The sequence below is a fragment of the Micromonospora sp. SD19 genome (assembly GCF_054462275.1).
Genome location: NZ_JBTLMN010000004.1, coordinates 1 through 56,916 on the forward strand (window position 1 = coordinate 1; position 56,916 = coordinate 56,916).

Below are 56,916 nucleotides of genomic sequence, written 5' to 3' on the forward strand. Positions count from 1 at the left end.
CACCCCCCACCCCCCACCCCCCACCCCGCGATCTTGCAGTTTCTGCGGCGACATTAAGGATGCCGAAGGGCAAATCGCCAACCAAAAGTGCAAGATCGGCGGGTGGCGGGGTGGGGCGGGGGTGAGGGCTAGGGGAGGGGCCAGGGGAGGGTCAGCTCGCCCTGACGCCAGCGGGTGCTGTTGTCGAGGACGGGCCAGCCCGTTTCCCGCAGGCGGGTCACCGCTCGCAGCCAGCGTTGGCGGGGGCCGAAGGTGGCGTACGGGGCGGCGGCCTGCCAGGCGTCGTCCAGGGCGCGGATCAGCGCGTGCACCGGCTCACCGGGCACGTTGCGGTGGATCAACGCCTTGGGCAGCCGCTCGGCCAGCTCGGCGGGGCTGCCCAGCGTGGTGAGCTTCGCGGCCAGGGTCAGCGTCCGTGGGCCGTCGGCGTCGATCAGCAGCCAGCTGGCGAGCCGCCCCAACTCGTCACACGTGCCCTCGACGAGCACTCCACCGGGGGCGAGCGCGGCGGTCATCGTCCGCCAGGCTTCGGCCACCTCGCTCTCGTCGTACTGTCGCAGCACGTTGAACGCGCGGACCAGCACCGGCCGGAGCCCGGCCAGCTCGAAACCGCCCCGGGCGAACGTCAGCCCGGGTGGATCGGCGGCCGGTGCCGCGGCTGCCACCCGGGCCGCGTCGATCTCCAACCCGACCAGCCGGACGTCCGGGCGCACCCCGGCCGCCAGCCGAGCGCGCAGCTCCACGGCGGTCACCGGGGTGGCGCCGTAACCGAGGTCGACCACCAGCGGGTCGTCCGCCGCCAGCAGCCGGTCGGCGCAGGTGGCGACGATCCAGTTGTCCACCCGGCGGAGCCGGTTCGGGTTCGTCGTGCCGCGCGTGACCACCCCGACCGGTCGCCGCCGCGCTGTAGGGCTCATGTCGACCTCAGGGCCAATCTCCGTTCGCGGCTGTGGGCTCGCAAACCCGGCTCAGTCCTCGCGCTTCACTGCGTGGTCTCCGTTCGCGGCTGCGGGGCTCGCAAACCCGGCTCACTCCTCGCGCTTCACTGGCCCACTCGGTGCACCTTGTGCTGGGCGGCCTGCGCCCGTGGCCGGACCACCAGCCGGTCGACGTTGACGTGCTCGGGGCGGGTGGCGCACCAGGCGATGCAGTCGGCGACGTCCTCGGCGACCAGTGGCCCCGGCACCCCGGCGTAGACGGCGGCTGCCCGTTCCGCGTCGCCCTCGAAGCGGACCAGCCCGAACTCGTCGGTCTTCACCATGCCCGGGTCGATCTCGATGACCCGCAGCGGCCGGCCACACAGCTCCAGGCGGAGCGTGCCGGCGATCGCGGTCTGCGCGTGCTTCGCGGCGGTGTAGCCGCCCCCGCCCTCGTACACGGTCAGGCCGGCGGTGGACGAGACCACCACGATGGTGCCGGAACCGGAGGCTTCCAGCGCCGGCAGCAGCGCCTGGGTGACCCGCAGGGTGCCGAGCACGTTCACGTCGTACATCCACTGCCAGTCGGCGACCGAGCCGGACTCCACCGGGTCCAGCCCGCGCGCCCCGCCAGCGTTGTTGACCAGGAGGGTGACCGGCCCGGGTGCCTGCGCGGCGGCCTCGGCCAGCCGGGCCACCGACTCGTCCGAGGTGACGTCGCAGGTCACCGCGGTGGCCTGCCCGCCGGCGGCGGTGATCTCGGCGACCAGGTCGGTGAGCCGTTCGGCGCGGCGGGCGGCGGCGAGCACGTGGAATCCCTCGGCGGCGAGCCGGCGGGCGGTGGCCGCGCCGATCCCGCTGGACGCTCCCGTGACGATGGCGACTGAGGTCATCCCGACATTGTCACAGTGGGCGTGCCACCGGCCCCGACCGGGCGTGCGGCAGGCATCGGCGGGCGTCCGCGTGATGAGGTCCGTCACCCCGGGGGGCCGCGCCCGGGAATTTCCGGAGGCCGATGGGGAAGATGGCACCGCGCGTACAGGTTGACCGAGAAGCGCCGGTCGTGCGAGACGGCATCAACCGTGACGAAGGAGCGGATGTGGCGGAAATGCACACCGGTGTCGGACGTCAGCGAGGTGCCCAGCCGTGGCCCCGGCCTCGCCGCATCGCCACCCTGTCGGTACACACCTCGCCCCTGCACCAACCCGGCACGGGTGACGCCGGCGGCATGAACGTCTACATCCTCGAAGTCGCCCGGCGTCTCGCCGAGGCCAACGTGGAGGTGGAGATCTTCACCCGGGCCACCTCCGGTGACCTTCCCCCGGTGGTCGAGATGGCACCCGGGGTGCAGGTCCGGCACATCACCTCCGGCCCCCTGGAAGGGCTCACCAAGGAGGAGTTGCCCGGTCAGCTCTGCGCCTTCACCGCCGGTGTGCTGCGCGCGGAGGCATCCCGCCCGCCCGGCCACTACGACCTGATCCACTCGCACTACTGGCTCTCCGGCCAGGTCGGCTGGCTGGCCAAGGAGCGTTGGGGTGTGCCGCTGGTGCACACCGCGCACACCCTCGCCAAGGTCAAGAACGCCCAGCTCGCGGCCGGTGACCGCCCAGAGCCCAAGGCCCGGGTCATCGGCGAGGAGCAGGTCGTCGCCGAGGCCGACCGGCTGGTCGCCAACACCCGGGTCGAGGCCAGCGACCTGCTCGACCGCTACGACGCCGACCCGACCCGGGTTGCCGTCGTGCAACCGGGCGTCGACCTGCACAGGTTCCGGCCCGCGTCGGGCGATCGGTCCGCGGCCGCCCGCAAGGCCCGTCGTCGGCTGGGGCTCCCGGTCGACGGGTACGTGGTCGCCTTCGTCGGCCGGATCCAGCCGCTCAAGGCCCCCGACGTGTTGATCCGCGCGGTGGCTGCCCTGCGGGAGCGCGATCCGGCAGTGGCCGACCAGGTGACAGTGGTGATCTGTGGTGGGCCCAGCGGCAGTGGGCTGGACCGGCCGACCGCCCTGATCGAGTTGGCAGCCAAGCTGGGGGTCACCGACGGGGTGCGGTTCCTGCCACCGCTCACCGGCGACGACCTTCCCGCCCTGTACCGGGCGGCGGATCTGGTCGCGGTCCCGTCGCACAACGAATCGTTCGGGCTGGTCGCCCTGGAGGCGCAGGCCTGCGGTACGCCGGTGCTGGCCGCCGCCGTCGGCGGGCTGGTCACCGCCGTACGGAACCAGGTCAGCGGGGTGCTGATCGACGGGCACGACCCCGTCGACTGGGCGCGTGCGCTGGGCAGCCTGCTGCCGAACCGGGCCCTCCGGTCGGTGCTGGCCCGAGGTGCCGAGCAGCACGCCCGGCATTTCTCCTGGGACCGTACGGTCGCGGGTCTGCTCGGGGTCTACGGCGAGGCGATCGCCGCGCACCGTGCCCGGCTCGCTGCCGACCTGGCATGCGACCCGGCGCTCTCCTGCTCCTGGTGACCGGGGGCGTCGGTCGCCACCCGGTGCGCGGGCCGGGTCGGTCGTAGAGTGGGTCCGGTGAGCCCGAAGAGCGATCTTGCGACCCTGATCGAGTCGGTCTGTGCCGAGCGTGACCTGGCCTGGGAGTCGACCGGCCCCAACTCGTACGCGGTGACGCTGCCGGGCACCCACAAGCTCAAGACGGTCTGCAACCTGATCGTCGGCGAGCACGCGCTGCGGATCGAGGCGTTCGTGATGCGTCAGCCGGACGAGCGCCGCGAGGAGTTGTGGGCCTGGCTGTTGCAGCGCAACGCCCGGATGTACGGCGTCTCCTTTTCCACCGACGCGGTCGGCGACGTGTACCTGACCGGTCGGGTCAACCCGGCCGGCGTGGACGCCGACGAGTTGGATCGGCTGCTCGGCGCTGTCCTCACGTACGCCGACGAGTCGTTCGACACGATGCTGGAGATCGGCTTCGGCAGTTCGATCCGGCGCGAGTACGAGTGGCGGGTCAAGCGGGGCGAGTCGACAGCCAACCTGGCCGCCTTCGCGCACCTCTTCGAGCCCTCCGGCGCCGGCCCCGACCCAACCTGACCCGGGCGCCCGCGTGCCCCGGGCGCCCGCGTGCCCGCGCGCCCCACGCCCGGCGCGCCCGGCGCGCCCCGCGCCGCCCGCGCTGCGCCCGGCGGGCACCCCTGCAAGATCGTGCTGGAACCAGGAAGTAGTGGTGTCGTTGACGCCGCGATGCCACTCGATCCTGGATCGAGCACGATCATGGCGAACTGTCGGTGGTTCGGAGTGCTCCTGACGGGTATGCCGCACCGCGCGGTGCGGCAAGGGACCCCCGCGCGCCGATGACGGAGTGCCAAGGAGCGGAGCGTCCCATGGCTCAGCGGAACAGCTCAGGTCGCGGCGCGACTGCGACCAGGACAAAGCGACAGGCCGGCAACCAGACGCCGGGTACGCCAGGAGTCTCCGAGTCGGAGATCTCCCGGATGCGGGTGGACGACATCCGCGGGCAGCTGCGCAAACGCGGGGTCTCCGGGATCTCCGCACTGCGCAAGCCCGACCTGGTGAAACAGCTGGTGCGCTCGATGCGCGCCGGCGCGGGTCGGAGCAGCACCGGCCCGTCGGGCCGGGCCACCGGCACCCGGGCGTCTGCCGGTCGCGCCGCCACCACCAAGAAGTCGGCGGCCAGGCCGGCATCGAGCCGGGCGAAGGCCGCGCCGGCGAACAAGAGCGCGCCCGCGAAGCGGGCCGCCGCAACGAAGGCGACCGCCGCGCGGAAGTCGACGGCGGCCGCGAAGAGGGCACCGGCGAAGAAGGCGACCGCGAGGAAGACGACGACGGCGGCGACGTCGACCGCCGCGCGTAAGACCGCGACCGCGAGCAGGACGACCGCCGCCCGTAAGACCGCGGCGGCCCGCAAGACCGCGGCAGCGCGGAAGACCACGGCGGCCCGTAAGACAGCGACGGCGCGTACGGCGCCCGCGCGGAAGGCGCCGGCGAAAAAGGCACCGGCGCGGCCGGCGGCGAAGCGTGCGGCGCCGGCCAAGAGCGCGGCGGCGAAGCGTGCGGCGCCGGCCAAGAGCGCGACCAAGCGCACGGCAGCGGCCAAGAGCACGGCGGCCAAGCGCACGGCGCCGGCCAGGAGCACGGCGGCCAAGCGCACGTTCACGCAGTCGACCGGTGGCGGCACGGCGGCCGGCGGGATTCGGACCGGACGGGGTACGGGTCGGTCGGTCCGCAGTTCGCAGGTGATCTCGTCGACCATGGACCGGCCGGAGCGGCCGGGGCGGAGTCTGATCACGGCGAACCACGAGGTGATCAAGCGCTGGGCCCGGGATCGCGGGGCGAAGCCGGCGACCATCGCCGGCACGGAGCGGGATGGTCGGGCGGGGGTGTTGACCTTCAACATTCCCGGATACCGGGAAAGCAGCCGGATCCGCGAGATCACCTGGGATGAGTGGTTCTACACCTTTGACCTGCGGCGGCTGAACCTGATTTATCAGGAACAGTTGCGAGACGGCCGGCAGAGCAACTTCTTCCGGACCGAGTCACCCGATCGGGAAGACGGTTGAGGTGTTTGCGGGAATGGCCGGCGGGTAACCGGCTGTTGCCAACGGACGAGGCCGGAGCAGCGGATACTCGTCAGTTGTGACCGGCGAGACAGCCGTTCTGGGTTGAATCCAGAATCCGGGCGAACTAGCTTTATTGCACCGCGCCACGTTTGGAAACGTTCGGGGGAGCGGCGGATCGATCAGATCCGCGCACCAGACGAGGCGCGAGGGGACGGGTGGAATAACCGTTGGGGGACGGTTCCCACCTGTTTGGACCGGCGGCGTGAGCGGGCGATGCTTACGGGGGTGAGTGTTGCCCGCCGCCGCCGGCCCCGCCGGCGGGCGCCCACCACGACCTCAGGGACGTGGTGGGCGCTTTGCGTCGTTATCCGGTCGGTACGCGGTCTGCGGCGTTCTTTGGTTCCGGGTCGGTGACCCGGCGCAGGGCGGCCACGTGCCGTTCCCGGGGTGGTCCGGCGAGCAGGTGCCCGAGCGCTGCCAGCAGGCCCAGTCCACCCACGATCAGCCAGTGCCGGTCGCCGAGGTGCTGAAGGCTCACCCCGCCGAGGGTGGGCGCGACGAACGCCGCGGCCGGGAAGGTCAGGTAGAAGACCGACTGGTAGCGCGCCCGTAGCTGTGGTGGTGCCAGGTCGGCGTTGATCTGCGCGTTGGGCGGGGCGGCGAGCATCGAACCGACCGTCCAGATCACCGCGGCACCCAGGTAAATGGCCAGTTCGTCGGCGATGGCGAGCGCCCCGAAGCCGAGCGCGAGCAGCGCGGTGGAGGCGGCCAGCACGACGTCCTTGCGGTGCCGGTCGATCAGTCGGGGCACGAACAGTTGCCCGACCACGATCAGCGCGCCGCCGAGCGCCACCACCAGCCCGTACGCCGATGGCCCCAGGCCGTCCGCGCGCATCGCCAGCGGCATGATCGTCGACGTCTGCATGGTGAGTACGGCCAGCACGAAGGTGAGCCCGACGAAGACCAGGAAGGTGCGGTCGGTGAGCGCGGTGTGCAGTCCCGGTCGACGGACCCGGACGGACCTCGGTGCCGCGCGGGTGGCGGGCGGAAGGCCGGCCACCGGCTGGGCCAGTCGCAGGGTTTCCGGCACCTTCCAGGCGATCACGGCGGCGGCGGTGAGGGTGGCACCCGCGTCGACCAGGAACAGCGCCGTGAAGCTCGCCTCGGCCAGGATGCCGGCGAGCAGCGAGGCGACCGCCATGCCCAGGTTGAACGCCCAGAACTGGAGGTTGAACGCGCGCGAGCGGCGCTCGGCGGGCACCACGTCGACGATCGCGGCGACGAACGCGGGACTGGGCATCGAGTGGACCACGCCGATCAGCGCGGAGAGCACCGCGATCAGCAGCAGTGGCCGGGTGAAGGCGAGCGCCACCATCAGACCGACAGTGGCCAGGTGCGCGGCGAGCAGGGTTGCCCGGCGTCCCCAGCGGTCGGCGAGCACCCCGCCGAACAGGACGCCGGCCGCCCCACCGGCCCCGTACGCGCCGACCACGGTGCCGGCCAGGCCTTCGCTCGCGCCGCGTACGTCGGTGAGGTAGAGCGACAGGAACAGCATGGCGAACGCGCCGGCCCGGTTGATCAGCAGGCCGGCCCAGAGGTACCAGAAGGTGGCGGGGAGCCCGCCTGCGGTGTCGTCCCACCAGCGCCGCAGGGCGTGCACCAGACCTCCCGACAGTTCAGACTGTTAACTGTTTCCACTGCACAGTAGGAAGTCCGGCCCGGACGCGCCAGCCGTTAAGCCTCGGCGGGCTGCGGCGCCCGGGTCGCGGTGGCCGGCGCCAGTGCCTCGCCGGAACGGCGCAGCGCGGTTGCCCGCCGCTCCCGGGCCGGGCCCGACACCAGGTGGGCGACAGCGGTCAGGAGGCCGAGCGCGGCGCAGCCGTACCAGAGCGTGTCGTTGCCGGCATGCTCGCGGACCAGGCCACCGAGGATCGGCGCGCTGGCCCCGGCGATCTGCCACGAGAGGGAGAACACGCCCTGGTAGCGCCCGCGTAGCTCGGCCGGGGAGAGTTCGGCGATCAGCGTGGAGTTGGAGGGCGAGTTCAGCATCTCGCCGACCGTCCAGATCAGCACTGTCAGCCCGTAGAACCAGGGGGTGCCGGCGAAGGCGGTCAGCCCGAACCCCACACCCATCACCACCGAGGCCAGCGCGAGCACGTGCGAGCGGCTCCGACCCCGGATCAGTCGGGGTACGAAGAGTTGGCCGACCACGATGAGGATGCCGTTGAGCGCGATCACCGAGCCGTAGGTGGCCGGGCTCAGACCGTCGTCGCCCATCGCGATCGGCAGCATCGAGATGTGCTGGAGGAACACCAGCGCGGCGAACAGGTTGAGCGCCACGAAGCCGAGGTAGACCCGGTCGGTGAGAATCGTGCGCAGGGCACCGCGCGGGGCGGCCCTCGTGGCGGTGGCGGGGCCGACCTGGCGGGTCTCCGGCACCTTGCTGAAGATGATCAGCGCGGTGATCAGCATGGTGGCCGCGTCGACCACGAACAGCAACAGGTAGTTGGCCTGCGCGGCGAGACCGGCGAGGACGGCGGCGCAGGCGAAGCCCAGGTTGATCGCCCAGTAGTTGAGCGAGAAGGCGCGCAGTCGGTCCTTCGCCGGCACCACGTCGATCATCATCGCCCCGAACGCGGGCCGGGCCGCCTCGGCGAACATGCCGAGCAGCAGCGCGCCCAGCGCCACCGCCCAGAGGTCCCGGGCCAGTCCGAGCGCGAGCATCATGGCCGCCGCGCCCACGTGCGCGGTGAGCAGCGTCGGTCGGCGGCCCCACCGGTCCGCGAGGGTGCCGCCGGCGGTGGTGCCGAACGCCCCACCGACGCCCCAGAGGCCGATCACCAGCCCGGCCTGGGAGGCCGAGAAGCCACGTTCCTGGGTCAGGTAGATCGCGAGGAAGACGAGGACGAACGAGCCGAGCCGGTTGATCAGGGTGCCCGACCACAGGTACCAGAAGGTGGTCGGTAGGCCGCCGGTGGTGTCCCGGAACCAACTCCGCATCGTCCGCATATGGCGCCCCGCTTGCAAGTAATGACCGATGTGACTGTTGCGCCTTACAACCCTAGTGGCGGGCGGATCTGCTGGTCACCCGCTTTTTCACGTGGTGGTCGTCACGACGGCTGCCCGCGTGTCCCCGCAGCGGTTGAGGCAGGATGATCCGCATGACTGCGAGCGAAGGGCCCACCATCGGGACGCTGGTCCTGCTGCGACACGGTGAGAGCGACTGGAATGCCAAGAACCTCTTCACCGGTTGGGTGGACGTCGACCTGACCGAGAAGGGCGAGGGTGAGGCGCGGCGCGGCGGCGAGCTGCTGCGCGAGCACAGCCTCCTGCCCGACGTCGTGCACACCAGCGTGATGCGTCGTGCGATCCGCACCGCCGAGCTGGCGCTCAACGCCGCCGACCGGCACTGGATCGCGGTGCGCCGGTCGTGGCGGCTCAATGAGCGGCACTACGGCGCCCTGCAGGGCAAGAACAAGAAGCAGACCCTCGACGAGTACGGCGAGGAGCAGTTCATGCTCTGGCGCCGGTCGTACGACACGCCGCCGCCGCCGATCGACGACAACGACGAGTGGTCGCAGGTGGGTGACCCTCGCTACGCGCTGCTGCCGACCGAGCTGATGCCGCGCACCGAGTGCCTCAAGGACGTCGTCGAGCGGATGCTGCCGTACTGGTACGACTCGATCGTGCCGGACATCCTGGCCGGCCGGACGGTGCTGGTGGCAGCGCACGGCAACTCGCTGCGTGCCCTCGTCAAGCACCTCGACCAGATCTCCGACGAGGCGATCGCGAAGCTGAACATCCCGACGGGCATCCCGCTGCGCTACGACCTCGACCCGCAGCTGCGCCCGCTGACCCTGGGCGGCACCTACCTCGACCCGACCGCCGCCAAGGCGGCGGCCGCGGCGGTGGCCAACCAGGGGCGCTGAGCTACCAGAAGGGGCCCCTCGTTCATCGCGCAGAGCGATGGCGAGGGGCCCCCTTTCCGGTGCGTCAGTTGCCGCTGGGCGTGCTCTCCCCGGTGATCAGGTAGATCACGTGCTCGCCGGCGTTGACAGCGTGGTCGGCGAAGCGCTCGTAGAAGCGGCCCAGCAGGGTGGCGTCGATGGCCGTCTCCACCCCGTACGGCCAGTCGTCACCGAGCAGCACCGCGAACAGGTTCTTGTGCAGCTCGTCCATGGCGTCGTCGTCGCGGTCCAACTCACCGGCGAGGTCGGCGTCGGGCTTCGCCAGCACCGAACCGATCTTCACGGCCATCCGGTCGGCGATCTCGGACATCTCGGTGAAGACCGTCCGCAGCTCGGCCGGGACGGCCGGGGAGGGGTGCCGGCGCAGCGCGGTCTTCGCCACGTGCTCGGCCAGGTCGCCCATCCGCTCCAGATCGGCGGCCACGTGCAGCGCGGTGATCATCGCCCGGAGGTCGGAGGCGACCGGTGCCTGTCGGGCGAGCAGGTCGCAGACCCGCTCCTCGACGTGCCGGTAGAGGTCGTCGATCTCGGCGTCCCGCTCGATGACCGTCTCGGCGGCCTGCCGGTCGGCGGTGAGCAGGGCCCGGGTGGCCTGGCGCATGGCGGCGCGGACGCCCTCCGCCATGTCCACCAGCAGTTGGCTGACGATCTGGAGGTCGGCCCGGAACTCGTCGCGCATCATCACGTCCTGTGGTCGGTCGCCGCCGACGGGTGCCGGCGCAGGGGTTTGAGCAGGTGCGACGCCAACGGTAGGGCGCGCGGACGGACCCCGGATGAACCACGGTGAACGACGCCAGACGTGGGGGTGAACAGTTGTGTAAGTGAGGGTGTTTCGTCCCGTTCTGTGTGGTAGCCAGGTTAACAATGACCCTACGATCGCCGGGTGGAGTGGGCAGTGGCGGTCGTGGTGGTCGTGGCGTTGGTGGCCGGGATGGTCGCCGGTCTGCTGCTGCCCCGGTTCCTGCCGAGGCGGGACGACCGCTCCGCGTCGACGGGGAGCGTCAGCTTCCGCTGGAACAGGGGGAGGCCCGCGATAGCCGACGAGCAGCAGGCCGGGCTCGGCCGCCGGACGATCGACTCGCTCCGGGCCGGTGTCGTGGTACTGGACAACGACGACGTCCCCGTGTTGATCAACCCGGCCGCCCGCGCGATGGGGTTGCTGCGGACCGGCAGCACCCCCGGCTCGATCGCCGCGCACCCACTGATCCGTACCCTCGCCGGCCAGGTGCGACGCACCGGCGTGCGGCGCGAGATCGAGCTGGACCTGCCCCGGGGTCGCGACAGCGCGGGGGAGAACCCGCTCGGCGTGCACCTGCGGGCGATGGGCCTCGGCAACGGCTTCATCGCGGTCGAGGCGGTCGACGTGACCGAGTCGCACCGGCTGACCCGGGTACGACGTGACTTCGTGGCCAACGTGAGCCACGAGCTGAAGACCCCGATCGGGGCCCTGCAACTGCTCGCCGAGGCGTTGCTGGACGCCACCGAGCCGGCCGACGCCGCGGCCTCCGACCTTCCCGAGGACCTGGTGGCCGCCCGCCGGTTCGCCGAGCGGATCCAGCACGAGTCGACCCGTCTCGGCCGGCTGGTGCAGGAGTTGCTGGAACTGACCCGGTTGCAGGGCGCTGAGCCGCAGCCGCCACCGGAGCCGGTCGCGCTGGACTGGGTGATCGCCGAGGTGGTCGACCGGACCCGCACCACAGCCTCCGCCCGAGGGGTCACGGTGGCCGTGGACGGTGAGCGTGGTCTCACCGCGTACGGCAGCGACTCCCAACTCGCCACGGCGGTGGCGAACCTGGTGGAGAACGCCATCAACTACTCGGGTGAGGACACCACTGTCCGGGTCACCCTGCGGGGCGACGACGAGCACGTCGAGGTCGCCGTCGCCGACCAGGGCATCGGTATCGCCCCCACCGACGTCGACCGGATCTTCGAACGGTTCTACCGGGCCGACCAGGCCCGCTCGCGTGCCACCGGCGGCACCGGGCTCGGCCTGGCGATCGTGAAACACATTGCGAGCAACCATGGCGGACGGGTCGAGGTGTCGAGCACTCTTGGTGGTGGATCGACGTTCACCCTCCGGCTGCCCGCCAGTCCACCGGATGACCTCCTGGCGACACTGCCGCCGGTTGGGATCGAGTCCGGTCCGACTGGGCTACGGCAGGTCTGACAGCAAATGGAAAGGAAATCCCCGTTGAGCCGCGTTCTCGTGGTCGAGGACGAGGAGTCGTTCTCCGACGCCTTGTCGTACATGCTCCGTAAGGAGGGCTTTGAGGTTTCGGTCGCCGCGACCGGCACCGACGCTCTCACCGAGTTCGACCGGACCGGCGCCGACATCGTGCTGCTCGACCTGATGTTGCCCGAGATGTCGGGCACCGAGGTCTGCCGGCAGTTGCGGCAGCGCTCTGCCGTGCCGATCATCATGGTCACCGCCCGGGACAGCGAGATCGACAAGGTGGTCGGGCTGGAGATCGGTGCCGACGACTACGTGACGAAGCCGTACTCGCCTCGGGAACTGGTCGCCCGGATCCGGGCGGTGCTGCGCCGGCAGAGCCCGGAGGTGGCGGAGGCGGGTGCGCCGACGCTGGCCGCCGGCCCGGTGCGGATGGACATCGAACGGCACGTGGTGACCGTCGACGGCGGTGCGGTGCAGCTGCCGCTGAAGGAGTTCGAACTGCTGGAGCTGCTGCTGCGCAACGCCGGCCGGGTGCTCACCCGAGGCCAGCTCATCGACCGGGTCTGGGGTGCCGACTACGTCGGTGACACCAAGACGCTCGACGTGCACGTCAAGCGGCTGCGCTCGAAGATCGAGCCGGAGCCGTCCGCGCCGCGATTCATCGTGACCGTCCGGGGTCTGGGCTACAAGTTCGAGCCGTGATCGGCGTACCCGAAGGGGGCCCGCGCTCGACGCGGGCCCCCTTCGGCCTGTTTGCGCCTGCTCAGCGAGCCAGTTTCGGGGGCCCAGCCACCTGTGCCCGGGGATGCGAGTCCGGTGGTGGGGTCCTTTGGAGCTGATGTCACAAACGAGTCATCCGCCGACGCCGGCCGGGCCGACGCCGGCCGGGCCGACGCCGGCCGGGCCGACGCCGGCCGGGCCGACGCCGGCCGGGCCGACGCCGGCCGGGCCGACGCCGGCCGGGCCGACGCCGGCCGGGCCGACGCCGGCCGGGCCGATGTCGTAAACGAGTCAGCTCCAAAGGCTTCGCATCCGATATCCCTGGCTCCCCCGCTACGGGCGTTGTGGCATCGCTCTTCAGGCGGGCGGGCGAGCAGTGTGGCGAGGCGTCCGATGATCTCGTTCGCGCCGCCGCGGAGGCCCGTGGCGTCGCTGTGCCGGGCCGTCGTCAGGCGGAGGCGTCGCAGCCAGGTGAACCGTACCGAGACCGCTAGATCTCGTCGGCGGGGTGCGGGGCGATCATGCCCTGCCTCGTCCTGGTCGCGCACAGCTCGGCCAGCCGCTCGTACGCGGCAGCGCCGATCAGAGCGGTCAGCTCCGGCCCGTACGACAGGTACATGGGCTCGGCGCCGACGTGCGCGTCCGTCGAGGACGTGCACCACCAGTCCAGGTCGTGCCCGCCGGCTCCCCAGCCCCGCCGGTCGAACTCGGACAGCGTGGAGACCAGCACCTTGCTGTTGTCCGGTCGCTTCACCCAGTCCTGGTCACGGCGGATCGGCAGCTGCCAACAGACGTCCGGCTTGTACTCCAACGGGTGCACCCCGTCGCGCAGCGCCTGCGCGTGCAGCGCGCAACCGCCCCCGCCGGCGAAGTCGGCGTCGTTGAGGAAGACGCACGGACCGTCGGCGCCCTGGGTGGCGGTGCGGCGGGCCGGGTTCTTGCCGTCGATGGTGTCCTCGTCGGTCCAGTTCTTGAACCCGCGCCGGAAGTGCTGCCAGGTCGACGGGGTGAGCCGCCGGACGGCGTTGCGGACCCGCTTCTCGTCGTCCGAGTCGGTGAAGAACGCGCCGTGTGAGCAGCAACCGTCCGCGGCTCGGCCGGCGATGATGCCGTGGCAGCCCTTGCCGAAGATGCAGGTCCAGCGGGAGAGCAACCAGGTCAGGTCGGCCCGGATCAGGTGCGTCTCGTCGGCGGGGTCGGTGAACTCGATCCACTCCCGAGGGAAGTCCAGGGGCACCTCACGGCTACGCGGGTCACCCGGGTCGTCCACCAGCACACGGAGCTCCATCGTCACTCGGCCCAGCGTACGCGCGGTGCCGTCCGCAGGTCGGTGAGCCGCGCAAACGTGTTGCACCTAGGGTCTTCACCATGCGACTGGGTGTCCTTGACGTCGGATCCAACACTGTGCACCTCCTGGTGGTGGACGCGCACCACGGGGCGCACCCGTGGCCGGCGCACTCCGAGAAGGTGGTGCTCCGGCTGGCCGAGCAGATCGGCCCCGACGGCGCACTGACCGAGGCGGGTGCGGACGGCCTGGTCAAGGCGGTGGGCATGGCGAAGGCGGCGGCCACCGGGCTGGCGACCGACGACCTGATCGCGTTCGCCACGTCAGCGGTGCGCGACGCCACCAACGCGGCCGACGTGCTGGCCCGGGTCCGCGACGAGACCGGCGTACGCCTGGCGGTGCTCTCCGGCGCGGACGAGGCGCGGATGACCTTCCTGGCCGTACGGCGGTGGTTCGGTTGGTCCGCGGGCCGGCTGCTGGTGCTGGACATCGGTGGTGGCTCGTTGGAGATCGCCGCCGGCATCGACGAGGACCCGGACGTCGCGGTCTCTCTTCCGCTCGGTGCCGGCCGGCTGACCCGCGAGCGGCTGCGGGTCGATCCGGCCAGTGCGGCCCCGCCGTCGGCGGAGGCCGTCGACAAGCTCCGGGAGTACGTGGACGGCCGGCTCGACAAGGTCGTCGACCAGATGACGGAGGTGGGCTGGGGTCGGGCGGTGGCCACCTCGAAGACGTTCCGGACCCTGGCCCGACTGGCCGGGGCGGCCCCGTCCGGTGCCGGGCTGTGGGCGCGGCGCAGTCTGACCCGGGCCGGCCTTCGACAGGTCATCGGCTTCATCCGGCACATCCCACCGGCGCAGTTGATGGAGCTGGAGGGGGTCAGCGCGGGTCGGGCCCACCAGTTGCTGGCCGGTGCCGTGGTCGCCGAGGCGGTGATGCGCCGCCTGGATCTGGATTCGCTGGACATCTGCCCGTGGGCGCTGCGGGAGGGTGTCATCCTCCGTCGGCTCGATCAACTTGAGCCGATCTGACCCCACGACCGTTTTGGGGCTGTTTGCCGGCGCTCGTCACGATGCCCCCGGCGTCGCCGGGCTACGCTGGCTGATGTGACTTCCCGCGTTCCCGTGCTCCTGTCCAGCTCGTCGGTCTTTCCCGAGCCGACCGCGGCGGCGTTCCAACTGGCCGCGGCGCTCGGCTACGACGGCGTCGAGGTGATGGTCTGGACCGACGTGGTCAGCCAGGACGCGGGCGCGCTGCGCGGCCTCTCCACGCACTACGACGTCCCGGTGCTCTCGGTGCACGCGCCCTGCCTGCTGGTCACCCAGCGGGTGTGGAGCCCGGACCCGTGGGAGCGTCTGCGCAAGGCCGCCGAGCTGGCCGAGACGCTTGGCGCGCCGACCGTCGTGGTGCACCCACCGTTCAGCTGGCAGCGGGACTACGCGCGCAACTTCGCCGAGGGCCTGGCGACCGTCGCGGACCGGTTCACCGGGCTGCGCTTCGCGGTGGAGAACATGTACCCGGTGCGGATGGCGGGTCGACAGTTCGTCCCGTACGTGCCCGGCTGGGATCCGACCGACGCCGGCTACCCGTCGTACACGCTGGATCTGTCGCACTGTGCGGCCTCACACAGCGACCCCCTGGAGATGGCCGACCGGATGGGTGCCGGGCTGGCGCACGTGCACCTCGGTGACGGCACCGGCGAGGGTCGCGACGAGCATCTGGTGCCCGGGCGCGGCACCCAGCCGTGCGGGGAGCTGCTCTCCTCGCTGGCCGGCCGGGGTTTCACCGGGTCGGTGGCGGTGGAGGTCGCCACCCGGGGCGCGAAGAGCCGCGCGGTGCGCGAGGCGGACCTGCGCGCCGCGCTGGAGTTCGCCCGCCAGCACCTGACCGCCCAGTCACCTGTCGACGTCTGACCCGTCCGCCCCCACGAGAGGGCGGTGGCGGTGTCAGCTGACCGGTGAGAGGGAGTCGACGCCGGCGGTCGGTTGGGCTGCGACAGTCACCTGCTCGCCGACCGCGGCCCGCTTGCGGGCCCGGTGCGCCGCCACGTGCGAGCGGGTGGCGCACCGCTCCGAGCAGAACCGCCGGCAGCAGTTGGACGACGTGTCCAGGTAGACGTTGCCGCACCGCTCGTCGGCGCAGACCCCGAACCGGGCGCTGCCGTACTCGCAGAGCCAGACCGACAGCCCCCAGACCGCGCCGGCCAGGTATTCGGCGCTGACTGAGGCGCCCCGGCTGGTCACGTGCATGTGCCAGTCGCTGGAGTCGTGCCCGGAGATGCGCGGCTGCACCGGGAACGCCTCCAGCAGCGCGTTCAGCTCGGTGACCGCCTGGGCGTCCCGCCCCGAGGTGCCGTACTCGAAGACGTCGCGCAACCGCTTCTGGGCCCGGCGGAAGATCGCGACGTCCCGGTCCGCGACCTCGTCGCGCATCCAGGCGTTCTCGTCGGGGAAGAGGGCCCGCAGGTCGTCGAGGTCGTCCAGGCGGGCGTTGACCAGGTCAACGCCGGTCCGGGCGTACGCGTCGAAGTTCACGCCCCAACGGTAGACGACTCAGCGGGTGCGTGGCGCGTCGATGTAGTGCGGCAGGAACCGCGCGTAGCCGTCGGTGATCAGACTGGCGCTCTCCCGCACCCCCACTCCGGCCGACTCGCCGTCGACGATCCAGCTGCCCAGCACCATCCGGTTGCCGGCGAACTGGGGCAACGCCCGGAACTCCTGGTAGCACCAGCCCTCGTCGCCGTAGATGCCCGGGTTGGTGATCTCCTCGCCGGCGGTGACGATGCGCACCGAACCGCCCTCGCGGCCGAGCAGTGGCTTGGCGACGTACTCCGGCATGCCGCGCGGCGAGTCGAGATACGCCGGGAGCAGGTACTCGTGGCCGGGGTACAGCTCCCAGAGGACCGCGAGCAGCGCCTTGTTGGAGAGCAGCAGTTTCCATGCCGGCTCGATCCAGGTGGTCGGGGTGCCCGGGGCCAGGGCCGCCGGCCCGTACGGCTCGGCCAGCATCCACTCCCACGGGTAGAGCTTGAAGCAGGTGGTCACCGGGCGGTCGTCGGCGTCGACGAAACGTCGGCCGTCCCAGCCGATCTCCTGGATGGGCTGCAACTCGACGTTCAGGCCGGCCTGCCGGGCGGTCTCGGCGAGGTAGCCGGCGGTCATGTGGTCCTCTCCGGACTCCTCCTCGTTCGACCAGAGCACGTGCACCAGCGGGTCGTGCAGCCCGGCCCCGATCTTGGCCCAGGCGCCGACCAGCCGTTCGTGCAGGCTGTTCCACTGGTCCAGATCCGGCTGGGTGTCCTCCAGCCAGTACCACTGGATGATGCTCGCCTCGACCAGCGCGGTGGGGGTGTCGGCGTTGTACTCCAACATCTTCGGGGGCCAGGTGCCGTCGTACGCGAGGTCGAAGCGCCCGTAGAGGGTCGGTGGCGCCTCCCGCAGCGACCGGGCCACCGCCTCGGCCGCCCACTGCGGGATGCCGAACTCGGCGTACCGGCGCTGCGCCACCACGTGCTCGGCGGCGGCCACCGACATCTGGTGCAGTTCCTCGGTGGCCTCCTCCAGCCGCAGCACCTCGTCCAGGTCGAAGGCGTACGCGGCGGTCTCGTCCCAGTACGACATGATCCCGCCGTCGGGCAGTTCGGTGTCGACGTAGACCAGCCCCTGGGAGCGGATGGTGGCGTCCCAGTCGGTGCGCGGGGTGACCGTCTCGCGGCGCACGTCAGCCGCCGCAGGCGGCGAGGTGGGTGCCGAACCCGCCGCGCTCGGGCAGGGCCGTCGTGGCCGGTTCCGGGGCGGTGCGGCCGGCGGCCGGGTCGCTGACCCGCATCGCCAGCGCGACGGTTTCGCCGCCGCCGACCGGCCCGAGGGCGCAGTCGTCGTCATCGTCGTCGTCCGAGGTCATGTTGCAGCCGGAGAGGGCGAGCGCGAGAGCGGTGAGCGCGCCGAGTTGCACGGAGGCCGATCGGAGCCGGCGGCGGGGGCGTTGGTCCACGGCATCGTTGTAGCCGATCGACGCCACCGCCGCCGCCCCGCCCCGGGTCGAAGTGCCCCCGCCGCCCCTCGGCGGGGGCCCTGGCAGGGGCGTTACGCTCGGCTCATGCTCCGTTCCGTCATCCTCGCCGCCTCCCGGTCATCCCAGGTCGAGCGGCTCGTCGCGACCGCCCCGTACACCCGGGACGTCGTACGCCGGTTCGTCGCCGGCGCCGCCACCGACGACGCGTTGCGCGCGACCCGCGGGCTCGTCGACGACGGCCTCGCGGTCACCCTCGACCACCTCGGTGAGGACACCGTCACCCCCGAGCAGGCCACCGCCACCCGCGACGAGTACCTGAAGTTGCTGAAGATGCTCGCCGGTGCGGGGCTCACCCCGGCCGCCGAGGTCAGCGTGAAGCTCTCCGCCCTCGGCCAGATGTTCGACGAGCAGTTGGCGTACGACAACGCGCGGGCGATCTGCGCGGCTGCCGACGCGGCGGGCACCACCGTCACCCTGGACATGGAGGACCACACCACCACCGACTCGACGTTGGAGGTGCTGAGCCGGCTGCGCAAGGATTTCCCGTCGACCGGCGCGGTGCTCCAGGCGTACCTGCGCCGGACCGAGTCGGACTGCCGGGAGCTCTCCTCGGCCGGGTCGCGGGTGCGGCTGTGCAAGGGCGCCTACAAGGAGCCGGAGTCGGTGGCGTACCAGTCGGCCCGCGAGGTGGACAAGTCGTACGTGCGCTGCATGAACATCCTGATGTCCGGCGACGGGTATCCGATGCTGGCCACCCACGACCCGCGGATGATCGCCATCGGTGAGGACCGGGCCCGGTGGTTCGACAGGGGGCCGGAGCGCTTCGAGTTTCAGATGCTCTACGGCATCCGCCCCGAGGAGCAGGCCCGGCTGGCCGGCGAGGGCTACACGGTGCGCACCTACGTCCCGTACGGCGACGAGTGGTACGGCTACCTGATGCGTCGGCTCGCCGAGCGCCCCGCCAACCTGGTCTTCTTCGGCCGCGCCCTGATCTCCAAGAAGTAACTTCTCCGATTCGGCCGACGGGCCGGCGGCGACCGCTCGGGTCACCGCCGGCCCGTTCGGCTATCCGGCTTGCCAAACTCGGCTAAGTGACTTAGCTTTAAGGCTATGACAGCTAGCCAGGTGTGGCGGGACGGTGGACACATCGCGTACGAGGTGCAGGGCGAGGGGCCGCTTGTCGTCCTCGCGCACGGCATGGGAGAGAACAGGGCGAGCTTCCGGCACCTCGTGCCCCTGCTGGTGGCCGCCGGTCACCGGGTCGCCTCGGTCGACGTCCGGGGCCACGGGCAGTCCAGTGCCGGCTGGCCCACGTACGCCCCGGCGGAGGTCGGCGCGGACCTGCTCGCCGTGGTCCGCGACCTCGACGCCGGCCCGGCCGTGCTGGTCGGCAGCTCGTCCGCCGCGGCGGCGGTGGTCTTCGCCGCCACCGATGCGCCCGAGCTGGTCACCGGCATCGTGCAGATCGGCGCGTTCGTTGGCCAACCGAAGCTCAACCCGTTGCTGCGAATGGCGATGTGGTCCGTGCTGCACAGCCCCCGACTGTTCGGGATGTTCCACAACACCCTGTTCCCGGTGCGCCGACCCGCCGACGACGCGGCCTACCGTCGTTCGATGGTGGCCAACCTCCGCGAGCCCGGCCGGATGGCCGCGACCCGCGGCGTGATCGCACCGGCCGAGCCACACTGGACCAGCCGCGCCCCGCAGGTGCGGCAACCGGTGCTGGTGCTGATGGGGTCCAAGGACCCGGACTTCCCCGACCCGGGAGCCGAGGCACGAGCCGCCCGGCGGCTCTTCGGCACCGCCGAAGCCCGGATGATCGGGGAGTCCGGCCACTACCCGCACGCCGACCAGCCGCAGCGCACCGCCGAGGAGCTGCTCGGTTTCCTGGCGGTGTGCGCCGGTGCCTAGGGTCGGCCTCAACCAGCAGACAGTGGTGCGGGAGGCCGCCCGGCTGGCCGACGAGGTCGGCTTCTCACAGCTCACCCTCGCCGCGCTCGCCAACCGGCTCGGTGTCGCGCTGCCCAGCCTCTACAAGCACGTGCGGGGGGCGGACGCGCTGGCCCAGAAGCTTGCCGCACTGGCCACCGCCGAGCTGGCCACCGAGATGACCACCGCCGCCGTCGGCCGCTCCGGTGGCGACGCGCTCCGGGCCATGGCGAACGCCTACCGTGGCTACGCCCACCGACACCCCGGTCGCTACCCGGCCACCCAGCGGGTGCCCGATCCGGCCGACCCGGAGCACGTCGAGGCCGGCGAACGCGCCGTCGGTGCCGTCGTCGCGGTCCTTCGGGGCTACGGGCTCACCGGTGACGACGCGGTGGACGCCACCCGCGCGCTGCGCAGCGCCCTGCACGGCTTCGTGACCCTGGAGGCCGCCGGTGGGTTCGGTCTGCCCCGCGACGTCGACCGCTCGTACCAGCAGTTGATCGCGAGCATGGACATCTCCTTCCGCTCCTGGCCGGGCACCGGCGCGTGAGCCGGCGGCCGGGGCGGCCTCGCCGCGTCCAGGTATTGGTCGTACCCTTCGGCGGGTGACTGACGAGGTGCAGCGGCCAGCACCACGGCGGCTCTGGCCGCTGTGGACGGTGCTCGTGGTGGTGTTCCTGCTGCTGGGCTGCGGCCTGCCGGCGGCGCTCGTCGTCGGAGTGATCCGGGAGACAGGCGCGCGCCCCACCGTCAGCCGGGTCGGTGCCTCGGCTGCCGACGATCCGGCCACCGCCGTGGCCCGCGGGTTGTCCGACCGGATCACCGCCCAGCTGCACCGTCAGTCCGCGGCGCTCCTCGGTGGCGACCGCGCCGGTTTTCTCGCCGTCGCCGACCCCGTCGCCCACAACGACCTGCGCCGACGCTTCGCCGCACTCCGCGAGCTGAAGGTGACCGGGTGGCGGGCCGAGCCCAGTGGTCTGCCCGTGCCGATCATCGGCAAGCCCGGCGAGTGGCGGCTGCTGGTGCGCTTCCAGTACTGCTTCGTCACGCCGAACTGTCGGCCCAGCCCGGTGCTGATCGGCACCCGGTGGCGGGAGAACGGTGACCAGCCCCTGATGGTCGCCATGGAGGAATCCAAGTCGGTGGAGACCGGCACCCGACCGTGGGAGATCAGCGACCTGGCGGTCGCCGTCGGCGCGCGGACCATCGTCGCCACCACCCCGGCGCTGCGCGGCAAACTACCCGGCCTGCTCGCCCAGGCCGAGGCGGCGGCCAAGGTCGCCGACGGGTACGCGGTGACCGGGTCACCGCCGGACCGCTACCGGATCTTCTACGCCGGGCGCACCGAGTGGCAGCGCTGGTACGGCGGGGAACGCCCAGAATGGACCGGCGGTTACGCGGTGACAGTGGGCGGCGGCCACCACGAGGTGGTGCTCAACGCCGAAGGGCTCACCAACAGCGGCACCGACGACCTCCTGCGGCACGAGCTGACCCACGCGGCGTCGTTGCCGGAGCGTGGCTACCCCGGCAAGCTCACCTGGTGGTTGGTGGAGGGGCTGGCCGAGTTCGCCGGTGCCGGCGGCCAGGCGGTCGACAGGTACGAAGGGGTCGCCGACGTCCGCAAGATGGTCCGGGGCGGCTGGGACGGCAAGTTGGAGGGCGTCAACCCCGCTGACGATGCCCCGGCCGAACGGGTCGCCGGCAGCTACGGCATCGGCTACCTGGCCGTCCGGCACCTCGTCGACAGGTACGGGCCGCTGCGGCTGCTCACCTTCTTCAAGACCGTGGTGCACGACGGCAGAACCCTCGACGTGGCGTCCGAGAAAGCGTTCGGCGAGCAGTGGTCGACACTGCACGACGAGTGCGTCGCCTACGTCCGCGCCACCGCCGGCTGACGCAGCTCAGAGGTGGTGCGAGGGCACGCCGTACCATCGATGGGGTGCGCCGCCCTCAGTCGTCACGGCCCGCCGGCACCACGCGGCCCCGCCTGCTCGTCGCCCTGACCGCCGTCGTCGTTCTCACCGCCACCACCGCCGCGTCCTGCGGCGACGAAGGCCCCGACCTCGCGTTGGCGTCGGCCGAACGTAACCCGGTCACCGAGGTGATCGACGCCCCGGCCACCGTGACGGCCCGTGCCGCCGCCACCCTCACCGCTCCCGCCGACGGCACCCTGTCCAGCCTGCGCGTCCAGCCTGGACAGCGGGTCAAGCGCGGTCAGGTGCTGGCCGTTGTCGACTCGCCGAGCGCGCAGCAGCGCCTGCGGCAGGCGAAGGAGGCCCTGTCCGCCGCGAAGCGCGCCGGCCGGGGCGTCGGAGCAGGAAACCTGACCAGCAGCCGGCGCGGCACCGACAAGGCCGCCAACGAGGCGTTCGATGCCGCCCGCAAGGCCGCCGACAAGATCGCCGACCCGCAGCTGCGGGATGCGCTGTTGACCCAGGTGACGTCCGCGCAGAAGCAGTACACCGCCGCCGCGCGCAGCGCCGACCAGGCGGTCCGCGCGGTCCAGCGGGGGATCAACGGGTTGAGCTCCGCCGTCGGCGCGCTCTCCGCGGCGCAACGGCTCCAGGCCCAGCAGGCGTACGACCTGGCGAAGGCGACTGTCGACGCGCTGACCCTGCGCGCCCCGATCGCCGGTGTGGTGCAGCCGGGCGGCACCCGGGCCGGCGGTGGTGCGAACGCCGGTCTGGCCGGGCTGTTGGAGCAGGCCGGGGGCGCTGGCCTCGACCCGTCCGTGCTGACTCCCAACCAGGGCGGCCCGCCGGCCGGGGTGGACGACGCGGTCGCGGTTGGCGGGCTGGTCACCGCCGGAGCGCCGGTGCTGACAGTGGTGGACACCGGGCAGTTGGGTCTGCTCGCCGAGGTGGACGAGACCGACGTGCTGCTGGTCAAGGCCGGCGTGCCGGCAACCGTCGAGTTGGACGCCGTCACCGGCGCCAGCTACGACGCCACAGTCCGGTCGGTCGACGTGCTGCCCACCAACTCCGCGCAGGGCGGGGTCACCTATCGGGTACGCCTGGCGTTGGGTGCCGGAAAGCTGGCCGAGGACGAGCCGGCCCCGACGCCCCGCCCCGGCATGAACGCGATCGTTCGCCTGCGGGTACGCGAGGCTGTCGACGCGGTGACCGTCCCCGCCTCGGCGGTGTTCTCCGCCGACGGCCGGGACGCGGTCTGGGTGGTCCGCGACGGCAAGGCCGGCCGGGCGTCGGTGACGGTGGGCGTCCAGGGGTCCGACCTGGTGCAGATCCTCGACGGGGTGCAACCCGGCGACCGGATCGTGGTGCGCGGTGCTGACCAGGTCCGCGACGGCCAGGAAGTCCGGTGACCGAACCCGCCGCTTCAGGTCCGCACGGCGGGGAGCGTGCCCCGGCGATCGAGGCGGTGGACGTCTCCCGGACGTACCAGCTCGACGGGGTGTCGGTGGCGGCGCTGCGTGGGGTGTCGTTGACCGTGCAGCCGGGGGACTACGTGGCCCTGGTCGGGCCGTCCGGCTCGGGCAAGTCCACCCTCATGCACCTGCTCGGTGGGCTGGACCGGCCCACCGGTGGCCGCCTGGTGATCGGCGGGCGGGACGTCAACGCCCTCGCCCCGCCGGAGATGGCGACCCTGCGCAACGAGACGATCGGCTTCGTCTTCCAGGCGTTCCACCTGTTGCCGCGTACCTCGGCGGTGGAGAACGTGGCCCTGCCCCTGGTCTACCGGGGGGTGTCGGCCCGGCAGCGGCGGGAACGGGCGGCGGCGATGCTCGGCCGGGTCGGTCTCGGGCACCGGCTGGACCACCGGCCCAACCAGATGTCCGGCGGTGAGCAGCAGCGGGTGGCCATCGCCCGCGCGTTGGTCACCGAGCCGACGGTGCTGCTGGCCGACGAACCCACCGGCAACCTGGACAGCGTCACCGGTGCCGCCGTGCTGGAGCTGTTGGAGCAGTTGAACGAGGAGTCCGGGGTGGCGCTGGTGATGGTCACCCACGACCAGGAGGTGGCGGCCCGCGCCCACCGTCGGATCACCATGCGCGACGGGGTGGTCGTGGCGGACAGCGCACGCCCGCCGGGCGCGGACACCGACCCGCACTCCGCCCATGATCGACCGCCGTCCGTTGATCACGGTCGACCTGCGACACTGGTCCCCGCTCCCAGCGCGGAGCCCCGGTCCGCGTCCGGAAGCGGCCCGGGGCACCCGTCCGGTGGCTCCGGTGGCGCCGCCGGAGCCACCGGGCGCCTTCCGCGCGAGGCCGAGCGGCCACAGGCCGACCCGCGCGACGCCGACCCGCGCGAGGCACGCGACGCGGCTGTCGGTGAGCGCGCAGCCGAGCGTCCCGGGGGTACGACGTGAGGGTCGCCGAGGCGTGGCGGGTGGCGCTGGACGCCCTGCGGGCCAACCGGCTGCGCAGCGCGCTGACCATGCTCGGGGTCATCATCGGGGTGGCCTCGGTGGTGCTGCTGGTGGCCATCGGCACCGGCACGAAACAGAAGGTCGAGCAACAGGTCGAGGGCCTCGGCTCCAACCTGCTGCTGGTCGTACCCGGTCGGATCGAGGTGGGCAACGCGCCGGTCGTGTCGCCGCTGACCCTCAAGGACGTGGACGCCGTCAACCGGGTCGTCGGTGACCCCGAACGGGTGGCGGTCACCGTCGCGTCCGGGGCGACAGCGCGGGCCGGCGGCCGTTCCGACTTCACCACCGTGCAGGGCGTCCTGGAGACCACCCCGGCGGTGTTCACCAGGTCGCTGGCCCGGGGACGCTACCTCACCGGCACCGACGTGGACACCAGTCGACGGGTGGCGGTGCTCGGCGACTCGGTCGCCCGCGCGCTCTTCCCCGACCGGGACCCGCTCGGCCAGCAGGTGGCACTCGCCGGGGTGCGGTTCCGGGTGATCGGGGTGTTCGCGCCGCTCGGGCAGAGCCTCGGCGTCGACCGGGACGACGAGGTGCACGTGCCGGTGACCGCCGCGCAGCGACTCTGGGGCACCCAGCGGATCGACGGCATCGCGGTGAAGGCACCGGACCGGGAGCGCATCGACGAGCTGGGCGAACGGATCGTCGCCGAGCTGAACCGCCGCCACCCGGACACCGAGTTCAGCGCCGTCACCCAGCAGCAGATCCTCGGCGTGCTCGGCGACATCCTCGGTGTCCTCACCGGTGTGCTGGCCGCCATCGCCGGCATCTCACTGCTCGTCGGCGGCGTCGGCGTCTCCAACATCATGCTGGTCAGCGTCCGGGAGCGGACCCGGGAGATCGGGCTGCGCAAGGCCGTCGGCGCGCGTCCCCGCGACATCGGCGTGCAGTTCCTGCTGGAAGCGGTGCTGCTCACCACGATCGGCGGGGTCACCGGAATGGCGCTGGGCGTGGGAACCGCTCTGCTGGTCGACGCGCTGTCGCCGATCCCGGCCGCGATCACCTGGTGGTCGCTGGCGCTCGCCTTCGGCGTGTCGGCGGTGGTGGGCATCGTCTTCGGGGTGGTTCCCGCGCAGCGCGCCGGCCGCCTCGACCCGGTCGTCGCGCTGCGCACCGAATGAGCACCGCCGGAACAACCGGACGGTGCACGCGCACGGGCGGATACCGGGAGCACGGATCGGGTGAACCGGCCACCGAAACATGATCAGTTGCAGGAAGGGATCGCGCCGGTCACAACCGCCCCGCTACCGTACTGGTAACACGCGCGTCGCCGGCCCGGCCCGGAGCATCCGTCGGGTTGGCACGCGCCGGGCATGGGATGGGTCGGTGAGCCATGGCCGGGTCACAGTCCGACGGACGGCTGTCGGAGGTCAAGTTCCTGACCGTCGCGGAGGTGGCGACGGTCATGCGGGTGTCGAAGATGACTGTCTATCGCCTGGTGCACAGCGGTGAGCTCACCGCCGTCCGGGTCGGCCGGTCGTTCCGGGTGCCCGAGCACGCGGTGCACGAATATCTCCGGGGTGCGTTTCAGGAAACCGCCTGAGCCACCACCACACCGCCCGCCACCGCCGGCTGACCGGCATCGGTGAGCGTACGGAGTGAGATCGCGAGCCGCGCAGTCGTGGACCTGAGGCGGCCGCGACGGGGGCGCGTTGGTCCGGCTGACGCCCTCCGGCTACCCTGGAGCCCGACCGAGACCCCACAGGTGCGCCCCGCCGCCCAGACTGGTCCGGTCCGTTGTCCGCAAGCGGTCGCCGTCGCCACCTGCGTGGTGTCATCCGGTCCGCCCCGCACGTTGTATCGAAAGGCTGTCGTATGGGCTCGGTGGTCAAGAAGCGCCGTAAGCGCATGGCTAAGAAGAAGCACCGCAAGCTGCTGCGCAAGACCCGCGTCCAGCGTCGCCGTCTCGGCAAGTGATCGCCGCCGGGCTCAGCGCCCGGCGTGCGTCGCTTGCCAAACTGTCGACCTCCGGAGGCTCAGGTGATCAGGCCGTGGTCGTCCCGGCTCGGTCCATCCTGCCGGCGTAGGTGCGTCAGATGACCCCCGGTGGCACCTCAGGTGCTCCGGGGGTCGTCGTCGTCACCGGAGTGGGCCGTTACCTGGGTGCCCACGTGGCGGCCCGACTGGCCGCCGACCCCCGCATCGAACGGGTCATCGGGGTGGACGCACCGGACGCCGGCACCGAGTTCCCCGACCTGCTGGACCGGGTCGAACGGATCCGCGTCGACAGCGGAGCGCTCGGTGGCCTCCTCGCCGACCTGGACGTCGACGCGGTGGTGCACCTCGCGCTGGTCACCTCACCCGACCCGCAGCACGGCGGCCGGTCCGCGATGAAGGACCAGAACGTCATCGGCAGCATGCAGATGCTCGCCGCCTGCCAGCGGGCACCCCGGCTGCGCAAGCTCGTGGTCCGCTCGTCGACCGCCGCGTACGGGGTGTCGTTCCGGGATCCTGCGGTCTTCACCGAGGAGACCGAGCCCCGCGAGGTGCCGCGCGGCGGTTTCGGCCGCGACATCCTCGACCTGGAGGGGTACGTCCGTGGCTTCCGGCGCCGCCGGCCCGACGTCACCGCCACGGTGCTGCGCTTCGCCCCGTTCATCGGCTCGACCGCCGACACCACGCTGACCCGTTACTTCTCGCAGCCGTTCGTGCCGACGGTCTTCGGCCGCGACCCCCGCCTGCAGTTCCTGCACTTCGACGACGCGTTGGAGGTGCTGCACCGGTCGATCGTGGAGGACCATCCGGGCACGTACAACGTCGCTGGTCCGGGGGTGCTGTCGCTGTCCCAGGCGATCCGGCGGGCCGGCCGGGTCGCCGTGCCGGTGCTGGAGCCGGGTCTGTCGGGGGCCGCCGCGCTGGCCCGCACCATGGGCTTCGGCCGCTACGGCCTGGACCAGGTCGACCTCTTCGTGCACGGCCGGGTGGTCGACACCAGCCGGCTGGAGCAGGAGTACGGCTTCACACCCCGGTCGACAGCCGCCGCCTTCGAGGACTTCATCCGCGCCCATCACGGCGGGGTGGTGGTCACCCGGGATCAGCTGGCCGCCGCCGAGAAACTCGTCCTGGACGGCATCCGGCAGGTCCGATCAGCCATGCGGGAGCGGTCATCGTGAGCGCGAGGAGTGAGCCGGGTTTGCGAGCCCCGCAGTCGCGAACAGAGGTGGCGCTGTGAGTGCACCGGAGGAGGGGCGCGACCCGCAGTCGGTCGGGCGTTTCGACGTACCCCAGCAGGTGCCCGGGCCGGATGCGGAGCCGGCGCGGCGCAACGGACACCGGCCGGCCGCGCAGGCCGCGCCGACCCCGGCAGCGCCCCCGACTCGGGCCGACCGGGTCGACGCCGGGCTGCGCGCGGGCACCGGGCCGGCGGTGGCGGACCGGCCGGGGGACCACTGGGACCGCAAGGTCGCGAACGGGTTGGCGTTTCTGCGCCGGCGGCTCGCCGGTGACTACGAGGTCGACGAGTTCGGGTTCGACTCGGAGTTGACCGACGCGGTCTTCCACCCGTTGCTGCGGGTGCTCTACCGGGACTGGTTCCGCACCGAGGTCAGCGGGGTGGAGCATGTGCCAGTGGACGGGCCCGCCCTGGTGGTCGGCAACCATTCCGGGACGGTGGCGCTGGACGCCCTGATTCTCTCCGCGGCGCTGCACGACAAGCATCCCGCCCACCGTTACCTGCGGTTGCTCGGCGCCGACCTGGTCTTCCGGATGCCTGTCGTCTCCGAGTTGGCCCGCAAGACCGGCGGCACGGTGGCCTGCAACCCGGATGCGGAGCGGCTGCTCGGCGGCGGCGATCTGGTCGGGGTGTTCCCGGAGGGTTTCAAGGGCATCGGGAAGCTCTACGCCGACCGGTACAAGCTGCAACGCTTCGGGCGGGGCGGGTTCGTCTCGGCGGCGCTGCGCACCGGCACCCCGATCGTGCCCGTCGCCATTGTCGGCGGCGAGGAGATCTACCCGATGCTCGCCGACATCAAGCCGCTGGCGCGGCTGCTCAAGCTGCCGTACTTCCCGGTCACGCCGACGTTCCCGCTGCTCGGCCCGCTGGGCATGGTGCCGCTGCCCAGCAAGTGGCTGATCGAGTTCTGCCCGCCGATCCCCACCGCCCACCTGACCGACTCGGCGGATGACCCGCTGGTGGTCTTCAACCTCGCCGACCAGGTGCGGGAGACCATCCAGCAGACCCTGCACACGTTGCTGGAGCGACGGCCCGACCCGTTCGGCCCGTAGCCGGCGGTCCTCAGCCGGCGCGCCGGCGGCGCTGGAGGGCCAGGCCGGCGGTGACCGCGCCGGCGACCAGCCCGGCCGCGGCAGTCGACGGTACGGCGATCTTGACCGCTCGCCGGCCGGTGCGGAAGTCCCGTACCTCCCAGCCGTGCTGGCGGGCCTGCCGCAGCAGAACGCCGTCCGGGTTGACGGCGACCGCCCGCCCCACCACGGAGAGCAGCGGCAGGTCGTTCGCCGAGTCGCTGTAGGCCGCGCAGCGGGTCAGGTCGAGCCCTTCCACAGCGGCGAGCTGGGTGACCGCCTCGGCCTTGGCCGGTCCGTGCATCAGGTCACCCACCAACCGCCCGGTGTACGCCCCGTCCACCACCTCGGCCACGGTACCGATGGCACCGGTCAGGCCGAGTCGGGCGGCGATCACCCGGCCGATCTCGACGGGGGCGGCGCTGACCAGCCAGACCCGCTGACCGGCGTCCAGGTGACGCTGCGCGAGCTGGTGTGTGCCGGCCCAGATCCGGGGGGCCATCAGCTCGTCGAAGATCTCCTCGGCGAGGTGTTCGACCTCGTTGACCCGCCAGCCCTCGACGAAGGCCAGCGCCGCCTCCTTGGCCAGTGACATGTCACCGGCGTGTTCCCGGGCGAGCAGCCGGAAGCGGAGCTGCTGCCAGGCGAACCGGGCCAGGTCGGCGGTGGTCACGTAGTTCCGGGAGGCGAGCCCACGGGCGAACCAGTAGATCGAGGCGCCCTGCATCATCGTGTTGTCCACGTCGAAGAACGCCGCGCCGGTCGGGTCTGGTGCGCTGACCGGGGCCAGGTCGGTGTCCGCCCAGCCGGCGGTGTGCCCCTCGGCGTCGGTGCTGACCGTCACCTTACGGCTGCGCGCCACGCGATTCCCTTCCTTCCCGGTGCGACTGATGCTCCCTGGCGAGGGTATCCGCCGCAGACGGTCGACCGGCCGGGCACACAGCGAACTGTGGCCCGGCCGGTCGGACGTGCGGTATAGGGGCGCGGGTCAGCGATCGCCGGGGCAGGCGCTCGGGGCCGGGCCGAGGGCGTCGCTGGCGGTCGGTGCCGGCAGGCCGCAGGCGATTGCCGCGCGCAGGTCGTCCGAGCGTTCCCGGATGCTGTCCAGCAGCAGCAGTGACCGGTGGGTCCGGTCCCGGTCGACACGGGTGCTCCCGTCGAGCAGGCCGCGTACCGCCCGGCGCTGGCTCGACACGAAGGTGTTGAGGGTGTCCAGGCTGCCGGGCTCGGCTCGTTGCACAGCGGCCGAGGTCAGCAGGCGAACGCCCTGCCGGGTGTCGGCGTCCATGTCGTCGAGGACCGCGCTGTAGCCGATCCGGTCGCCGCGCAGCTTGGCGGCTTCGCCGAGTCTGGTCCGGGCGAAGTCCAGGAAGAGTTGCCCTCGGCTGATGTCCGAGCTGGCCAGGGCGAGCTGTGCCCGTTCGGTGGAGCGCTTCATGCCGTACAGCGCGTCACCGGGCACCGCGTTCTCGCTGGCGGCGGAGATCCCGGAGACGGCGATCGCCCCGGCGGCGATGCCGACCAGGATCGCGCCCCGGGCTCGGGCCCGCCGGGCGGTGACCGCCGGCAGCAGCCGTCCTCGGGTGGTGGCGAGCCGCCCCCGGGTGGTCGTGGCGGCCGGTTCGCCGGCCGTCGCCGGTGTGCTGCCCAGCCCTTCCCGCTCGGCCGTCGCGAGCAGCATCGCCCGCAGGCCGGTGCGGAAGTCCTGGTCCACCTCGACAGCCGGCGGGTCGACGCTGAGCCGCTGACCCACTGCGACGAGCGGCGCGAGGTGGCCGTCCACCCGGGATCGCACGTGGTGTCGCCGAGCGCCGTTGGCCTCGTCGAGAAGCTGCGCGAAGCGCTCCGCGCGCCGGCGGGAGAAGAGGGTGTTGTCCACCGCAGGCACCTCCTCTCGCTGGTCACGGCCGGTCGGCCGCCGTCGTTGCCAGCGACCGGGCGGCAGTGTGACACCACGGAGGTGAGGTGCCGCCGGCATGCCGGTCGGACCTCGGTGACCCGGACCTGCCGGGACATCCACCGGTCGCACCCGGAGAAACGCGGCGGGCCGGGCACGGGTTACGGGCCTGGCGGAGCGGAAATTACAGAAAGTGATGGTCATCACCAGGCGGGACCGACCCTGAGCTGCGCGGACGTTGATCGACGCCCGTCGGCCCCGCCGTAACAACCTACGGCTGGAAGCCGTCGGGCAGCAGTCGGGCCAGGGCGCGGACGGCGCGGTACTGGAGGGCCTTGATGGCTCCCTCGTTCTTGCCCATCGCGCGGGCCGTCTCGGCGACCGAGAAGCCCTGGAGGAAGCGGAGCACTATGCACTCCTGCTGCTCCGGGTTGAGCTGCTTGACGGCGGTGAGCAGCGCGACGTTGGTGATGTGCTCCACCACCGCCGCCTCCGGGCTGCCCTCCGGGCCCCGGTCCTCCCGGTCGGCGTCGAGCACGTCGCCGGTGGTGACCTCCAGTCGGTACCGGCCCGACTTGAAGTGGTCAGCGACCAGGTTGCGGGCGATCGTCACCAGCCAGGCGCCGAGGTCGCGGCCCTGCCAGGTGAAGCTGCCGATCCGCTTGAGCGCGCGCAGGAAGGTGTCCGAGGTGAGGTCCTCGGCGAGTTGCCGGTTGCCAACCCGGAAGTAGACGAACCGGAAGACGGTGTCCACGTACCGGTCGTAGATCAGACCGAACGCCTCGGACTCGCCGGCCTGGGCCCGCTCGATCAGCGTCCACACCTCGGTGGCCGGGTCGGACGGGTCCGGTCGGCTCGGGAAACCGGTCGGGGTGGTGGCGGTGGTGGCCGGCACCGCCGGGATCACCGCTGTCTCACCCGCCGCCGGGTCGGTGGTGACCGCCGGTGTGTCGCTTACCCGACGACCCTGCACGGGCATGGCGGGCCGGGACGGTACGGCCACCCGGCCGCCGGCCGGCTTCGCGTTCCCGCCGGGCACCGCGGGTCGCGGTGGTGGCTCGTTGTGATGTGGCCGGCTGCGGATCCGATGCGCCGTGCCGTCACCCCGCAGGCCGCCGCCGGGCTGCTCGTCCAGTGGGGCGCGGGCTGCTGGGCGCTCGTTGACGTGGGAGCGGGCCGGCTGACCGGTCAGGCCGACCGGGCGTTCCGCGTAACCGAAGGTGGTCACCGTGTTGCCCCCGTCCCGTCGGTTGCCGGCCGGGCCGGTCTGGGTCTCGTCGGGGCGGACCGACCGGGTGACCGGTCGGGCAGGACGGTCGCGGGAACTGCCGACGGGCGGCAGTTCCGCTGGAGGTGCTGGTCCAATGCGCTCACAGGCACGGGGGCCTCCTCGGGCTGAGGGGTGTCGACTCACGGCAAATGGGGTGACCCGACCCGAGTGATGATAGGGCCAACGTCACCCGCGCGTGGCAAGTCCGTTACACAAGGCGGAAGTATTTCCCGCTCCGTCGCACCGATGGCGGACCGGTTGTCCGTCGTGTGCGATTGACTTTCCGTCGGCACGGTGTTCCAGGGTGGATGCCCAGGTGGGAGGCGTCCGCCTGTTCGGTTGGCCCGACACGCCGGCCGGTCGGGTGGGGGCGACCGAACTGCCTCTGATCGGCATCGCACGTCCCATTGACAGGACCTGATCGGACCGCCGATGGCACACCGGACAGTCCCGTACATGGGACTGTCGCGGTGCCGCCCCCGCGGGTCCGCCCCGACCGCCGGGCGTGGCCCGTCGCCGTGCGCTGTGCCAGACTCGACCACCGTGCCGGACCTCTCGGAAAGCCCCGCGCCGAACCTCGCCGACCGGGTCCGCCGAGCGGCCCTCGACCGGGCCGACCGGCCCGCGCTGCACCGGCACGAGCACACAGTGAGCTGGTCCGAACTGGACGCCGCTGTGGACGCCGCAGCCCGCGGCCTGTCCGCCGCCGCACCGCCCACCGACCCCGGCGCCACCCCGCCACGCGTCGCCATCGCACTGCCCAACACGCCGGACTTCGTGATCGCCTGGCTGGGTGCCCTGCGGGCCGGGCTGGTGACAGTGCCGGTCAACCCCGGCCTCACCGCCCCGGAACTCCGACACGTGCTGGCTGACTCCGGCGCGTCGGTGCTCGTCGCCACCGACCACGTACGAGGTCTGGTCGCCGACATCGCCGCCGAACTGCCCGCGCTCACCTCCGTGCACGGCACGCCACCGACCGCCGACGCACCCGGGCCGGCACCCCGCCCCCGACGAGGCGGCGCGGACCTGGCGGTACTGCTCTACACCTCCGGCACCGAGGGGCGACCCAAGGGAGCGATGCTGTCGCACCAGGCGCTGCTCGCCAACCACGAACAGGTCGCGCAGATCGAGCCGCCGGTGGTCGGGCCGACGGACACCGTTCTCCTCGCGTTGCCGCTGTTTCACGCGTACGGGCTCAACTCGGGGCTCGGTGCTGTCGTGCATCACGGCGCCACCGGCGTGCTGCTCGACGAGCCGGGGCCGACGGCGGGGCTGGACGAGATCGCGCGGCACCGGGTCAGCGTGCTGGTCGGCGTACCGTCGATGTTCCTGACCTGGGCCGGCATGGCCGCGGCCCGGACGGCGACCGCGTCGGTGCGGGTGGCGGTCTGTGGCGCGGCACCGCTCGAACCCGCTGTCGCGGCGCGCTTCACCGCTGTCACCGGGCATCAGGTGCACATCGGGTACGGCCTCACCGAGACCGCGCCGGTGCTCACCTCCACCCTGGTCGGCGGCGTGGCCAAGCCCGGTTCGATCGGCCGCCCGCTGCCCGGTGTGCGGCTCCGCCTGGTCGACGCCGACGGGGTGGAGCTGTGGCGCGACGGGCTGGCAGTCCCCGACGACGACCCGGATGAGCTGGACCTCTCCGACGTCGCGCCGGGCACCGACCCGGGGCAGATCGTGGTGTCCGGCCCCAACCTCTTCGCCGGGTACTGGCCCGATGGTCGGGGCGGCCCGGCCGCCGACGGGTGGTGGGGCACCGGTGACATCGCGTACGCCGACGAGGACGGAGACCTCTTCCTGGTCGACCGGCTCGGCGACCTGATCCTCGTCAACGGGTTCAACGTCTATCCGCACGAGGTCGAGCTGGTGCTCGCCGGGCATCCCGGGGTGGCCGAGTCGGCGGTACTGGGTGTGCCGCACCCGCGAACCGGCGAGACTGTCCGGGCGTACGTGGTGCCGGCGCAGGGACGACCGGTGACCAGCGAGGAGTTGCTCGCCCACTGCGCGCGGAACCTGGCCCGGTTCAAGTGCCCGACCGCCGTCGAGTTCGTCGACGCCCTGCCACACTCGGCGATCGGCAAGGTACGCAAGACCCAGCTCCGGTCGGCGACGCCGACCGACCGCACGGAGGTAACCGATGGCAACTGACGCCCGACTCGCGCTGATCACCCGACCCGGCTGCCACCTGTGCGACGACGCCAAGGCGGCGCTCGACCGGGTCGTGGCGGTCACCGGCGACAAGTGGGTCGAGTGGGACGTCACCGGCGACGAGGGGCTGGAACGGGAGTACGGGGACCGGCTGCCGGTGGTGATGCTCGACGGCAAGGAGCACGGCTACTGGCGGGTCGAGGAGGACCGGCTGCTGCGGGACCTGACCACGCCGCAGCTCTGAGGGGTGCCTATGGTGCTCTGATGACCCCTGCGCCCCCGCACCTCGTCTGGGACTGGAACGGCACCCTGCTCAACGACCTGAGTCTGGTGGTGTCCGCCACCAACGTCGTGTTCACGAGCCTGGGCGGGCCGACGGTCACCCCGGACGAGCACCGGGTGCGGTTCCGCAGGCCGATCGCCGAGTACTACGCCGAGGTGCTCGGGCAGGCCGTTGACGACGACGAGTTCGGCCGCCTCGACAAGATCTTCCACGAGGCGTACCGCACCGGGCTGACCACCTGTGAGCTGGCCGCCGACGCGCGTGCCGCGATGGCCGCGTGGCCGGGCAGCCAGAGTCTGCTGTCCATGTGGTTCCACGAGGAGCTGGTCCCGACCGTGCACACGTACGGGTTGACCGGCCACTTCACCCGCGTCGACGGGCTGCGGGCCACGGTCGGCGGTGGCAGCAAGACCGAACCGCTCCAGCGGCACCTGGCCGAGCTGGGCGTGGACGGCGCCTCGGTGGTGCTGATCGGCGACTCCATCGACGACGCGGACGCCGCGGTGGCGGTCGGCGGCCGGGCCGTGCTCTACACCGGCGGGTTCACCGACCCGGCCCGGCTGCGCGCCTCCGGCCACCCGGTGGCCGACACCCTCACCGACGCTGTCGCCCTGGCCCGGGAGGTCAGTTCCGCAGGTAGGTGAGGACGGCCAGCACCCGCCGGTGCTGTTCGGTGTCCGGCGGCAGGGTCAGCTTGGTGAAGATGTTGCGCACGTGCTTCTCCACCGCGCCGTCGCTGACCACGAGGGCACGCGCGATGGCGGTGTTCGAGCGCCCCTCGGCCATCAGGGCGAGCACCTCGCGCTCACGGGGGGTCAACTCGCGCAGCGGGTCGTCGCGGCGACGCCGGGCGAAGAGCTGACCGACCACCTCCGGGTCGAGCACCGTGCCGCCGCCCGCCACCCGGCGCAGCGCGTCCAGGAACTCGTCGATCGCCGCCACCCGGTCCTTGAGCAGGTAGCCGATCCCGCCGCCGGCGCCGCCGGTGGTGGCGAGCAGATCATCGGCGTACGAGACCTCGACGTACTGGGAGAGCACCAGGATCGGGGTACGCGGCACCAGCCGGCGCGCCTCCACCGCGGCCCGCAGCCCCTCGTCGGTGTGCGACGGCGGCATCCGGACGTCGACGATCGACACGTCGGGCCGGTGCTCGACCACCGCCTCGACCAGGGCGTCACCGTCCCCGACGGCGGCCACCACCTGGTGCCCGCTCTCGGTCAGCAGCCGGACCAGCCCCTCCCGGAGCAGGACGGCGTCGTCGGCGATCACGATGCGCATGGCTGTGTTGTCTACCACGTCCGGCCCGTCGGGGCGGCTCGGCGCGGTGCCCCGGGCGCTCACAGGGGAAGCTCGGCGCGGATCTCGGTGGGGCCGCCGGTCGGGCTGACCACCACCAGTTCGCCACCGGCGGCCCGGACCCGGTCGGCGATGCCGGCCAGCCCGTGGCCCTTCGCCAGGTGCGCCCCGCCCTGCCCGTCGTCGCCCACCCGTACCTGCAGGTGGGTGCCCTGCCGGACCACCGCCACCGTGGCCTCGGTGGCCCGGCTGTGCTTGGCGACGTTGGTGAGCGCCTCGGACACCACGAAGTACGCGGTGTTCTCCACCGCCGGGTCGAGCCGCCCGGCGGGGGTGCCGAGCTGCGGGTCCACCTGGAGCTCGATCGGGATCAGCCCGCGCCCGGCGAGCGCCGCCAAGGCGCTGGGCAGACCCCGGTCGACCAGGATCGGCGGCGCGATGCCCCGGGACAGCGCCCGCAGCTCGGCCAGCGTGTCCCGGGTCTGGGTGACCGCCTCGTCGATGGTGCGCCCGGCCGCCTCCGGATCCGAGGCGAGCTGCATCCGGGCTCGGCTGAGGTCCATCGCCAGCCGGACCAGGCGCTGCTGGGGCCCGTCGTGGATGTCCCGTTCCAGCCGGCGTAGCGCGGAGGCCTCGGCGGACACCGCGGCCCGTTTCTGCTCCTCCAGCACGGTGATCCGGTCGCGCATCTCGGCCACCCCGGTCAGCATGGCCTTGGCGAAGCTGGCCTGCAGCAGTGCGCAGCCCCGCACCACGATCGGCAGGGTGATCAGGAAGAACACCCCGAGCGCGGTGTACAGGCCGATCCGGGCGGTGGTCGAGTCGCCCAGGCCGAGCAACTGCGCCAGGTCCTGGTCACCCTCGCCGTCGGCCCGGGGCAGCGCCCAGTCGTACGCCCAGTAGAGCGAGCCGGTGATGGCCGCGGCCCACCAGGACACCGTCACCACGAAGGTGCCCACCGCCGCGATCAGCCGCAGGATGCCGTGTGCCAGGTCGAGCCAGGACTGGGCGTCCCGCATCGGCACGAAGATCCGCCGCCAGGCGTTCGCGCCGGCCTCGGGCAGCCGGTAGTGCGGCCGGATCCGGGGTTGGTGGAGCACCGCGGGCAGCCGCAGCCGCTCGACGTCGGCCAGCCCACGGGCGGCGTACAGGGTGCCGCTGAGGATCGGTAGGCCGATCACCGTGACCACCAGGCCGATGCCGACCGCGAGGCCGACGACGAGGAGGACGAAGCTGGCCACCGCCAGGGGCAGGCCCAGCACCACGTACCCGGAGTCGACGAAGAGTTGGCGGGGGATGCTCGGTGCCAGCGTCGGTCGGTCGCTGGTGGCGGCAACGGCGGTCATGCCCCAAAGGCTAGGCAGCCGGGCGCGGTGTCCCCATCCCGAAACCCCGCCTCTCCTCCGTAGTGCTGCCCCTACCACCGCCGGGACGACCCGGGACAGGGCCGGCGCGGGATTGGTCAGAGAAGTCGGGATTGAGCAATAATCGCCCCGGCGGTGAGCGGACCAGGCCGTTCAATCGATCTTGTGGGATGGGGGTGCTGGTGCTGTCGCGCCACGCAGCGGCAAGATCGCGATTTGTGCACGTCTTCACAAGCGCCTACGCTGTGACTCCGACGCGCCCTGCTAGCACAGCCGGCAATCTCGGTCGCCAGCGGGAGTCCACAAACGGCCGACCAGCGGAGTTGGCCGAGGATCGCACCGCACGGAGTCTCATGAGTCAGCACCGTCACCCAGGCGCGCCCGGCCGCGCCGGTGCCGTACCGGCGCTCCCGGACCTGCCCGAGGCGACCGTCGCTCGGCTCCCGGAGTACCTGCGCGCGCTGCACAACCTGGCCGACACCGGGCACGAGACGGTCTCCAGCGAAGGCCTCTCCGCCGCCGCCGGGGTCAACTCCGCCAAGCTCCGCAAGGACCTCTCGCACCTCGGCTCGTACGGCACCCGGGGCGTCGGCTACGACGTCGCGCTGCTGATCGAGCAGATCGAGTATGTGCTCGGGCTCACCCAACGCCGGGCTGTCGCCCTGGTCGGCGTGGGTAATCTCGGTCACGCTCTGGCCGGCTACGACGGCTTCGCCAGCCGGGGCTTCCGGATCGCCGCACTGCTCGACGCCGATCCCTCCCGGGTCGGTGAGGAGATCAACGGCCTGGTGGTCCGGCATGTCGACGACCTGCCGACGGTCGCCGCCGAGGAATCCCTGGCGATCGGCGTGATCGCCACCCCGGCAGCCGCCGCCCAGCAGGTCGCCGACCAACTGGTCGCCGTCGGCGTGACGAGCATCCTCAACTTCGCGCCGTGCGTACTCTCGGTTCCGGAGGGGGTCGACGTGCGCAAGGTCGACCTCGCCATCGAGCTGCAGATTCTGTCCTTCCACGAGCACCGCAAGGCGTCGCTGACCGCGCTGCCCGCCACCGGCGGGTCCGCTCTCACCGCCCTGCCCGGCGGGTTCGCGGCCACCGACACCCAGGAGGCGATCGGCACGTGAAACTGCTTGTCGTCGGCGCGTCCTACCGGACCGCCCCGGTCGCCACGCTGGAGCAGCTGGCCGTGCCCCCCGCCGACCTCACCCGCACCCTGGACCGCCTGGTCGCCCAGCCGTACGTGGCCGAGGCGGTGATCGTCTCCACCTGCAACCGGGTGGAGGTGTACGCCGCCGTGTCCGGTTTCCACGGCGGGCTCGGCGACATCTGCGCCGTGCTGGCCGAGCAGGCCGGCAGCTCGCCGACGGCGCTGGCCAGCCACCTGTACGTGCACTACGACACCGCTGCCGTGGACCACGTCTTCCGGGTCGCCACCGGTCTGGACTCGATGGTGGTGGGCGAGGCGCAGATCCTCGGCCAGCTGCGTGACGCGTACCACTGGGCCACCGGCGCCGACTCGGCCGGCCGGCTGCTGCACGAGCTCATGCAGCAGGCGCTGCGGGTCGGCAAGCGGGCGCACGCCGAGACCGGCATCGACCGGGCCGGCCAGAGCGTCGTCACCGCCGCCCTGGAGCTGGCCGCCGGGCACTTCGACGGTGACCTCGTCGGCCGTCCGGCCCTGGTGGTGGGCGCTGGCGCGATGGGTTCGCTCGGGGTGGCCACGCTGTCCCGGCTGGGCGCCGGGCCGCTCATCGTCAGCAACCGGGGTGCCGACCGGGCCGTCCGCCTCGCCGAGTCGTACGGGGCGAGCGCCGCGCCGATGACCGAGCTGGCCGACACTCTCTCCACAGTGGACATCGTAGTGGCCGCCACCGCGTCCACTGAACCGGTCCTCACCCGGGCGGTGGTCACCACGGCGCTGGCCGAACGCGACCCGGCCCGGGGCCCGCTGGTCCTGCTCGACCTGGCCGTTCCGCGCGACGTCGAGGAGGGCGTCGCCGAGCTGCCCGGCGTCGAGGTGATCGACATCGACCGGATGGCGGGGCTGCTCGCCGACGGTCCGGCGGCCGCCGACGCCGCAGCCGTCGAACGCATCGTGCTCGGCGAGGTGGAGGGCTTCCTCACCTGGTTGCGCGGCGCCGACGTGGCGCCCACCGTGGCCGCGCTGCGGGGCCGGGCCGACGACGTGGTCAGCGCCGAGCTGCGCCGGCTGGCGCAGCGCCGCCCCGATCTCGGCGACGACCTGCGGGCCGAGGTGGCCCGCACCGTGCACCGGGTCGTGCAACGGCTGCTGCACCAGCCCACCGTCAAGGTCCGCCAGCTGGCCGCGGAGCCCGGCGGCGACCAGTACGCCGCACTGCTGCGCGAGCTGTTCGACCTCGAGGTGCCGCAGACCTCACCGGTCGACACCGTCCCCGACGTGCTGACCCCCGACCTCGGCCTGGCGCTCCCCGGCACCGGCCCGGTGTCCGCTGCCGACACCGCCGAACCGACCCCACCAACCGGAGGTGCGCGATGACCGCCCCCCTGCGCCTCGGCACCCGGGGCAGCACCCTGGCGATGGCCCAGTCCGGCCAGGTCGCCGAGGCGGTGACCGCCGCCACCGGCCGCCCGGTCGAGCTGGTCGAGGTGGTCACCGCGGGCGACCGCTCCACCGCGCCGGTGCACCGGCTGGGCGTCGGGGTGTTCGTCTCCGCCCTGCGCGACGCGCTCACCGCCGGGACGATCGACTTCGCGGTGCACTCGTACAAGGACCTGCCCACGGCCGGCGCCGGCGGGCTGCACATCGCTGCGGTGCCGGCCCGGCAGGACCCGCGCGACGCGTTGGTGGCCCGCGACGGCCGCACCCTCGCCGAGTTGCCGCCCGGTGCCACGGTGGGCACCGGCGCGCTGCGCCGGATCGCCCAGTTGCACGCCCTCGGCCTGCAACTGGAGGTCACCCCGATCCGCGGCAACATCGACACCCGCCTGGGGCGGGTGCTCGGTCCGGACGCCGACCTCGACGCGATCGTCCTGGCCCGGGCCGGTCTGGCCCGCATCGGCCGGACCGACGTGATCACCGAGACGTTGGACCCGATGCTGATGCTGCCCGCCCCCGCTCAGGGTGCGCTGGCCGTGGAGTGCCGGGTCGACGACCAGGACCTGGTCGGGCTGCTCGCGCTGCTCGACCACGCACCGTCGCGTGCCGCGGTCACCGCGGAACGCGCGTTTCTGGCAACCCTGGAGGCCGGGTGCAGCGCACCCGTCGCCGCCTATGCCGAACTCGCCGAAGGCGAGACCGGCGATGAGATCTACCTGCGCGGGGCGGTGATCAGCCCGGACGGCACTCGTGACCTCCGGCTGTCCCGCACCGGAACGCCCGCCGACGCGGCGGAGATCGGTAAGGCACTCGCCGCCGAACTCCTCGACCTCGGCGCCGACTCGATCCTCGGCCACGAAGGACACACCGGCCCGGGGACCCAGCAATTTGGGAGCACAGAATGACCCGCACCCGTAAGCCCGTCGGCCGTATCGCGTTCGTCGGGGCTGGCCCCGGTGATCCGGGCCTGCTGACCCGTCGGGCCCACGACGCCCTGGTCGACGCCGACCAGGTGATCTACGACCGGGGAGTCCCCGAGTCGTTGCTCGCCGTCGTGCGTGCCGAGGCCTCCGACGATGCCGAGTTCACCCCGGCCGAGGGCGCGCCGGGGGATGTGGCGAAGGTGCTGATCTCCGCGGCCCGCTCCGGGCTGAACGCGGTGCACCTGGTCGCCGGCGACCCGTTCGGGCACGACTCGGTGGTCAAGGAGGTGCAGGCGGTGGCCCGCACCGCCGCCCACTTCGAGGTGGTGCCCGGCGTCGGCCAGGCCGAGGGTGTGGCCACCTACGCCGGGGTCCCGCTGCCGGGTGTGCGTACCGCCGCCGACGTCGAGGACGTCAGCGCGCTGGACTTCGAGGCGCTGGCCACGGCGGTCGGTCGGGGCTCGCTCGCGCTCGCCGTGGACGCCGGTGACCTCGCCGCCGTCCGGGACGGGCTGCTCGCCGCCGGGGTCGACGGCACCACCGGTGTCGGGGTGACCGGCGACGGCACCGGCGAGACCCAGTACACGACCACGTCGACGGTGGACAGCTTCGTGGCCGCCGCGCTCGGCTTCACCGGCCGGGTGGTGCTCACCGTCGGTGTCGGGGTGGGGCAGCGCGACAAGCTGAGCTGGTGGGAGAACCGCCCGCTGTACGGCTGGAAGGTGCTCGTACCCCGCACCAAGGAGCAGGCCGGCGCGATGAGCGCCCGGCTGCGCGCGTACGGGGCGATCCCGTGCGAGGTGCCGACCATCGCGGTCGAGCCCCCGCGTACCCCGGCCCAGATGGAGCGGGCGGTCAAGGGCCTGGTCGACGGCCGGTACGCCTGGGTGATCTTCACGTCGGTGAACGCGGTCCGCGCGGTGTGGGAGAAGTTCGCCGAGCACGGCCTCGACGCCCGGCACTTCGGCGGCGTCAAGATCGCCTGCATCGGTGAGGCGACGGCGGACGCGGTCCGCGCGTTCGGCATCCAGCCGGAGCTGATCCCCGCCGGCGAGCAGTCCTCCGAGGGTCTGCTGGCCGAGTTCTCGCCGCACGACGAGATCCTCGACCCGGTGGGCCGGGTGCTGTTGCCGCGCGCCGACATCGCCACCGAGACGCTCGCCGCCGGGCTCACCGAGCGCGGCTGGGAGGTCGACGACGTGACCGCGTACCGGACGGTGCGGGCCGCGCCGCCGCCCGCCGAGATCCGCGACGCGATCAAGTCGGGTGGCTTCGACGCGGTGCTCTTCACCTCGTCGTCCACCGTGCGCAACCTGGTCGGTATCGCCGGGAAGCCGCACGCCCGGACCGTTGTTGCCGTCATTGGGCCCAAGACGGCGGAGACCGCGACGGAGTTCGGCCTGCGGGTCGACGTCCAGCCGCCGCACGCCTCGGTGCCCGACCTGGTGGAGGCGCTCGCCGCCTACGCCGTCGAGCTGCGCGAGAAGCTGGCCGCCATGCCGGCCAAGCAGCGCCGTGGCTCGAAGGTTCAGGGCCCGACCGCCCTGCGCTTCCGGTAGTCGTTCGAGGAGGCCCTTCCATGTCGTACCCCGAGATCCGGCCCCGCCGGCTGCGCCGCACCCCGGCGGTCCGCCGCCTGGTGTCCGAGACCCGGGTCGACCCGGCCGAGCTGGTCGTGCCGATGTTCGTCAAGGAAGGGCTCACCGAGCCCCGGGCCATCTCGTCGCTGCCGGGGGTGCTCCAGCACTCCCGGGACTCGCTGCGCAAGGCGGCGGTCGAGGCCGTCCAGGCCGGTGTCGGCGGGATCATGCTCTTCGGCGTACCGGAACAGCGGGACCCGACCGGCTCCGGCGGCATCGACCCGGACGGCATCCTCAACGTGGCCATCCGGGACGTGGTGGCCGAGGTGGGTGACGCCACCGTCGTGATGAGCGACCTGTGCCTCGACGAGTTCACCTCGCACGGGCACTGCGGGCTGCTCACCCCCGACGGCGCTGTCGACAACGACTCCACCCTCGCCGCGTACGCCGAGATGGCGGTGGCCCAGGCCGCCGCGGGGGTCGGCATGGTCGGGCCGTCCGGGATGATGGACGGCCAGGTCGGCGTGGTACGCCGGGCCCTCGACGCCGCCGGGTACCAGGACGTTTCCGTGCTGGCGTACGCCGTGAAGTACGCCTCCGCCTTCTACGGCCCGTTCCGTGAGGCGGTGGAGTCGGCGCTGGAGGGCGACCGGCGCACCTACCAGCAGGACCCGGCCAACCTGCGGGAGTCGCTGCGCGAGGTCGCGCTCGACGTCGCCGAGGGCGCCGACCTGGTGATGGTCAAGCCGGCGCTGCCCTACCTCGACGTGGTGTCGGCGGTGCGGGCCGCTGTGGACGTCCCGGTCGCCGCCTACCAGGTCTCCGGCGAGTACGCCATGGTCGAGGCGGCCGCCGCCAACGGCTGGATCGACCGGGAGCGGGTGATGTTGGAAACCCTCACCTCGATCAAGCGGGCCGGCGCGCAGGTCATCCTCACCTACTGGGCGGTCGAAGCCGCCCAGCTTCTGCGCGAGCGTTACTGACGCTCGTCCTGCCCCTGACTGACTCTGCCCCTGGCCTGGCCACGCGGCCTCCTCGGGCGCGCCGGGCCGTAAGGGCTCGCCCAGCCGGCCGCGCGGAGTCCCGTGCCTCTCGGCCATGACGGCCAGGCTTCTTCGGCCCTCGTACGCGTTGGCCATTCGTCGCGTCGACCTACTCAGCGTGACCAGCCCAGCCGATCCGCCTTCCCTCTATTCCCCCTTTGCTCTGCACCCATGACGGCGACACCCACGGTCCGTTAGCGGTGCATATCGAACTGCAGAGCAAAGGACACGGTCTGCGGGTTGGGGGTCTGGTGGCCAGGGTTGAGTTTTGCCTGGTCTGGCCGGTTTCGGTCGCTGCCTGCCGGGTCGACTGGACCAGGCGGCGCGAAATCCATGACACAAAGTAATGATGGCGCTGCCAGAGGTCGCCAACACGGACAGTGGTCGGCGGTACAAGGTGTTATCCACAGGCCGGCTCGTTGTCCACAGGCGCGGCCGGCGGGATTGCGGCAGGCTCCGCCAGGCGGGACGGTGACGGCATGAGCGATTCGTCAGCCGCAGCCGAGCCGGTCCTCCTCAGCGAGCCTTCCGACGTGCCCTGGCCGGCCGGCGGTATCGTCCGCGCGGTCCGCCGTCGCGCTGACCTCAGCCAGCGTGAGCTGGCCCGCTGGGCGGGCGTGCACCACGCCACCATCGGCCGAATCGAGGCCGGCCGGATGGTGCCGAGCATCGTCCTGCTCCGGCGCATCATCGCGGTGGTGGGCTGCCGGTTGGCAGTGGTGGACGAGTTCGGCCGGGTGCTGAAACCGATGCGCGACTGGCAGGACACCCGCAACGGCGCGGAGCGCCGCTACCCATCGCACCTGGACACCATCCTCGACCCTGAGTTGGGGGAGTGGTGGGCGGACATCTACGGGCTGGCCCGCCCGCCGGAGACGTTCTACCGCAATCGGGAGGTCCGGGACGCGATGCGTCGGCGCAGCCAGTGGGAGGTGCGGGTGGCCCAGAACCGGCACCTGTCCCCGCCGCCCTGGCCGCCGCGCGGAGTGCTCTGACCTCGGCACGAGAGAGGCCCGCCGACCCGGTACGGGTCGACGGGCCTCGCCGGAACGCGCGACGTCAGTCGTCGTTGATGATCGTGCCGACCGCGAGCGGATCAGCCAGCCGGAGACCGGGTACGCCGGCAACCAGCAACGTCACCTTCTCGTCCGACTCCCGTTTGCGGTCACCGCGCACTGTCACCGGGAAGGTGACCGACGTCTGCCCGGCGGCGAGCGCCTTGCAGCCCGCGTACGGGTCGAAGTCCGAGCCGGCCTGCGCGGTGACGCCGACGGTGGCCGCGCAGAGCAGCACCGGCTGCGACAACGGCCGCGACACGGTGGCGGTGAAGGTGAGCTGCCGGGTGCCCTGGTCGCCCTCGACCACCGTCGCGTCGGCCACCGTCAACGACGCACGGGACCGGAACCGGGCCACCTGCGGGTCGTGGTCACTGGAACCCCGTGACCCGTCGCCGGTGAACTCCGCCGGCCAGTCGGCGTTGATGTGCGCCGCCCGCACCTGCACCAGGTCGCCGTAGAACGCGTCGTTCACGAACAGGTGGTCCAGTGTCTGCGCCTGTCCCTCGAAACTGTACGAGTAGGCCGACGCCGGCACGTCCGCGACGAGGTTGTCCCACAGATTGTGCAGGCCCGCCTCGTACAGCGGGGCGAGCTGGTCCGACGGCGTGGGCTGGTCACCCGTCGCGATCGGATCGTCCGGGCGGGGGAAGACGTTCAGGTCCCCGCCGTAGACCACCCGGGCGGACCCGTCGGCCGCCTCGATCGCGGTGACGATCGCCGCACCGTAGCGCGCCTGCTCCCGCCGCTGCCCGACCCGGCTGTCCGGCCCCGACGAGTAGTGGTTGCTGAGCGCGTACAGGGTGAACCGCTCGGCGGAACCCGGCGCGGCGGCAACGCTGAACTTGCCCAACTGCGGGGCACGGGTGAAGACGTTGGTCCCGTCCCGGCCGGTCGAGGTGTCCACATCCGACGGCAGCACCGCGTTGAGGGCCTTCGGGTTCTGCACGTCGGCGTTGGCCGGCAGGCCCGGAGCCCGGTACTGAACGGTCGGTGCCGAGCCCAGCAGCGGGTCGTTCGCCGTCGCGGCGGCCAACGACAGCCGGTCCGTGCGGTACAGGAACGCGGCGGTGATACCCCGGGCGTCCGCGCCGGTGCGGTCATAGGCGGCGGCGTACGCGGGCCCACCGGCCGCCGCCACCGTGAGCGCCAACTCCTGGATGGTGTCCGGAGCGCCGTCGGCGTTGTTGGTGTCGCCGCAGCTCAACGCGGCCCCGGAGACCGTGCAGATGTCCTGGTCCTCGGCCTCCTGCACCAGGATCAGGTCCGGCGCGTGCAGATCCTTGACGATCTGGTCGGCGAGCGCCGCCAACTGCTCGCGGTACTCCGCCTCGCTGCCCGGGACGTAGTCGAACGGCGGGGTGACACCCGGGCAGCCGGCGTTACCGGTGAAGTCGCAGCCGTCGAACGGGTCGTCCCGGTAGTCGTACAGGTTCTCCACGTTGTAGGTGGCCACTGCCACCTCCTGGGACCGGTCGGCCGGCTTGGGCGGGTTGTTCTTCGACGGGTCGGCCCCGGCGGCGAACTCCGCCCGCTCGACCTGGACGCCGTACTTCTCGAACGAGTAGTAGACCCCGCCCACCGCGTCCGCCCGCAGCGTGTCGAAGGTGTGCGCCGGCGGGAGCAGCGCGGCGCTGTCCCCGGCGGTGGCCTTCACACCCATGCTGCCGAGCAGCGTCCGCTGGCCGTTACCGTCGTCGAAGCGGCGGGCCGGGTCGTTGTCCAGCGGGTGCGAGTCGCGGAAGACCCGCCGGGAGTACGGGTCGGCGCGGTCCAACAGCGGGTCGTCACGGTCGACCACCCACAGCTCCGCGTCGGCGGTGGAGGAGAAGACGTCCCGGCCGCTCACCGCGCCGCTGCCCGCGCGGATCCGCATCCGGGAGCCCTCGTGCCGCTCCCAGAAGCGCTGCGCGTCGGTCAGCACGGCCGGCGGGACCGCGTCGGTCACCGCGACAGCGGTGTCCACGGCCAGGCCACCGCCGATCCGGCGGACCAGCGACGCGCCGGAGAGCTGGGTGAAGTTGTAGTACTCCGACACCCGGGCCCGCAGCACGACCTCGTCGCCGACCGTCGGCACGTAACCGCCGATCAGCGAGGTGAACGCGCCCATGAACACGAAGATCCCGTCGGAGCTGGTCGGGTCGCCGTCGGTGTCACCAACGCGGCTCTGCAGGAAGAACCCGTGCTGATCCGCCCCGGCCGAGGTGCGGGCCACTGTCAACTGGGTGATCACGCCGCGGACGTCGTACATCGTGCTGCTCGTGCCGTTGCCGCTCGCCGGCGCGAGCGGTGACCGGTCGGCGGGCCCGGACTCGGCGTCGGTGGTCGGACCCTGCACCTCGCCGACGGTCAGCTCCCGGGTCACCTGCACGGCCAGCGCGCAGCTGGCGGTGCCACCGCCCGCGTCGGTCGCGGTGAGGGTGACGGTGTACGCCCCGGCGGCGAGATCGGCGCTCACCCCGACAGTGGCGCGGGCGGTGCCGCCCACCCCGTCGGCCGGGGTGAACGCGGTACGGGTGATCGAACCGACGGTCGGCGTCGGGCTGACCGCCGTCACCGCCAGGTCGACGATCGTGTCGTCCGGGTCGGTGCCGGTCACCTCCCGGCTCGCCGCCGTGCCAGCGGCGGTGACAAGGGCGCCGCCGCAGGTCAGCGTGGCCGGTACGTCGACCGGGCCGCCGCCGTCCACGGTGTGCGCGCCCAGCCCGTCGAACGTGTCGACGGGGAAGCCGGCCCACTGGGTGGCAGGGTCGAACGCGTCCGACGGGTCGGTGTCACCGGCGGTCACGTCCGGCATCCGGCGCAGGGTGTTGTCAGCGGTGCTGGTGACGCCGGCACCCCACTCGGTGCCCGGGTCCACGCCGACCTGCCCGACCGAGTCGAGCACCGTGCTGCCCCGGCGCAGCACGATCGCGTCGTCGCCGTTGAAGAGGCTCGCCCCGGTGGTCTGATCGGCCTGGGCGAGGATGGCGGCCCCGGCCGAGGCGCTGGCGAACACGAACGCGTCGCCGGCCGCCACGCTGCCGGTCAGGGCGATGGTGGTCGCCGTGGTGGAGCCGTTGAAGTAGAGCTGCAACTGGTAGCCGCCGGCGGTCAGGTCGATGGCGGAACCGGTGCCGTTGAACAGCTCGATCGCCTTGTTGTTCGACGAACCCTCGACGTACTCCGAGATGAACAGGTCGGTGGGCGCGGCGCTGGCCGCGGTGGGTGCGACGCCGAGCGCCGTGACAGTCACGGCGACGGTGGCGGTCGCGAGCGCGGCGATTGAGCGGCGCGGGCGCATAGGGCCTCCACGATGGGTGGACGGGGTCAACGCACGTTAAGGTGCGCGACTGTCCACCGTCCATCCCCTAATGGACAGTTTCGTGAATTCCTCACCGTGGCGGATCGAGGCGGTGCACCAGCTCAGCGACGTCGACGCTGTATTCGCACCAGTCCCGGTCCGGCCGGTAGCCCAGCTCCGCGTTGACCTTGAGCATCGCCTCGTTGGCCTGGGCGTTCCAGGTCTGCACCTCGATCAGCTCCGGCTCGGCGGAACGCAGCTCCAACAGCATCCTGGCCTTGATCGCCCGATCGATGCCGTAGCCCCGGTGATCCTGCGCGACGATCGTGTCGTACTGGTCGGCGCGGGTCGGGTGCTGCGCCGGCACCACCACCTCGGTCAGGCCGGCCACCTCGCCGCTCTGCTCGTGCCGGGCGAGCACGATGTACGGCTTCATGCCCCGCCGGTGCAGCGTGTCGAGGCTGTCGCGCAGCCGCTCCGGGTCGTACGAGCTGGGGCGCAACTCGCCGTCGTCGACGTCGCGCACCTCGGCCTTGGCCCGCGCGTACGCCTCGAGCAGGTCGTCCGGCGGCCCGCCCGGGAAGAACTCCACCTGGTAGCCCGCGCTGATGCCGGTGGCCATCTCGGCCAGCTCGGCCCAGTCCACCGCGGTCAGGTCGAGCACGCTGCGGGTCTCCACGTACTCCCGGGTGAAGCCGAGCGACTCGTAGAACCCGACGGCGGGCGTGTCGCCGACCACCTCGACCCCGATCGACTGGAAGCCCTCCTGGTAGACCCGGCGGGCGGCACGCAACACCAGGTCACGGCCGAGGCCGGTGCGCCGCACGGACGGGTGCACCAGCACCTCGAGAACACCGATGTCACCCAGAAGGAGGACGTGCACCTGGCCGAGCACCTCGCCCGTGTCGCCCGCAGCGGTCGGCTCGGCCTGGGCGATCCAGGAGATCCGCCGCTCGCCGGGCATCACCTCGGCGAGGTATTCCCGCAGCGAAGTCTCCCGCCAGGGCGGGTCCTGCGGCAGATCGGCCGCCAGGACCGCGTTCAGCGTGGCCAACAGCGACGCGATCTCGGCGGACGACGCGGTCCTGGGGTCCCACTCGCGCACCATCACCCGTCTAGCTTGCCGCTAACAGAGGCCTGGGGGAAGTGTCCAGTTCTCCAACGTATCGAGACGATCACTTCATGACCGACTGGCCCGTCCGTACCGGTTCGCGGTGTCGTAGACGTCCTGGGCGTAGCGCCGTACATCGTTGTAGGAGAGGATCGCGTTCCACCAGTCGCCCGGGATGCTGAGGTTCCGACCACCCTTGCAGAGGTAATTTCCCGCTGCCAGGGCGGCGTCGTCCAGATCGTGCGGGTCCTTGCGGCCGTCGTTGTCGGCGTCCGCGCCGATCTCCTGCCAGGTGGTCGGGATGAACTGCATCGGTCCGATGGCGCGGTCCAGGGTCCGGTCCTCGTCGAGCGCGCCGTCGTCGGTGTCGATGATCCGCATCCGACCCTCCTTCCCGTCCAACGGCAGCCCGATGATGGGGGGCAGCGCCTTGCCGTCCTGCCCCAACCGCGCGCCGTTGGCCGAGCCGTGCCCCGATTCGACCTGACCGATCGCGGCCAGCGTGGTCCAGCTCAGTGCACAACTGCGGTTGGTCTGGGCGAGGACCAGTTCGGCGTAGCCGTACGCCTGCATGGCGACCGGGGGGACGCCGACCTTGGCGCCGACCTGCTGCGCCCAGCCGGCCAGGGCGTCCGACGGGCGGCCGCCGGTCACCGTGCCGGTCGGCAGCCCGGTGCCGGGCAAACCGCCGCTGGGCAGTGGGATGGTGGGCAACGGGCCGGTGGGCAGTGGCCCGGTGGGCAACGGGCCGGTGGGCAGGCCGGACGGTGCCGCCGTCGGTGCGACAGCGCCCGGCGCGGCCGAGGCGTCCACAGCCACCGGACGCGGTGCGCGGATCGTGGCCGGTACGAGCAGCGCACCCGCCGCGGCGGTCGCCGCCACCAGCGCCAGCAGGAAGACGCCGGGCAGGGTCAGCCGACCACTGGGCCGGCCGGCCCAGGCCCGGGTGGCCCGCGCGGCGGCTGCTGCCGCCTGGCGCGGCGGCACACGTACCGCGTGCGCGAACTGCACCCGTCGCCGACGGGCCGGGCCGGACGCCGGCACCGCCGGCAGCTCATCCACAGTGGTCTTCGCCAGATCCGTCGCACCGGCGGTGGCTCCGGTCTTCGCGTCGTCGGCCTTGGGCGTCTCAGCCTTCGCGGTCTCGGCCTTTGCTTCCTCGGCCTTGACCGTTTCGATCTTTGCGTCGTCTGCCTTGACCGTCTCGGTCTTTGCGCCAGCGGGTTTGGGCGTCGCCGCCTTGGCCGCCTCGGTCCTGGGGGCCTCGGTGTTGGCCACGGGCGCCGTCGGCGGGGTGGGCACAGTGGCCGGTGGCGTGGCCGCCGCGCCCTTCGAACGTCCGCTCAGCCAGGGACGGCGCGGGCGGGGCACCGCGCGCACCGGATCGGGCGCGGCCCCCGAACCTTCGAGTGGCCCCTCCAGCGGCGCGGCCGGTCGTAACGGTTGCACACGCGTGTCGTCCTCGCCGTCCACCACCTGTTGAGTATCACCCATACTCCGCCAACCGCCAGATCCACGTACGCTGGGTGGCATGCCCCGGTACGAGTTCCGCTGCCGCGCCTGCGGCGACACCTTCGAGGTCAACCGTCCGATGGTGGCTGCCGGTGAGCCGGCCAACTGCCCACAGGGACACGCCGACACGGTCAAGCTTCTTTCCGCGGTCGCGGTCACCGGCCGGGGCGGTGCCGTCGGTGGTGCCCGGACCCCCGCCGCCGGTGGCTGCTGCGGCGGTGCCTGCGGCTGCTGATCGGGCCAATTCGCCGCCGCCTGATGGTCCGGCCTTGCCGGGATCGGGTCCGAGTGGCACGTTGAGGCGGCATCTGCCCGGCCGTTCTCACGATGCGTGATCGCTCGAACTCAGGCAGTATGAACCCGACGTCACGGGCGGAGGTTCCTCGCATGTCGCCACGGATCCAGCTCCCGAGCGGTTGGGTGACCTTCGTGTTCACCGATATCGAGGGCTCGACCCGGCTGGCCCAGCTGCTGGGTCCGGACTACCGCCCGGTGCTCGCCGAGCATCGACGGTTGCTGCGCCGCACGCTGGCCAGCACTGGTGGCGCGGAGCTGCTGACCGAGGGCGATTCGTTCTTCCTGGCCTTCGAGGACGCCACCGCGGCGATGACCGCGTGCCTGACCGCCCAGCGGGCACTGGCCAGCCACGACTGGCCCACCGCCGAAGCCGCGCCACGGGTGCGGATGGGCCTGCACACCGGCTACGCCGAGCCGCGCGACGGCGAGTACGCCAGCCCCGAGGTGCACCGGGCCGCCCGGGTGGCCGCCGCCGCGCACGGCGGACAGGTGCTCTGCACGGCGTCCACCGCACGTCGGGCCGAACCGATGCCGCCGGGTGCGACACTGCTCGACCTCGGTCTGCACCGGCTACGCGGCTTCGACGACCGGGAACGACTGTTCCAACTGGTAGCCCCGGGCCTGGAGCGGCAGTTCCCCCGGCCCCGCACCGCCGACGCGGTGGCGCACAACCTGCCCACCCAGGTGACGTCGTTCGTCGGTCGGCAGGCCGAACGCATCGAGCTGGGCCTGCTGGTGCGGCAGCACCGCCTGGTCACCGTGCTGGGCGCGGGTGGCGCGGGCAAGACCCGGCTCGCTGTGGAGCTGGCCAGCGGAGTCGTCGAGGCGTACCCGGACGGGGTCTGGTTCGTCGACATCGCCTCGGTGACCGACCCGGGGCTGGTGGCGTTCGCCATCGCCGCCGTGCTGGGCCTGCGTCCCGAGCCCGGCCGGCCGATGCTGGACACCCTCGTCGAGTACGCGGCCAACCGCCGGATGCTTGTCGTACTGGACACCTGCGACACCCAACCGGCCGCCTGCGCGGAGGTGATCGCGCGGTTGCTGTCCGGCGGGAGCGGGGTGCGGGTGCTGGCGACAAGTCGCGAGTCGTTCAGCCTGCCCGGCGAGGTGGTGTGGCGCATTCCGCCGCTCTCGGTCGACCCGCGCGCCGACGGTGCGGAGAGCGACGCGGTGGCGCTGCTGCTGGACCGCACGGCGGCGGCGCGTGGCGGTCGGCAGCCGGACCCGGCCGAGTCCGCCGACCTGCGTCGGGTCGTGCAGCGGCTGGACGGGCTGCCGCTCGCCATCGAGTTGGCCGCCGCCCGGCTGCGGGTGCTCTCCGTCGGCCAGCTCGCCGAGCGGCTGGACGATGTCCTCGGCACCCTGGACGCCGGCCGGGTGGACCCGGACCCGCCGCCGGTGGAGCGGGGCTGGTCCGGCAACCAGCAGGACACCGTGGACCTGGTCGCGGCGGCGGCCGGTGCGTCACCGCCGAGCCCGGCGAGCCGGGCGGTGCAGCGTTCGGCCACCGAACGGCATCTGACCATGCAGGCCACCGTCACCTGGTCGTACCGGACGCTGGGGCCCCGGGCCGCCCGCCTGCTGCGGTGGCTGGCGGTCTTCGCCGGCCCGGTGGATCTGGAGACGGTGGAATGGCTACTGGGTGACGACCCGCTGGACCCGCTCTCGGTGCTGGTGGACAAGTCGATGGTGTTGGCCGAGCCGAGGGCCGCCGGCAGCACCTACCGGATGCTCGACCCCATACGGGCGTACGCGGCGCGGCGGCTGGCCGAGGCGGGTGAGGAACAGGCCGCTCGGGACCGGCACGTGGCCTGGTCGGCCCACGCGTTGGACCGGGCCCACCTGGGTCAGGACGGCCGGCCGGTGACGCTGTCGTTGTATTCCCTCGACCCGCTGGCGGGGGAGCTGCGCGCCGCGCTGCGCTGGTGCGCCACCGGCGGCAGCGCCCGCGCCGGTCTCGGTCTGGCGGGCGGGCTGGACCAGTGGTGGCTGGAGCGTGGCCTGGCCCGGGAGGGGCGGCTGTGGCTGTTCCGGCTGTACGGGCGGATCGCGGAGACGGGAGAGCGGATCCCGGAGGCGGAGCTGGCGGCGGCGTACCACATGCACTCGTTGCACGCGAGCGCCGATGGCGAGTTCGCCGAGGAGCTGCGCTACTCCCAGCGGGCGGAGGCGGCGGCCCGGCAGGCCGGTGACGCCGGTCTGCTGGCCCGGGTGCTCGCCGGCCGGGCCGCGCCGCTGGTGGACATGGGGCAGTTCGTCGAGGCCGAGCGGGTGTGCCGGGAGGTCATCGACTGGGCGCATGGGCAGGACGTGGTCGGCGAGGCGCTGTTCGCGGTGTTCAGCCTGGCTGAGCTGCTCTGGCGGCGGGGTGCCCTGGAGGAGGCGGCGGAGCTGTTGGGCGCGGTGCGTCCGGTGGAGGCGGCCCGCCCCGTGGAGCGCGGCCGGCGTTCGGTGGACATGCTGCTCGGGATGGTCGCGTTGGCCCGTGGCGATGTGATCGCCGCCCACGAGCACCTGCTGGTGGCGTTGCGTTCGCGGATGGGCCACGGCTACCACGGCCGGGCGTGTGACACCTTGAACGCGGTCGCGGTGCGGTGTGCGATCGGCGGGGAGCGGTTGACCGCCGCCCGACTGTTCGGTGCCGCGCAGGCGACCCGGGCGAGCATGCGGGCCACCCCGGGGATCTTCGGCGGTTACTGGGCGCAACAGCAGGGGGAGTTGCGCGCGGTGCTGGGCGACGCGGCCTTCGACGACGCGTACGGCGAGGGTGCCGAACTGGGGTTGGACGAGGCCGCCGCGCTCGCACTGGACGTGGAACACCCGGACCTCGCGGCGGATTCGACCCGCTTCAGTACGGGCCTGTCCCAGCCGACCCCACGCCGTCCCGCCGACCCCGACCGCCACCCGGCCACCCGCACCGAAGGCGCCTAACCCCCACCCTGGCCCACCCCCTGCCCGTGTTGATCAAGAGGTTTGCGTCAGAAAACGCGCCTCCGGTGACCGAAACCTCTTGATCAACACAGTTCAGGGGGTGGGGTTCAGCGGTTACTGGCGGGCTTTGGCTTCGGCGTCGGCCTTCATTCGGGCGGCGCGGTCGATGTCGGCCTGCTGGACGGCTGCCACCGAACCGAAGATGCTGACCGCCTGGTAGTAGGTCCAGGCCAGGCTGTAGCAGGCCGGCCGGACGACCGAGTTGTACGTGGCGCAGACCCGCTTCAGGTCCTCGTAGAAGGCGCTGTCGAGGCGGGACTTGTTGGCGGGGAACTGGCCGACCGCCTTGTAGTTGCGGTAGCCGAAGTCGTGCCGGTAGCAGCCCAGGTTGAAGGTGAACCCGAGCGGGTTGTCGGGGCTGGACGAGCAGTAGTCGGTGGACCAGTTGAAGTTGTACTCGGCCCAGGGGGCCCGGTTGACCCGGGCGCTGTTCCACGAGTTGTAGCTGGACGCGCTGGTCTGGGTCCAGCTCGACAGCACGGAGAGCTTCTGGGCGGGGGTGACGGCGGCGGCGGGGGAGGCGATGGTGAGGGTGGCGAGCAGCGCTAACGCGCCCGAGGCGAGCAGGGTGGCGAGACGTCGGGGCACGGGTTACCTCCGCGGGGGGTGAGCGGTGGGACCGAAGTTACCGGCGGGTTACCGGATGTCGATGAGTGTCGATCAGCTGATCAACTACGCGGTATGTGCCTCGCCAACTATTGGTGACATGCGTTGAAACAGACGAATGCCCCGGACGCGCGTGGCGTCCGGGGCACTCAGGAACTGAGTCAGCGCAGCACGAAGGCCGGCGGGCTCGCGGGGCTCTCGTTGGCGGACCGGTCCAGGGCGGTCAGCTGGTAGGTGTAGCGCCGGCCGGGCTCGGCCGAGGTGTCCACCCAGGACTGGTTGGCACCGGCCGTGGCGCGGACGGTGCCGACCAGGTTCGCCGCGTCGGCAGTGGCGCACCGGACGGGCAGCGTGGTGCCGTCGAACCGGTAGATCGCGTACGAGGTGGCGGTGCCGAGCGGGCCGACGCCGTCGGCGGGCTGCCGCCAGGTGAGCCGGACCCCGTCGGCCTGCCGGGTCGTCTTGGTGACCACCGGGAAGAGCAGCGGGCGGGCCGGCAGGTGGGGCATGGCCGGCACCAGCGCCGGGCGGGAGTAGTGCTCAGCCGCGTAGATGTCGGTGGCGCCGAGCCGGTTGGCCCGTACCTGCACGGCGGAGAAGTGCACGTTGCCCTGCACCTCCGGGTACGACCGGTTGAGCGTCAGGTGGTCGGACAGTTCGCGTGGGTTCTGCCAGAACGACCCGTACGCCGGGTCGCCGCTCTTGTAGTCGGCCTGGCCGATGTAGAGCTGCACCCGGGTGCCACGCACCGTCTCGGCCCACCACGGCACCAGGCGCGCGTAGTCCGCCGCCGGGTACTGGCCGATGTACCAGTAGAGCTGCGGCACCACGTAGTCGATCCACTCCTGCTTGATCCACTTACGGGTGTCGGCGGAGATGATGTCGTACGACTGGCTGCCGGTGGTGTCCGAGCCGAGCGGGTCGGCGGTCTTGTTGCGCCAGATGCCGAACGGGCTGACCCCGAACTTCACCCACGGCTTCGCCGCCTTGATCTTGCCGTTCATCTCCTGGATCAACAGGTTGATGTTGTCCCGCCGCCAGTCGGCCCGGTCGGTGAAGCCCCGGTTGTGGGCCGCGAAGGTCGCGTCGTCCGGCACCTGGTAGGTGCCGCTCGGGTAGGGGTAGAAGTAGTCGTCGAAGTGGACGCCGTCGATGTCGTACCGCTTGACCGCGTCCATCATGGCGGTCTGGACGAACTCGCGGACCTCGGGGATTCCCGGGTTGTAGTAGAGCCGGCTGCCGGCCACTCCGGCCGGTGGGTAGGCGAACGTCCACTCGGGGTGCTGCTGGGCCGGGTGGCCGGGGGCGAGTTGGGCCAGGTCGGCGCCGGCGCCGCCGGGGGCCGGCATGGAGACGCGGTACGGGTTGAACCAGGCGTGGAACTCCAGGTTCCGTTTGTGCGACTCGTCGACCAGGAAGGCCAGCGGGTCCCAGCCGGGGTCCTGGCCGCGTACCCCGGTCAGGTATTCCGACCACGGCTCGTACGGCGAGGGCCAGAGCGCGTCGGCGGTGGGCCGGACCTGCACCACGACGGCGTTGTGGTTCAGGCGCCCGGCCAGGTCGAGCAGTTCGCGGTACTCGGCCTGCTGGGCGGCGATCCGGTCCGGCGCGGTCTGGGACGCCTTGCTGGGCCAGTCGATGTTGACCACCGACGAGATCCACATGGCCCGGAACTGTCGCTTGGGGGTGGCCGGGTCGGTGGCGCAGGCAGCGGTGGTGGTGTCGGCCGCGCTGGGCGCGGCACTCGCGGGGGTGACGCTGACAAATGTGCCGAGCAGGGCTGCGACCAGCCCGGCGGCTCCGAGTTGGGTGGCTTTCATGCGGTGTGTCCCTTCGGTGGGGCTCCCGGATGTTTCGCGCGGCGCGCGGCAACATTCGCCGTCGGTGTCCGCGTTCCTGGTAGGAAATTTTCACAGTCTGGCCATCGCCGCAAGAGTTCGGGGTTGACCAATCGCGCCGCTGGGTAGCAACGGCGGTCACCGGCCGCCACGGAGGTGGTCGCACGGTGGGAGGGGTGACCGGGTGTCCGTGCTGCGCACAAAACCAATCAAGGACGTGATAGCCCAGGGTGAGGCGGACGGCAGCGACGGCCAACTGGGGCTGAAGCGACGGCTCGGCGCGATCGACCTCACCGGCTTCGGCATCGGCATCGTGATCGGCACCGGCATCTTCACGCTCACCGGGATCGAAGCCCGGGACAGCGCCGGGCCGGGCGTGGTGATCTCCTTCGCCATCGCCGGCGTGGTGGCCCTGCTCGCCGCCCTCTGCTACGCCGAACTGGCCTCCAGCGTGCCGACCGCCGGCAGCGCCTACACCTACGCGTACGCCACGATGGGCGAGATCGTCGCCTGGATCATCGGCTGGGACCTGCTGCTGGAGTTCGCGCTCGGCGCCGCGGTGGTGGCCCGGGGCTGGTCCGGCTACCTCGCCGAACTGCTCGACCTGCCGACCAGGTGGTTCGGCGAGGAGGGCAGCACCGTCAACGTTGGCGCCATCGCCATCGTGCTGATCCTCGGCATCGTGGCGATCGTCGGCATCCGCGAATCCGCCCGGATCACCAACCTGCTGGTGCTGGTCAAGGTGGCCATCTGTGTTTTCGTGGTGGTCGCCGGGCTGTTCTTCGTCAAGGCCGCCAACCTCACCCCGTTCATCCCGCCGGCCGAGCCCGCCGGAAGCGGCGACGACGGCATCAAGCAACCGGTCACCCAGGCGCTGTTCGGGCTGGAGCCGTCGGTCTTCGGTTTCGTCGGGGTGCTCAGCGCCGCCGCCGTGGTCTTCTTCGCGTACACCGGGTTCGAGGCAGTGGCCAACCTCGGCGAGGAGACGCGCAAGCCCAAGCGGGATCTCACCCTGGGTCTGCTCGGCACGCTGCTGATCTCCACGGTGCTCTACATCGGCGTGTCGCTCGTGGTGGTCGGGATGGTGCCGTACACCGAGATCGACAGGGGCGCCCCGATCGCGTCCGCCTTCGAGTCGGTCGGCGCGGGCTGGGCGGCAGTACTGGTCTCCATCGCCGCCGTCGCGGGCCTGACCAGCGTCATCCTGGTCGACCTGGTAGCCATGGGCCGGATCGGTTTCGCCATCGCCCGGGACGGGCTGATCCCACCCTCGATCGCGAAGGTGCACCCGCGTTGGGGGACCCCGTACCGGATCTCGGCGATCATGACGGTGGCGGTCGCGCTGCTGGCCGGCTTCCTGCCGCTGTCCGCGCTGGCCGACCTGGTCAGCATCGGCGCGCTCTGCGCCTTCGTGCTGGTGTCGGTGGCGGTGCCGATCCTGCGCCGCAGGCGGCCGGACCTGGAGCGGCCGTTCCGGGTGCCGTTCTCGCCGGTGCTGCCGATCGTCTCGGCGCTGGCCTGCTTCTACCTGATGCTCAACCTGTCGGTGGAGACCTGGCTGCGGTTCCTGGCCTGGATGCTGCTCGGCGCGTTGATCTACTTCGGTTACGGCTACCGCCGCAACCGGTTGGCCCGACACGAGCCCGCAGTCGCCCCGGGTCCCCGTGAGCCGACCGCCGA

The 56,916-nt window shown here is 72.2% G+C and carries 50 protein-coding genes and 1 pseudogene (1 of these 51 only partly in view); 31 read left to right on the forward strand and 20 right to left on the reverse strand.

Features of this window, described 5'->3' with window-relative positions; genetic code table 11:
- Positions 1-128: 128 nt before the first annotated feature.
- Together ACX27O_RS15570 and ACX27O_RS15575 are read right to left on the reverse strand one after the other, a co-directional pair.
- A complete protein-coding gene (locus ACX27O_RS15570; RefSeq protein WP_358124792.1) occupies positions 129-917 on the reverse strand; it encodes a class I SAM-dependent methyltransferase in 789 nt (262 codons plus the stop codon).
- Positions 918-1,042: 125 nt separating this feature from the next.
- On the reverse strand, positions 1,043-1,810 hold the full coding sequence (locus tag ACX27O_RS15575; RefSeq protein ID WP_210862890.1) for an SDR family oxidoreductase: 768 nt from the start codon (positions 1,808-1,810) through the stop codon (positions 1,043-1,045).
- 206 nt (positions 1,811-2,016) lie between these two features.
- On the opposite strand from ACX27O_RS15575, the gene mshA reads away from it, so the two are divergent.
- Positions 2,017-3,381: a D-inositol-3-phosphate glycosyltransferase gene (gene mshA / locus ACX27O_RS15580; RefSeq protein WP_458939671.1), complete on the forward strand. Its 1,365-nt coding sequence runs from the start codon at positions 2,017-2,019 to the stop codon at positions 3,379-3,381.
- 57 nt (positions 3,382-3,438) lie between these two features.
- Positions 3,439-3,954 carry a type III secretion system chaperone family protein gene (locus ACX27O_RS15585; RefSeq protein WP_030329687.1) on the forward strand — a complete coding sequence of 172 codons (516 nt, stop codon included), beginning with the start codon at positions 3,439-3,441 and terminating at the stop codon, positions 3,952-3,954.
- Between the two features lie 295 nt (positions 3,955-4,249).
- On the opposite strand, the gene ACX27O_RS15590 is transcribed toward ACX27O_RS15585, so the two are convergent.
- The gene (locus tag ACX27O_RS15590; RefSeq protein WP_458939760.1) at positions 4,250-5,134 is read right to left on the reverse strand and encodes a hypothetical protein; all 885 of its coding nucleotides are present in this window, start codon (positions 5,132-5,134) and stop codon (positions 4,250-4,252) included.
- Between ACX27O_RS15590 and ACX27O_RS15595 the strand changes: the two are divergent.
- Positions 5,046-5,441, forward strand: a pseudogene (locus ACX27O_RS15595) (hypothetical protein); the annotation flags it as partial. The gene ACX27O_RS15590 and the pseudogene ACX27O_RS15595 overlap by 89 nt on opposite strands.
- A gap of 364 nt (positions 5,442-5,805) precedes the next feature.
- Here the strand turns inward: ACX27O_RS15595 and ACX27O_RS15600 are convergent.
- Both ACX27O_RS15600 and ACX27O_RS15605 read right to left on the reverse strand, forming a co-directional pair.
- The gene (locus tag ACX27O_RS15600) at positions 5,806-7,101 is read right to left on the reverse strand and encodes an MFS transporter (protein WP_030329689.1); all 1,296 of its coding nucleotides are present in this window, start codon (positions 7,099-7,101) and stop codon (positions 5,806-5,808) included.
- Positions 7,102-7,175: 74 nt separating this feature from the next.
- Complete coding sequence (locus ACX27O_RS15605) at positions 7,176-8,450, reverse strand: MDR family MFS transporter (RefSeq protein ID WP_030329690.1); 1,275 nt, start codon at positions 8,448-8,450, stop codon at positions 7,176-7,178.
- 152 nt (positions 8,451-8,602) lie between these two features.
- On the opposite strand from ACX27O_RS15605, the gene ACX27O_RS15610 reads away from it, so the two are divergent.
- Entirely contained in the window at positions 8,603-9,370 is a 768-nt protein-coding gene (locus tag ACX27O_RS15610) for a phosphoglyceromutase (RefSeq protein WP_030329691.1), read from the forward strand.
- A gap of 64 nt (positions 9,371-9,434) precedes the next feature.
- Here the strand turns inward: ACX27O_RS15610 and phoU are convergent, their stop codons facing one another.
- Positions 9,435-10,088 (reverse strand): phosphate signaling complex protein PhoU, encoded by a 654-nt coding sequence (gene phoU / locus ACX27O_RS15615; RefSeq protein WP_030329692.1) that lies wholly within the window; start codon positions 10,086-10,088, stop codon positions 9,435-9,437.
- A gap of 204 nt (positions 10,089-10,292) precedes the next feature.
- Here phoU and ACX27O_RS15620 point away from each other — a divergent pair, with 204 nt between their 5' ends.
- Positions 10,293-11,576, forward strand: a complete 1,284-nt coding sequence (locus ACX27O_RS15620) for a sensor histidine kinase (RefSeq protein ID WP_030329694.1) — start codon at positions 10,293-10,295, stop codon at positions 11,574-11,576.
- 24 nt (positions 11,577-11,600) lie between these two features.
- Positions 11,601-12,284, forward strand: a complete 684-nt coding sequence (locus ACX27O_RS15625; RefSeq protein ID WP_030329696.1) for a response regulator transcription factor — start codon at positions 11,601-11,603, stop codon at positions 12,282-12,284.
- Positions 12,285-12,792: 508 nt separating this feature from the next.
- Here ACX27O_RS15625 and ACX27O_RS15630 read toward each other — a convergent pair.
- Complete coding sequence (locus tag ACX27O_RS15630; protein ID WP_030329698.1) at positions 12,793-13,590, reverse strand: hypothetical protein; 798 nt, start codon at positions 13,588-13,590, stop codon at positions 12,793-12,795.
- An 80-nt stretch (positions 13,591-13,670) separates the two neighbouring features.
- Between ACX27O_RS15630 and ACX27O_RS15635 the strand changes: the two genes are divergently transcribed.
- A complete protein-coding gene (locus tag ACX27O_RS15635; protein ID WP_030329700.1) occupies positions 13,671-14,615 on the forward strand; it encodes a Ppx/GppA phosphatase family protein in 945 nt (314 codons plus the stop codon).
- 75 nt (positions 14,616-14,690) lie between these two features.
- Positions 14,691-15,497: a sugar phosphate isomerase/epimerase family protein gene (locus tag ACX27O_RS15640; protein WP_081883736.1), complete on the forward strand. Its 807-nt coding sequence runs from the start codon at positions 14,691-14,693 to the stop codon at positions 15,495-15,497.
- Positions 15,498-15,530: 33 nt separating this feature from the next.
- Here ACX27O_RS15640 and ACX27O_RS15645 read toward each other — a convergent pair whose 3' ends face one another.
- From ACX27O_RS15645 to ACX27O_RS15655, 3 genes are read right to left on the reverse strand one after another with little or no spacing between them, the layout of a single operon-like run.
- Complete coding sequence (locus tag ACX27O_RS15645) at positions 15,531-16,118, reverse strand: CGNR zinc finger domain-containing protein (protein WP_030329704.1); 588 nt, start codon at positions 16,116-16,118, stop codon at positions 15,531-15,533.
- Between the two features lie 18 nt (positions 16,119-16,136).
- Positions 16,137-17,303 (reverse strand): glutathionylspermidine synthase family protein, encoded by a 1,167-nt coding sequence (locus ACX27O_RS15650; protein ID WP_210860264.1) that lies wholly within the window; start codon positions 17,301-17,303, stop codon positions 16,137-16,139.
- A 1-nt stretch (position 17,304) separates the two neighbouring features.
- Positions 17,305-17,577: a hypothetical protein gene (locus ACX27O_RS15655; RefSeq protein ID WP_245233557.1), complete on the reverse strand. Its 273-nt coding sequence runs from the start codon at positions 17,575-17,577 to the stop codon at positions 17,305-17,307.
- Positions 17,578-17,682: 105 nt separating this feature from the next.
- On the opposite strand from ACX27O_RS15655, the gene ACX27O_RS15660 reads away from it, so the two are divergent.
- The 11 genes from ACX27O_RS15660 (at position 17,683) to ACX27O_RS15710 (ending at position 28,140) form a co-directional block, all read left to right on the forward strand.
- Positions 17,683-18,603 carry a proline dehydrogenase family protein gene (locus ACX27O_RS15660; RefSeq protein ID WP_030329709.1) on the forward strand — a complete coding sequence of 307 codons (921 nt, stop codon included), beginning with the start codon at positions 17,683-17,685 and terminating at the stop codon, positions 18,601-18,603.
- A 105-nt stretch (positions 18,604-18,708) separates the two neighbouring features.
- Positions 18,709-19,509, forward strand: a complete 801-nt coding sequence (locus tag ACX27O_RS15665) for an alpha/beta fold hydrolase (protein WP_030329711.1) — start codon at positions 18,709-18,711, stop codon at positions 19,507-19,509.
- Positions 19,502-20,077, forward strand: coding sequence for a TetR/AcrR family transcriptional regulator (locus ACX27O_RS15670; RefSeq protein ID WP_030329713.1), 576 nt, complete (start codon positions 19,502-19,504; stop codon positions 20,075-20,077). Before ACX27O_RS15665 ends, ACX27O_RS15670 begins: the two co-directional genes overlap by 8 nt.
- A gap of 55 nt (positions 20,078-20,132) precedes the next feature.
- The gene (locus ACX27O_RS15675) at positions 20,133-21,422 is read left to right on the forward strand and encodes a hypothetical protein (protein ID WP_030329715.1); all 1,290 of its coding nucleotides are present in this window, start codon (positions 20,133-20,135) and stop codon (positions 21,420-21,422) included.
- A 44-nt stretch (positions 21,423-21,466) separates the two neighbouring features.
- Positions 21,467-22,849 (forward strand): efflux RND transporter periplasmic adaptor subunit, encoded by a 1,383-nt coding sequence (locus ACX27O_RS15680; RefSeq protein ID WP_358124807.1) that lies wholly within the window; start codon positions 21,467-21,469, stop codon positions 22,847-22,849.
- Positions 22,846-23,856, forward strand: coding sequence for an ABC transporter ATP-binding protein (locus tag ACX27O_RS15685; RefSeq protein ID WP_357635791.1), 1,011 nt, complete (start codon positions 22,846-22,848; stop codon positions 23,854-23,856). The genes ACX27O_RS15680 and ACX27O_RS15685 overlap by 4 nt, the downstream gene beginning before the upstream one ends.
- The gene (locus ACX27O_RS15690; protein ID WP_210864802.1) at positions 23,853-25,037 is read left to right on the forward strand and encodes an ABC transporter permease; all 1,185 of its coding nucleotides are present in this window, start codon (positions 23,853-23,855) and stop codon (positions 25,035-25,037) included. Before ACX27O_RS15685 ends, ACX27O_RS15690 begins: the two co-directional genes overlap by 4 nt.
- 212 nt (positions 25,038-25,249) lie before the next feature.
- A complete protein-coding gene (locus tag ACX27O_RS15695) occupies positions 25,250-25,459 on the forward strand; it encodes a helix-turn-helix domain-containing protein (RefSeq protein WP_007465625.1) in 210 nt (69 codons plus the stop codon).
- A 272-nt stretch (positions 25,460-25,731) separates the two neighbouring features.
- Positions 25,732-25,833: a 30S ribosomal protein bS22 gene (locus ACX27O_RS15700; RefSeq protein WP_007465623.1), complete on the forward strand. Its 102-nt coding sequence runs from the start codon at positions 25,732-25,734 to the stop codon at positions 25,831-25,833.
- Positions 25,834-25,952: 119 nt separating this feature from the next.
- The gene (locus ACX27O_RS15705) at positions 25,953-27,029 is read left to right on the forward strand and encodes an NAD-dependent epimerase/dehydratase family protein (RefSeq protein ID WP_030329729.1); all 1,077 of its coding nucleotides are present in this window, start codon (positions 25,953-25,955) and stop codon (positions 27,027-27,029) included.
- A 229-nt stretch (positions 27,030-27,258) separates the two neighbouring features.
- Positions 27,259-28,140 (forward strand): lysophospholipid acyltransferase family protein, encoded by an 882-nt coding sequence (locus ACX27O_RS15710; protein ID WP_210859084.1) that lies wholly within the window; start codon positions 27,259-27,261, stop codon positions 28,138-28,140.
- 10 nt (positions 28,141-28,150) lie between these two features.
- On the opposite strand, the gene ACX27O_RS15715 is transcribed toward ACX27O_RS15710, so the two are convergent.
- From ACX27O_RS15715 to ACX27O_RS15725, 3 genes are all read right to left on the reverse strand, one after another.
- Positions 28,151-29,020: an HAD family hydrolase gene (locus tag ACX27O_RS15715; RefSeq protein WP_030329732.1), complete on the reverse strand. Its 870-nt coding sequence runs from the start codon at positions 29,018-29,020 to the stop codon at positions 28,151-28,153.
- Between the two features lie 126 nt (positions 29,021-29,146).
- Positions 29,147-30,037 carry a DUF5667 domain-containing protein gene (locus tag ACX27O_RS15720; protein WP_210859078.1) on the reverse strand — a complete coding sequence of 297 codons (891 nt, stop codon included), beginning with the start codon at positions 30,035-30,037 and terminating at the stop codon, positions 29,147-29,149.
- Between the two features lie 289 nt (positions 30,038-30,326).
- Positions 30,327-31,283: an ECF subfamily RNA polymerase sigma factor, BldN family gene (locus tag ACX27O_RS15725; RefSeq protein ID WP_030329736.1), complete on the reverse strand. Its 957-nt coding sequence runs from the start codon at positions 31,281-31,283 to the stop codon at positions 30,327-30,329.
- A 498-nt stretch (positions 31,284-31,781) separates the two neighbouring features.
- Here ACX27O_RS15725 and ACX27O_RS15730 point away from each other — a divergent pair, with 498 nt between their 5' ends.
- From ACX27O_RS15730 to ACX27O_RS15740, 3 genes are read left to right on the forward strand one after another with little or no spacing between them, the layout of a single operon-like run.
- Positions 31,782-33,476, forward strand: coding sequence for an AMP-binding protein (locus tag ACX27O_RS15730; RefSeq protein ID WP_458939672.1), 1,695 nt, complete (start codon positions 31,782-31,784; stop codon positions 33,474-33,476).
- Positions 33,466-33,720, forward strand: a complete 255-nt coding sequence (locus ACX27O_RS15735) for a glutaredoxin family protein (RefSeq protein WP_030329740.1) — start codon at positions 33,466-33,468, stop codon at positions 33,718-33,720. The genes ACX27O_RS15730 and ACX27O_RS15735 overlap by 11 nt, the downstream gene beginning before the upstream one ends.
- 20 nt (positions 33,721-33,740) lie before the next feature.
- The gene (locus ACX27O_RS15740) at positions 33,741-34,403 is read left to right on the forward strand and encodes an HAD family hydrolase (RefSeq protein WP_030329742.1); all 663 of its coding nucleotides are present in this window, start codon (positions 33,741-33,743) and stop codon (positions 34,401-34,403) included.
- Here ACX27O_RS15740 and ACX27O_RS15745 read toward each other — a convergent pair.
- On the reverse strand, positions 34,384-35,037 hold the full coding sequence (locus tag ACX27O_RS15745) for a response regulator transcription factor (protein ID WP_030329744.1): 654 nt from the start codon (positions 35,035-35,037) through the stop codon (positions 34,384-34,386). The genes ACX27O_RS15740 and ACX27O_RS15745 overlap by 20 nt on opposite strands.
- Before the next feature lie 59 nt (positions 35,038-35,096).
- Entirely contained in the window at positions 35,097-36,401 is a 1,305-nt protein-coding gene (locus ACX27O_RS15750; RefSeq protein ID WP_030329746.1) for a sensor histidine kinase, read from the reverse strand.
- 371 nt (positions 36,402-36,772) lie between these two features.
- Between ACX27O_RS15750 and ACX27O_RS15755 the strand changes: the two genes are divergently transcribed.
- The 6 genes from ACX27O_RS15755 (at position 36,773) to ACX27O_RS15780 (ending at position 43,538) form a co-directional block, all read left to right on the forward strand.
- Positions 36,773-37,543, forward strand: coding sequence for a redox-sensing transcriptional repressor Rex (locus ACX27O_RS15755; protein WP_030329747.1), 771 nt, complete (start codon positions 36,773-36,775; stop codon positions 37,541-37,543).
- Entirely contained in the window at positions 37,540-38,937 is a 1,398-nt protein-coding gene (locus ACX27O_RS15760; protein ID WP_030329748.1) for a glutamyl-tRNA reductase, read from the forward strand. Before ACX27O_RS15755 ends, ACX27O_RS15760 begins: the two co-directional genes overlap by 4 nt.
- Positions 38,934-39,902 carry a hydroxymethylbilane synthase gene (gene hemC, locus ACX27O_RS15765; RefSeq protein ID WP_030329749.1) on the forward strand — a complete coding sequence of 323 codons (969 nt, stop codon included), beginning with the start codon at positions 38,934-38,936 and terminating at the stop codon, positions 39,900-39,902. Before ACX27O_RS15760 ends, hemC begins: the two co-directional genes overlap by 4 nt.
- Positions 39,899-41,479, forward strand: coding sequence for a bifunctional uroporphyrinogen-III C-methyltransferase/uroporphyrinogen-III synthase (locus ACX27O_RS15770; protein ID WP_030329750.1), 1,581 nt, complete (start codon positions 39,899-39,901; stop codon positions 41,477-41,479). The genes hemC and ACX27O_RS15770 overlap by 4 nt, the downstream gene beginning before the upstream one ends.
- Before the next feature lie 20 nt (positions 41,480-41,499).
- Positions 41,500-42,483: a porphobilinogen synthase gene (gene hemB, locus ACX27O_RS15775; RefSeq protein WP_030329752.1), complete on the forward strand. Its 984-nt coding sequence runs from the start codon at positions 41,500-41,502 to the stop codon at positions 42,481-42,483.
- 539 nt (positions 42,484-43,022) lie between these two features.
- Positions 43,023-43,538 carry a helix-turn-helix transcriptional regulator gene (locus ACX27O_RS15780; protein ID WP_081883737.1) on the forward strand — a complete coding sequence of 172 codons (516 nt, stop codon included), beginning with the start codon at positions 43,023-43,025 and terminating at the stop codon, positions 43,536-43,538.
- Positions 43,539-43,602: 64 nt separating this feature from the next.
- On the opposite strand, the gene ACX27O_RS15785 is transcribed toward ACX27O_RS15780, so the two are convergent.
- The 3 genes from ACX27O_RS15785 to ACX27O_RS15795 all read right to left on the reverse strand — a co-directional run bounded on the left by ACX27O_RS15785 (position 43,603) and on the right by ACX27O_RS15795 (position 49,468).
- The gene (locus ACX27O_RS15785) at positions 43,603-46,881 is read right to left on the reverse strand and encodes a lamin tail domain-containing protein (RefSeq protein WP_210864798.1); all 3,279 of its coding nucleotides are present in this window, start codon (positions 46,879-46,881) and stop codon (positions 43,603-43,605) included.
- Between the two features lie 91 nt (positions 46,882-46,972).
- Positions 46,973-47,989: a GNAT family N-acetyltransferase gene (locus ACX27O_RS15790; protein WP_210864927.1), complete on the reverse strand. Its 1,017-nt coding sequence runs from the start codon at positions 47,987-47,989 to the stop codon at positions 46,973-46,975.
- 72 nt (positions 47,990-48,061) lie between these two features.
- Positions 48,062-49,468 carry a lytic transglycosylase domain-containing protein gene (locus ACX27O_RS15795; protein ID WP_458939757.1) on the reverse strand — a complete coding sequence of 469 codons (1,407 nt, stop codon included), beginning with the start codon at positions 49,466-49,468 and terminating at the stop codon, positions 48,062-48,064.
- 55 nt (positions 49,469-49,523) lie between these two features.
- Between ACX27O_RS15795 and ACX27O_RS15800 the strand changes: the two genes are divergently transcribed.
- Positions 49,524-49,739 carry an FmdB family zinc ribbon protein gene (locus tag ACX27O_RS15800; protein ID WP_210858216.1) on the forward strand — a complete coding sequence of 72 codons (216 nt, stop codon included), beginning with the start codon at positions 49,524-49,526 and terminating at the stop codon, positions 49,737-49,739.
- Between the two features lie 152 nt (positions 49,740-49,891).
- Positions 49,892-52,732 carry an ATP-binding protein gene (locus ACX27O_RS15805; RefSeq protein ID WP_358133268.1) on the forward strand — a complete coding sequence of 947 codons (2,841 nt, stop codon included), beginning with the start codon at positions 49,892-49,894 and terminating at the stop codon, positions 52,730-52,732.
- A gap of 114 nt (positions 52,733-52,846) precedes the next feature.
- On the opposite strand, the gene ACX27O_RS15810 is transcribed toward ACX27O_RS15805, so the two are convergent.
- Together ACX27O_RS15810 and ACX27O_RS15815 are read right to left on the reverse strand one after the other, a co-directional pair.
- Positions 52,847-53,380: a phospholipase gene (locus ACX27O_RS15810; RefSeq protein ID WP_210861211.1), complete on the reverse strand. Its 534-nt coding sequence runs from the start codon at positions 53,378-53,380 to the stop codon at positions 52,847-52,849.
- Positions 53,381-53,559: 179 nt separating this feature from the next.
- Entirely contained in the window at positions 53,560-55,218 is a 1,659-nt protein-coding gene (locus ACX27O_RS15815) for a glycoside hydrolase family 10 protein (protein ID WP_458939673.1), read from the reverse strand.
- Between the two features lie 202 nt (positions 55,219-55,420).
- Here ACX27O_RS15815 and ACX27O_RS15820 point away from each other — a divergent pair, with 202 nt between their 5' ends.
- Positions 55,421-56,916: the 5' portion of an amino acid permease gene (locus tag ACX27O_RS15820; RefSeq protein WP_210864795.1), read on the forward strand. Its footprint extends 7 nt past the window's final position; 1,496 of the gene's 1,503 nt are visible here — the first part of the coding sequence; it begins with the start codon at positions 55,421-55,423; its stop codon lies off the right edge, out of view.

Coding starts and splice junctions, on each gene's coding strand:
- ACX27O_RS15570 (WP_358124792.1), bottom strand. CDS start 917: ATGAGCCCTACAGCGCGGCGGCGACCGGTCGGGGTGGTCACGCGCGGC.
- ACX27O_RS15605 (WP_030329690.1), bottom strand. CDS start 8,450: ATGCGGACGATGCGGAGTTGGTTCCGGGACACCACCGGCGGCCTACCG.
- hemB (WP_030329752.1), top strand. CDS start 41,500: ATGTCGTACCCCGAGATCCGGCCCCGCCGGCTGCGCCGCACCCCGGCG.
- ACX27O_RS15705 (WP_030329729.1), top strand. CDS start 25,953: ATGACCCCCGGTGGCACCTCAGGTGCTCCGGGGGTCGTCGTCGTCACC.
- ACX27O_RS15700 (WP_007465623.1), top strand. CDS start 25,732: ATGGGCTCGGTGGTCAAGAAGCGCCGTAAGCGCATGGCTAAGAAGAAG.
- ACX27O_RS15630 (WP_030329698.1), bottom strand. CDS start 13,590: ATGGAGCTCCGTGTGCTGGTGGACGACCCGGGTGACCCGCGTAGCCGT.
- ACX27O_RS15815 (WP_458939673.1), bottom strand. CDS start 55,218: ATGAAAGCCACCCAACTCGGAGCCGCCGGGCTGGTCGCAGCCCTGCTC.
- ACX27O_RS15790 (WP_210864927.1), bottom strand. CDS start 47,989: ATGGTGCGCGAGTGGGACCCCAGGACCGCGTCGTCCGCCGAGATCGCG.
- ACX27O_RS15770 (WP_030329750.1), top strand. CDS start 39,899: ATGACCCGCACCCGTAAGCCCGTCGGCCGTATCGCGTTCGTCGGGGCT.
- phoU (WP_030329692.1), bottom strand. CDS start 10,088: ATGCGCGACGAGTTCCGGGCCGACCTCCAGATCGTCAGCCAACTGCTG.
- ACX27O_RS15610 (WP_030329691.1), top strand. CDS start 8,603: ATGACTGCGAGCGAAGGGCCCACCATCGGGACGCTGGTCCTGCTGCGA.
- ACX27O_RS15780 (WP_081883737.1), top strand. CDS start 43,023: ATGAGCGATTCGTCAGCCGCAGCCGAGCCGGTCCTCCTCAGCGAGCCT.
- ACX27O_RS15755 (WP_030329747.1), top strand. CDS start 36,773: ATGAGTCAGCACCGTCACCCAGGCGCGCCCGGCCGCGCCGGTGCCGTA.
- ACX27O_RS15730 (WP_458939672.1), top strand. CDS start 31,782: ATGGGACTGTCGCGGTGCCGCCCCCGCGGGTCCGCCCCGACCGCCGGG.
- ACX27O_RS15590 (WP_458939760.1), bottom strand. CDS start 5,134: ATGGTCGACGAGATCACCTGCGAACTGCGGACCGACCGACCCGTACCC.
- ACX27O_RS15750 (WP_030329746.1), bottom strand. CDS start 36,401: ATGACCGCCGTTGCCGCCACCAGCGACCGACCGACGCTGGCACCGAGC.
- ACX27O_RS15660 (WP_030329709.1), top strand. CDS start 17,683: ATGCTCCGTTCCGTCATCCTCGCCGCCTCCCGGTCATCCCAGGTCGAG.
- ACX27O_RS15805 (WP_358133268.1), top strand. CDS start 49,892: ATGTCGCCACGGATCCAGCTCCCGAGCGGTTGGGTGACCTTCGTGTTC.
- ACX27O_RS15785 (WP_210864798.1), bottom strand. CDS start 46,881: ATGCGCCCGCGCCGCTCAATCGCCGCGCTCGCGACCGCCACCGTCGCC.
- ACX27O_RS15745 (WP_030329744.1), bottom strand. CDS start 35,037: ATGCGCATCGTGATCGCCGACGACGCCGTCCTGCTCCGGGAGGGGCTG.
- ACX27O_RS15575 (WP_210862890.1), bottom strand. CDS start 1,810: ATGACCTCAGTCGCCATCGTCACGGGAGCGTCCAGCGGGATCGGCGCG.
- ACX27O_RS15635 (WP_030329700.1), top strand. CDS start 13,671: ATGCGACTGGGTGTCCTTGACGTCGGATCCAACACTGTGCACCTCCTG.
- hemC (WP_030329749.1), top strand. CDS start 38,934: ATGACCGCCCCCCTGCGCCTCGGCACCCGGGGCAGCACCCTGGCGATG.
- ACX27O_RS15695 (WP_007465625.1), top strand. CDS start 25,250: ATGGCCGGGTCACAGTCCGACGGACGGCTGTCGGAGGTCAAGTTCCTG.
- ACX27O_RS15800 (WP_210858216.1), top strand. CDS start 49,524: ATGCCCCGGTACGAGTTCCGCTGCCGCGCCTGCGGCGACACCTTCGAG.
- ACX27O_RS15740 (WP_030329742.1), top strand. CDS start 33,741: ATGACCCCTGCGCCCCCGCACCTCGTCTGGGACTGGAACGGCACCCTG.
- ACX27O_RS15735 (WP_030329740.1), top strand. CDS start 33,466: ATGGCAACTGACGCCCGACTCGCGCTGATCACCCGACCCGGCTGCCAC.
- ACX27O_RS15665 (WP_030329711.1), top strand. CDS start 18,709: ATGACAGCTAGCCAGGTGTGGCGGGACGGTGGACACATCGCGTACGAG.